This window comes from Pseudomonas sp. TNT2022 ID1044, from assembly GCF_028656895.1.
In the GTDB taxonomy this organism is placed as follows: domain Bacteria; phylum Pseudomonadota; class Gammaproteobacteria; order Pseudomonadales; family Pseudomonadaceae; genus Aquipseudomonas; species Aquipseudomonas reinekei.
This window is the reverse complement of the sequence record NZ_JAMDHB010000013.1, coordinates 54,828-112,498: the sequence shown is the minus strand read 5'-3', so window position 1 is coordinate 112,498 and position 57,671 is coordinate 54,828. Positions and strand designations below refer to the sequence as shown.

The 57,671-nt window shown below is 59.7% G+C and carries 38 protein-coding genes and 1 pseudogene (2 of these 39 cut by a window edge); 17 read left to right on the top strand and 22 right to left on the bottom strand.

Going from position 1 to position 57,671, the window contains the following annotated elements; translation table 11 throughout:
• On the top strand, window positions 1-744 hold the 3' portion of the coding sequence (locus M5G20_RS17615; RefSeq protein WP_273920140.1) for a CobW family GTP-binding protein. Its footprint begins 222 nt before the window's first position; the window shows 744 of its 966 coding nt (coding positions 223-966); its start codon lies off the left edge, out of view; the stop codon is at window positions 742-744.
• A gap of 3 nt (window positions 745-747) precedes the next feature.
• Here the strand turns inward: M5G20_RS17615 and M5G20_RS17610 are convergent, their stop codons facing one another.
• Window positions 748-1,161 (bottom strand): DUF3301 domain-containing protein, encoded by a 414-nt coding sequence (locus M5G20_RS17610; RefSeq protein WP_150735875.1) that lies wholly within the window; start codon window positions 1,159-1,161, stop codon window positions 748-750.
• A gap of 119 nt (window positions 1,162-1,280) precedes the next feature.
• On the opposite strand from M5G20_RS17610, the gene pdxY reads away from it, so the two are divergent.
• Window positions 1,281-2,153, top strand: coding sequence for a pyridoxal kinase PdxY (gene pdxY, locus M5G20_RS17605; RefSeq protein WP_273920139.1), 873 nt, complete (start codon window positions 1,281-1,283; stop codon window positions 2,151-2,153).
• A gap of 76 nt (window positions 2,154-2,229) precedes the next feature.
• Here the strand turns inward: pdxY and M5G20_RS17600 are convergent, their stop codons facing one another.
• On the bottom strand, window positions 2,230-2,712 hold the full coding sequence (locus M5G20_RS17600) for an acyl-CoA thioesterase (RefSeq protein ID WP_083349923.1): 483 nt from the start codon (window positions 2,710-2,712) through the stop codon (window positions 2,230-2,232).
• Window positions 2,713-2,999: 287 nt separating this feature from the next.
• On the opposite strand from M5G20_RS17600, the gene M5G20_RS17595 reads away from it, so the two are divergent.
• On the top strand, window positions 3,000-4,763 hold the full coding sequence (locus tag M5G20_RS17595) for a cation:proton antiporter (RefSeq protein ID WP_273920137.1): 1,764 nt from the start codon (window positions 3,000-3,002) through the stop codon (window positions 4,761-4,763).
• A 21-nt stretch (window positions 4,764-4,784) separates the two neighbouring features.
• Here the strand turns inward: M5G20_RS17595 and M5G20_RS17590 are convergent, their stop codons facing one another.
• The 3 genes from M5G20_RS17590 to uvrD form a co-directional block, all read right to left on the bottom strand.
• Window positions 4,785-5,192, bottom strand: a complete 408-nt coding sequence (locus M5G20_RS17590; protein WP_150735873.1) for an SMI1/KNR4 family protein — start codon at window positions 5,190-5,192, stop codon at window positions 4,785-4,787.
• Between the two features lie 138 nt (window positions 5,193-5,330).
• The gene (locus M5G20_RS17585) at window positions 5,331-6,209 is read right to left on the bottom strand and encodes a Tim44 domain-containing protein (RefSeq protein ID WP_075947044.1); all 879 of its coding nucleotides are present in this window, start codon (window positions 6,207-6,209) and stop codon (window positions 5,331-5,333) included.
• Window positions 6,210-6,488: 279 nt separating this feature from the next.
• The gene (gene uvrD / locus M5G20_RS17580) at window positions 6,489-8,672 is read right to left on the bottom strand and encodes a DNA helicase II (RefSeq protein ID WP_150735871.1); all 2,184 of its coding nucleotides are present in this window, start codon (window positions 8,670-8,672) and stop codon (window positions 6,489-6,491) included.
• A 258-nt stretch (window positions 8,673-8,930) separates the two neighbouring features.
• Here uvrD and M5G20_RS17575 point away from each other — a divergent pair, with 258 nt between their 5' ends.
• The gene (locus tag M5G20_RS17575) at window positions 8,931-11,801 is read left to right on the top strand and encodes an EAL domain-containing protein (protein WP_273920136.1); all 2,871 of its coding nucleotides are present in this window, start codon (window positions 8,931-8,933) and stop codon (window positions 11,799-11,801) included.
• A 70-nt stretch (window positions 11,802-11,871) separates the two neighbouring features.
• Here the strand turns inward: M5G20_RS17575 and M5G20_RS17570 are convergent, their stop codons facing one another.
• The gene (locus M5G20_RS17570; protein WP_150735869.1) at window positions 11,872-12,186 is read right to left on the bottom strand and encodes a hypothetical protein; all 315 of its coding nucleotides are present in this window, start codon (window positions 12,184-12,186) and stop codon (window positions 11,872-11,874) included.
• A gap of 340 nt (window positions 12,187-12,526) precedes the next feature.
• Between M5G20_RS17570 and hexR the strand changes: the two genes are divergently transcribed.
• Both hexR and M5G20_RS17560 read left to right on the top strand, forming a co-directional pair.
• Window positions 12,527-13,393 carry a transcriptional regulator HexR gene (gene hexR / locus M5G20_RS17565; RefSeq protein ID WP_007954250.1) on the top strand — a complete coding sequence of 289 codons (867 nt, stop codon included), beginning with the start codon at window positions 12,527-12,529 and terminating at the stop codon, window positions 13,391-13,393.
• A gap of 152 nt (window positions 13,394-13,545) precedes the next feature.
• Window positions 13,546-13,758 (top strand): PA3496 family putative envelope integrity protein, encoded by a 213-nt coding sequence (locus M5G20_RS17560; RefSeq protein WP_150735868.1) that lies wholly within the window; start codon window positions 13,546-13,548, stop codon window positions 13,756-13,758.
• On the opposite strand, the gene M5G20_RS17555 is transcribed toward M5G20_RS17560, so the two are convergent.
• Window positions 13,700-14,662, bottom strand: coding sequence for a LysR family transcriptional regulator (locus M5G20_RS17555; RefSeq protein WP_273920133.1), 963 nt, complete (start codon window positions 14,660-14,662; stop codon window positions 13,700-13,702). The two genes, M5G20_RS17560 and M5G20_RS17555, sit on opposite strands and share 59 nt — an antisense overlap.
• 190 nt (window positions 14,663-14,852) lie before the next feature.
• On the opposite strand from M5G20_RS17555, the gene M5G20_RS17550 reads away from it, so the two are divergent.
• Both M5G20_RS17550 and oadA read left to right on the top strand, forming a co-directional pair.
• Entirely contained in the window at window positions 14,853-16,268 is a 1,416-nt protein-coding gene (locus M5G20_RS17550; protein ID WP_056854322.1) for an acetyl-CoA carboxylase biotin carboxylase subunit, read from the top strand.
• An 11-nt stretch (window positions 16,269-16,279) separates the two neighbouring features.
• Window positions 16,280-18,088, top strand: a complete 1,809-nt coding sequence (gene oadA / locus M5G20_RS17545) for a sodium-extruding oxaloacetate decarboxylase subunit alpha (protein WP_150735866.1) — start codon at window positions 16,280-16,282, stop codon at window positions 18,086-18,088.
• A gap of 144 nt (window positions 18,089-18,232) precedes the next feature.
• Here the strand turns inward: oadA and M5G20_RS17540 are convergent, their stop codons facing one another.
• From M5G20_RS17540 to M5G20_RS17520, 5 genes and pseudogenes are all read right to left on the bottom strand, one after another.
• A complete protein-coding gene (locus M5G20_RS17540; protein ID WP_273920132.1) occupies window positions 18,233-20,263 on the bottom strand; it encodes an autotransporter outer membrane beta-barrel domain-containing protein in 2,031 nt (676 codons plus the stop codon).
• A 200-nt stretch (window positions 20,264-20,463) separates the two neighbouring features.
• A pseudogene (locus tag M5G20_RS17535) lies at window positions 20,464-23,390 on the bottom strand (autotransporter outer membrane beta-barrel domain-containing protein).
• Window positions 23,391-23,583: 193 nt separating this feature from the next.
• Window positions 23,584-24,267: a GNAT family N-acetyltransferase gene (locus M5G20_RS17530; RefSeq protein WP_273920130.1), complete on the bottom strand. Its 684-nt coding sequence runs from the start codon at window positions 24,265-24,267 to the stop codon at window positions 23,584-23,586.
• Between the two features lie 17 nt (window positions 24,268-24,284).
• On the bottom strand, window positions 24,285-24,731 hold the full coding sequence (locus tag M5G20_RS17525) for a GNAT family N-acetyltransferase (protein ID WP_273920128.1): 447 nt from the start codon (window positions 24,729-24,731) through the stop codon (window positions 24,285-24,287).
• A gap of 10 nt (window positions 24,732-24,741) precedes the next feature.
• A complete protein-coding gene (locus M5G20_RS17520) occupies window positions 24,742-25,365 on the bottom strand; it encodes an FMN-binding negative transcriptional regulator (protein WP_273920126.1) in 624 nt (207 codons plus the stop codon).
• A 92-nt stretch (window positions 25,366-25,457) separates the two neighbouring features.
• Here M5G20_RS17520 and pdxR point away from each other — a divergent pair, with 92 nt between their 5' ends.
• Window positions 25,458-27,011: a MocR-like pyridoxine biosynthesis transcription factor PdxR gene (gene pdxR / locus M5G20_RS17515; protein ID WP_273920124.1), complete on the top strand. Its 1,554-nt coding sequence runs from the start codon at window positions 25,458-25,460 to the stop codon at window positions 27,009-27,011.
• Between the two features lie 33 nt (window positions 27,012-27,044).
• Here the strand turns inward: pdxR and M5G20_RS17510 are convergent, their stop codons facing one another.
• The 8 genes from M5G20_RS17510 to aspA all read right to left on the bottom strand — a co-directional run bounded on the left by M5G20_RS17510 (window position 27,045) and on the right by aspA (window position 48,051).
• Window positions 27,045-31,595 (bottom strand): dermonecrotic toxin domain-containing protein, encoded by a 4,551-nt coding sequence (locus tag M5G20_RS17510; protein ID WP_273920123.1) that lies wholly within the window; start codon window positions 31,593-31,595, stop codon window positions 27,045-27,047.
• A gap of 28 nt (window positions 31,596-31,623) precedes the next feature.
• The gene (locus tag M5G20_RS17505; protein WP_273920122.1) at window positions 31,624-36,192 is read right to left on the bottom strand and encodes a dermonecrotic toxin domain-containing protein; all 4,569 of its coding nucleotides are present in this window, start codon (window positions 36,190-36,192) and stop codon (window positions 31,624-31,626) included.
• 254 nt (window positions 36,193-36,446) lie between these two features.
• The gene (locus M5G20_RS17500) at window positions 36,447-37,475 is read right to left on the bottom strand and encodes a histone deacetylase family protein (protein WP_273920121.1); all 1,029 of its coding nucleotides are present in this window, start codon (window positions 37,473-37,475) and stop codon (window positions 36,447-36,449) included.
• Window positions 37,476-37,701: 226 nt separating this feature from the next.
• Complete coding sequence (locus tag M5G20_RS17495; protein ID WP_273920120.1) at window positions 37,702-38,709, bottom strand: AraC family transcriptional regulator; 1,008 nt, start codon at window positions 38,707-38,709, stop codon at window positions 37,702-37,704.
• Window positions 38,710-38,824: 115 nt separating this feature from the next.
• A complete protein-coding gene (locus tag M5G20_RS17490) occupies window positions 38,825-43,462 on the bottom strand; it encodes a dermonecrotic toxin domain-containing protein (RefSeq protein WP_273920119.1) in 4,638 nt (1,545 codons plus the stop codon).
• A 138-nt stretch (window positions 43,463-43,600) separates the two neighbouring features.
• Window positions 43,601-44,605: an asparaginase gene (locus M5G20_RS17485; RefSeq protein WP_273920118.1), complete on the bottom strand. Its 1,005-nt coding sequence runs from the start codon at window positions 44,603-44,605 to the stop codon at window positions 43,601-43,603.
• A 166-nt stretch (window positions 44,606-44,771) separates the two neighbouring features.
• On the bottom strand, window positions 44,772-46,220 hold the full coding sequence (locus M5G20_RS17480; protein WP_273920117.1) for an alanine/glycine:cation symporter family protein: 1,449 nt from the start codon (window positions 46,218-46,220) through the stop codon (window positions 44,772-44,774).
• A 406-nt stretch (window positions 46,221-46,626) separates the two neighbouring features.
• Window positions 46,627-48,051: an aspartate ammonia-lyase gene (aspA, locus tag M5G20_RS17475; protein ID WP_034149344.1), complete on the bottom strand. Its 1,425-nt coding sequence runs from the start codon at window positions 48,049-48,051 to the stop codon at window positions 46,627-46,629.
• 180 nt (window positions 48,052-48,231) lie between these two features.
• On the opposite strand from aspA, the gene M5G20_RS17470 reads away from it, so the two are divergent.
• From M5G20_RS17470 to M5G20_RS17450, 5 genes are all read left to right on the top strand, one after another.
• Window positions 48,232-49,140, top strand: coding sequence for a LysR substrate-binding domain-containing protein (locus tag M5G20_RS17470; RefSeq protein WP_273920116.1), 909 nt, complete (start codon window positions 48,232-48,234; stop codon window positions 49,138-49,140).
• A 267-nt stretch (window positions 49,141-49,407) separates the two neighbouring features.
• On the top strand, window positions 49,408-49,899 hold the full coding sequence (gene purE / locus M5G20_RS17465; protein ID WP_034149342.1) for a 5-(carboxyamino)imidazole ribonucleotide mutase: 492 nt from the start codon (window positions 49,408-49,410) through the stop codon (window positions 49,897-49,899).
• A gap of 11 nt (window positions 49,900-49,910) precedes the next feature.
• Entirely contained in the window at window positions 49,911-50,993 is a 1,083-nt protein-coding gene (locus M5G20_RS17460; protein ID WP_273920115.1) for a 5-(carboxyamino)imidazole ribonucleotide synthase, read from the top strand.
• A gap of 111 nt (window positions 50,994-51,104) precedes the next feature.
• Window positions 51,105-51,350, top strand: coding sequence for a GlsB/YeaQ/YmgE family stress response membrane protein (locus tag M5G20_RS17455; protein WP_212626116.1), 246 nt, complete (start codon window positions 51,105-51,107; stop codon window positions 51,348-51,350).
• An 82-nt stretch (window positions 51,351-51,432) separates the two neighbouring features.
• The gene (locus M5G20_RS17450; protein WP_273920114.1) at window positions 51,433-51,969 is read left to right on the top strand and encodes a DUF3299 domain-containing protein; all 537 of its coding nucleotides are present in this window, start codon (window positions 51,433-51,435) and stop codon (window positions 51,967-51,969) included.
• 72 nt (window positions 51,970-52,041) lie between these two features.
• Here the strand turns inward: M5G20_RS17450 and M5G20_RS17445 are convergent, their stop codons facing one another.
• Together M5G20_RS17445 and M5G20_RS17440 are read right to left on the bottom strand one after the other, a co-directional pair.
• On the bottom strand, window positions 52,042-52,941 hold the full coding sequence (locus M5G20_RS17445; RefSeq protein WP_273920113.1) for a D-hexose-6-phosphate mutarotase: 900 nt from the start codon (window positions 52,939-52,941) through the stop codon (window positions 52,042-52,044).
• A gap of 72 nt (window positions 52,942-53,013) precedes the next feature.
• The gene (locus M5G20_RS17440; protein WP_007896491.1) at window positions 53,014-53,418 is read right to left on the bottom strand and encodes an acyl-CoA thioesterase; all 405 of its coding nucleotides are present in this window, start codon (window positions 53,416-53,418) and stop codon (window positions 53,014-53,016) included.
• Between the two features lie 363 nt (window positions 53,419-53,781).
• On the opposite strand from M5G20_RS17440, the gene M5G20_RS17435 reads away from it, so the two are divergent.
• The 3 genes from M5G20_RS17435 to M5G20_RS17425 all read left to right on the top strand — a co-directional run.
• Entirely contained in the window at window positions 53,782-55,080 is a 1,299-nt protein-coding gene (locus M5G20_RS17435) for an MFS transporter (protein WP_150735848.1), read from the top strand.
• Between the two features lie 201 nt (window positions 55,081-55,281).
• Window positions 55,282-56,283, top strand: coding sequence for a phosphate ABC transporter substrate-binding protein PstS (locus tag M5G20_RS17430; RefSeq protein WP_150735847.1), 1,002 nt, complete (start codon window positions 55,282-55,284; stop codon window positions 56,281-56,283).
• Window positions 56,284-56,747: 464 nt separating this feature from the next.
• Window positions 56,748-57,671, top strand: the start of a protein-coding gene (locus tag M5G20_RS17425; RefSeq protein ID WP_273920176.1) for an ABC transporter permease subunit. 1,110 nt of this gene lie beyond the right edge of the window; the window shows 924 of its 2,034 coding nt (coding positions 1-924); the start codon lies at window positions 56,748-56,750; its stop codon lies off the right edge, out of view.

Below are 57,671 nucleotides of genomic sequence, written 5' to 3'. Positions count from 1 at the left end.
GCGCCGTTTCAAGTCGGGCTCGGCCGTTTGCTGCGCAAGGCGCGGCCAGACCGGTTGTTCATCGAGCCTTCGGGATTGGGACATCCGGTGCAGTTGCTCAAGCAGCTGAGCGAGGCGCCATGGCAAGGCGTGCTGAGTCTGCAAGCCAGCGTGCTGGTACTCGACGCGCAAGCGCTCGCAGCAGGAAAGCCGCTGCCTGAGGCGCAACAAGAGGCGCTGAACAGTGCGGGGCTGTTGCTGATGAACAAGTCTGAAGGGCTTGAGGATGCGGACCGCCAGCGCATAGGTGCCATGTTGCCGGTGCGTCCGCTGTATTGGACGCAACAAGCCGCGCTACCCTTGAGTGAGCTGCCCGGTCTTGCGTCGCGAGCGGTGGCGGGTGTGGATAACTTTGTGATGCCCAAGCGTCTGGCGCAGCTTCCTGCAATCTGGAGCGACCCGACGCTGCCGATTTGTTTAAGCCAGGAACAGGAGGGTGGCTGGAGTATCGGCTGGCGCTGGCATCCGAGCCAGGTCTTCGACACGGCGCTCCTCGGCCGCTGGCTCGAAAACCTTTCCTGGCGGCGTGCGAAGCTGGTTGTTCACGGTGAGCAAGGCTGGGTATCGGCGAACGCGCTGGATAGTTCAGCGGTGGCGTGGCAAGCCAGTGAATGGCGTCAGGATTCGCGGATTGAATTGATTTTCAGCGCGCCGCAAGACTTCGAAGTGCTGCAGAGAGGTCTGGCCAACTGTCGGTTGAATTGAAGATCACGGCCGCCACTTGTTGTGCTCTTGCCGCCAATGGTTCAGCTCGATCACCTGCGCGCTGGGCTTGACCACATCGACGACCGGAGGCGTGTCGTCAAACGGCATCGGATAAGGCGCCAGTTCGATCTGCGCACTGTGGGCGCCGAACTGGGTGATGGTGCCGTTATGCCGGGTTTCGCCGGTGACGGTGAATTCGAAGTTATACACACGGGCCAGGCGCCGCCGACCACTGGCATCCTTGATGAAGCCAATTTTTTTCAACGCCACATTGCCATCCAGCAGCTCGATCCCGAGGTTGCTGCAATGTTGCTTGACCCGCTCCAGTGCGCGCTCGCGCAAGCCGTGGTTGTGCCAAAGCCAGGCGCCAGCGGTGGCGAGCAGCATCAACACGAAAATATTTCCAAGGGTCAGCATCAACAGGGTGCTCCAACAAGATAGTGTCAGCTTAACTGTGTCGTCGGTCTGTCGTACAGGCTGCGTTTAGTCGCATACTGCGCCGCTCGAATTTCAATCGTTTTACGGATACTCACCGCATGAAACGTACGCCCCATCTGCTTGCTATCCAGTCCCACGTGGTGTTCGGTCACGCCGGCAACAGTGCCGCGGTTTTCCCGATGCAGCGGGTCGGGGTGAACGTCTGGCCGCTCAACACCGTACAGTTCTCCAACCACACGCAATATGGACAGTGGGCCGGCGACGTGCTGGCGCCGCACCAGATCCCGGATCTGGTCGAAGGCATCGCGGCGATTGGCGAACTGGGCAATTGCGACGCCGTGCTCTCGGGTTATCTCGGCAGCGCGGCCCAGGGCCGGGCGATTCTCACGGGTGTGGCAAGGATCAAGTCGATGAACCCCAAAGCGCTGTACCTGTGTGATCCAGTCATGGGTCATCCGGAGAAGGGCTGCAGCGTGCCTGCGGAAGTCAGCGATTTTCTGCTGGAAGAAGCCGCCGCCGTGGCTGACCTCATGTGCCCGAACCAACTGGAGCTCGACAGCTTTTCAGGGCGCAAGCCGCAGTCGCTGTTTGATTGCCTGGCGATGGCGCGGTCGTTGCTGGCGCGCGGGCCGAAGGCCGTGCTGGTCAAGCATCTGGACTACCCGGGCAAAACCCCCGACGTCTTCGAAATGCTGCTGGTGACAGCCGAGGGCAGTTGGCACCTGCAACGGCCGATGCTGGCGTTTCCACGCCAACCCGTGGGCGTTGGTGACCTGACGTCCGGGTTGTTCCTGGCGCGTGTGCTATTGGGCGATAGCCTGGTGGCCGCTTTCGAATTCGCCGCGTCGGCAGTGCACGAGGTGTTGCTGGAGACCCAGGCCTGCGCCAGCTATGAGCTGGAACTGGTGCGGGCACAGGACCGGATTGCCCATCCGCGGGTGAGGTTCGAGGCGACGTCGATCAGCTTGTAAGCGAGTCACGATAAAAAGATCGCAGCCTGCGGCATCTCTTACAGAGGAATGCTGCCGCAGGCTGCGATCTTTTGCTTTAAGCGTCGCCTTTGATTTCCTGATAGCGCTTTTCCAGTTCCTGACGAATCTGGCGGCGTTGCTGTGCCTGGATATAGCGGCGCTTGTCTTCGCTGTTTTGCGGTTGCAGTGGCGGCACCGGGGCAGGTTTTCGCTGGTCATCCACTGCGACCATGGTGAAGAAGCAGCTGTTGGTGTGGCGCACCGAGCGCTCGCGGATGTTTTCGGTCACCACCTTGATGCCCACTTCCATGGACGTGTTGCCGGTGTAGTTGACCGAAGCGAGGAAGGTCACCAGTTCGCCGACATGGATCGGCTCACGGAAAATCACCTGATCCACCGACAGGGTCACGACGTAGCGGCCGGCATAACGGCTGGCGCAGGCGTAGGCCACTTCGTCGAGGTACTTAAGCAAGGTGCCGCCGTGAACATTGCCAGAGAAGTTGGCCATGTCGGGGGTCATCAATACTGTCATCGACAGTTGGGCGTTTCCGGGTTCCATAGCGTTCTCACGGTTCAAGGCAAGGTTTGAGGGGACGCACCTCTACGGGTGCCTCGACGGTTTTTTCAAACCAACAGTTATCGGGGCGCCGGACGCTTGATCGCCGTCACGCCGGATCGATCTGTTTCCATATATTGCACCGCCTTTCTGCCAGAAGTCCCGGTGTTACCCTTCAAAAGCACGTCCATAGGGGCAAAATTCCTACGCGGATAGCGGATTTTCATTCTGTCCACTCGGACGTTTCCCACGCCCGGTGCACGAGCAATGTCACCAAGGAGCCTCACACCATGCATGCCATCAGTTTTATTCAGGACCTGGCAGTGATCATGTTGGTCGCAGGTGTGGTGACCGTTCTTTTCCATCGCTTCAAACAGCCCGTGGTGCTGGGCTACATCGTTGCCGGTTTCATTATTGGCCCGCACACCCCGCCATTCGGCCTGATCCATGACGAAGAAACCATCAAAACCCTGGCGGAGCTCGGGGTGATTTTTCTGATGTTCTGTCTGGGGCTGGAATTCAGCCTGCGCAAACTGTTCAAGGTCGGCGCCACGGCGTTTATCGCGGCATTCCTGGAAATCGTGCTGATGATCTGGATCGGCTACGAAATAGGCCGCTGGTTTGACTGGAGCACCATGGATTCGCTGTTTCTGGGGGCAATCCTGGCGATCTCCTCGACCACCATCATCGTCAAGGCGCTGAACGATCTGAAGATGAAAAACCAGCGTTTTGCGCAGCTGATCTTTGGTGTGCTGATCGTTGAAGACATTCTCGGGATCGGCATCATCGCGTTGCTGTCGAGCATCGCGGTCAGCGGCACGGTCAGTTCAGGCGAAGTGTTTTCCACGGTCGGCAAGCTTTCGCTGTTCATGATCGTCGCACTGGTGATCGGTATCTTGCTGGTGCCGCGATTGCTGTCTTATGTGGCGAAATTCGAAAGCAACGAAATGCTGTTGATCACGGTGCTGGGCCTGTGTTTCGGCTTCTGCCTGCTGGTGGTCAAGCTCGAATACAGCATGGTGCTCGGCGCATTCCTGATTGGCGCAATCATGGCCGAATCCCGGCAGTTGCTGAAAATCGAGCGCTTGATCGAGCCGGTTCGTGATTTGTTCAGCGCGATTTTCTTTGTTGCCATCGGGCTGATGCTCGACCCGATGATCCTGCTGCAATACGCCTGGCCGATTGCGGTCATCACTGTGGCGGTGGTGCTCGGCAAGATGTTGTCCTGCGGGCTCGGTGCGTTTATCGCCGGCAATGACGGACGGACCTCACTGCGCGTCGGGATGGGTCTTTCACAGATTGGCGAGTTTTCTTTCATCATCGCTGCGCTGGGCATGACCCTGCAGGTCACCAGCAATTTTCTTTATCCGGTGGCGGTGGCGGTGTCGGTGATCACCACGCTGTTAACGCCTTATCTGATTCGGGCCGCCGACCCGCTGTCGATCAAGTTGGCCGCAGTGATGCCGCAGCGGCTCGGGCGCGTACTGGGCATGTATGGTGAATGGCTGCGTAGCATCCAGCCGCAGGGCCAGGGCGCGTTGCTGGCGTCGATGATCCGGAGGATTTTGCTGCAAGTGGGGGTCAATCTGGCGTTGGTGATCGCGATCTTCTTCGCGGGTGCTTACTTCGCCGAACGCATTTCCACTTATCTGCAGGATTGGATCAGCGATCCGAGCTGGCAGAAGGCTTTGATTTGGGGCGGGGCGCTGTTGGTGTCGCTGCCATTTCTGATAGCCGCGTATCGCAAGCTCAAGGCGCTGTCGATGCTGCTGGCGGAGATGGGTGTGAAGCCGGAGATGGCGGGGCGTCACACGCAGCGAGTACGCCGGGTGATCGCCGAAGTGATCCCGATTCTCTCGCTGCTGGTGATTTTCCTGCTGTTGGCAGCCTTGTCGGCCAGTATTCTGCCGACCAACAAGTTGCTGGTGCTGATCGCCGTGGTCGCGGCCGCCGTGGCGGCGCTGCTGTGGCGCTGGTTCATCCGCGTCCACACGCGGATGCAGGTGGCGTTGCTCGATACCCTGGACAATCACAAGGATTCGCCAGGGCATTGACCCGCAGGGGCGTCAGCTGACTCAGCTTTCCAGCCAGACGTCCCGCGCCCAGTGCCATACCGATTCCCAGGTTTCTTCCATCACCAGTTCTTCTTCGGCGGACCACAGCACCACGGTGCCGTCTTCTTCGACGCAGTAGTAATCGTCACCGTCCTGGCAGATCGGGATCAGGCTGCGATCGACGCCGGCATCCCAGGCGTTGGCGGCAACGTCTGGCAGGTAGGTGTGCGATTGCGGGTCGGTGACGGTCACCGGCTCCAGGCTGCCGTAGACCACGTCGCTGACGGTCAGCAAAAATTCTCTGAAGACAAACGGGATGTCGATGAACAGTTGTTCTTCGATTTCCACCAGCAGGTCTTCGTCAGGCAATTCCAAGGGGACCGGTACCGGTTCGTTGGCTTCACGCAGTTGTTCGATGATTTCTTCCACGTCCGGGATCCTCTTGCTTGTATGGCGCGGTTTATATGGGGCGGTTTATACAGTAGCTCGCTATAGATGCAACCGCGAAATAGAAAACCCCGGCCGAGGCCGGGGTTTTTATTGCAGCACGTGAAGCGCGGAGGGTAATCAGCCGTTCTGGCGGATACCTGCGACCAGCCAAGGCTGGTTTTCGCCCTGTGGACGTTCCATGTTCCAGCTTTCGCTGAACACTTCGCCCTGGTCGAAACGCGAGGTTTTCGACACGCCGCTGAAGGTCAGGGTGGCGATGGTCTTGTCGGCGCGATCATCCACACCGTCCAGTTGTACATTGAGGTTATCAATGTAGGTCGACTGGAAGCCGTCGCCCAGGTCGGCACGTTCACGCTTGAGGAACTCCAGCATTTGCGGAGTGACGAACTCGGCGATCTTGTCCATTTCATTTGCGTCCCAGTGCTGTTGCAGGGACTGGAAGTGGTTGCGTGCGGCTTCAATGAAGTTGCGTTCGTTGAACCAGGCTGGCGCATTGATTACCGGACGAGCGGCGACAGGTGCTGCCGAACCACCGAAGATCGAACCGCCAGCAGGCTTCTGTTCGAAAGCTTCACGCTGCATCGGCGCGTGGCCAGCCGGCGCGAATTGCTCCTGCTGCTTGCGACGACGGGCGGCGATGAAGCGGAAGACCAGGAACGCGATGACCGCCATGATCAGGATGTCGAAGATCTGCATGCCCTGGAAGCCGTCGCCCATGAACATGGACGCCAGCAGGCCACCGGCGGCGATGCCCGCCAATGGGCCGAGCCAGCGCGAAGCACCGCCGGCCTTGGCAGCGGCGCCAGCGGCACCGGCAGCACCAGCGGTTGCCGCAGCGCCGCCCATGCCTGGAGAAGAAGGAGCCATCTGGCTGGTCTGGTGTGTCGGCGCAGCGCCTGCGCTTTTGCCACCACCGAAGCGCTTGGCGGCATTGACGTCGAGACTCATCGTCAGGCCGATGCACAACGCCATGGCGATGCTAAGAAAACGTTTCATAGAGGGAATTCCCATTTGTGGAAGGCACGCGCGCCATGTTGCACAGCTGAAGTGTTACTGGCTAGCGGCAGAGTGTTTCGGGCTTTTGCCTGACAGGTCGGGTTCAGCTTCAATCAGGGCAATAAGGCCTGTTAACTTTGGTCTGTAGGAGGAGTGGATAAGTTCTGTAGGAAAGACGCAGAACATGTGTGCGAGCCTGCTCGCGATGACGGACTTCAGTCAAAAGTAATATCGACCGATGCCGCTATCGCCAGCAGTCTGGCTCCTACAGGAAGCGCTTTAAATCGCTTCCAGCTTGGCGTACCCAAGCATCAGCCATTTGCTGCCTTCGCTGAAATTCACCTGGACCCGCGCCTGTGCGCCAGCGCCTTCGAAGTTCAGGATCACGCCATCGCCGAACACCGAGTGCCGTACGGCCTGGCCGAGACTGAATTCGGTTTGCGGAATCTCGCTGCCGCTGAACAGGCTGCCGCCGCTCATCGACTGGTTGCCACCAAACGGTCGACTGACGCTGTTGGAAAGCCGTACTTCCTGAATCAGGCCTTTCGGCACTTCGCGTACGAAGCGCGACACCTTGTTGTAGGTCTCGCTGCCGTACAAGCGTCGGGTTTCAGCGTAGGTCATCACCAGGTTTTGCATGGCGCGGGTGATACCGACGTAAGCCAGGCGCCGCTCTTCCTCAAGACGGCCAGGTTCTTCCAGGCTCATCTTGTGCGGGAACAGGCCTTCTTCCATGCCCACCAGGAACACGTAAGGGAATTCCAGGCCCTTGGCACTGTGCAGGGTCATCAGTTGAATGCTGTCTTCGTGCTCGTCGGCCTGGGTATCACCGGCCTCCAGCGATGCGTGGCCGAGGAATGCCGCCAGTGGCGTCAGGTCCTCGTCTTCTTCGCTGTTTTCAAAGTTGCGCGCGGCGCTGACCAGTTCCTCAAGGTTTTCTACCCGGGCCTGGCCTTTTTCGCCTTTTTCCGCTTCATGGTAGGCAATCAGCCCCGACTGCTCGATGACGGTCTGGGTCATCAGGTGCAGCGGCATCTCCATGCACTTGGCGGCGAGGTTCTCGATCAGCTCGACGAATGCCCCTAATGCGCTGGCGGCGCGGCCGGTCAGGCCTTTGTTGGCCACCAATTGGCGCATCGCTTCCCACATCGACACATCGCTGTGACGCGCGTGCTCGCGGATGGCTTCAACGGTTTTTTCGCCAATGCCGCGAGCCGGTACGTTGATCACCCTCTCCAGCGCGGCATCGTTGCCACGGCCTTCAAGCAAACGCATGTAGGCCATGGCGTTTTTGATTTCCGCGCGTTCAAAGAAGCGCTGGCCACCGTAGATGCGGTACGGAATGCGCTCGCGCAGCAAGGCTTCTTCCAAAACCCGGGATTGGGCGTTGGAGCGGTACAGAATCGCGATATCGCTGCGGGCCAGGCCGGTTTTCAGCGCGCTTTCGATGGTTTCGACAACATAGCGCGCTTCATCGTGTTCATTGAACGCGGCATACAGGTTGATGGCCTCGCCGTCGCCGCCGTCGGTCCACAACTCCTTGCCCAAGCGGCCGGTGTTATTGGCGATCAAGGCGTTCGCGGCCTTCAGGATGCCGGCTGTGGAGCGGTAGTTTTGCTCCAGTCGGATGGTTTCGGCGTCCGGGAAATCTTCGGAATACTGGTAGATATTCTCGATTTTCGCGCCACGCCAGCCGTAGATCGACTGGTCGTCATCGCCCACCACCATCAGGCTGTCGCCACCCTTGGCCAGCAGACGCAGCCAGGCGTACTGCACGGCGTTGGTGTCCTGGAATTCGTCCACCAGGATGTGCCGGAAGCGCTTCTGATAATGCGCCAGCAGGCCTGGGTGGTCGCGCCACAGGTCGAGGGCGCGCAGCAGCAGTTCGGAGAAGTCGATGACACCGGCACGCAGGCACGCCGCCTCGTAGGCCTCATAGATGCTGCGCATGGTCGCCAGGAACAGGTCGCCGCTGGCCTGAATGTGTTGCGGGCGCAGACCTTCGTCTTTTTGCCCGTTGATGAACCATTGGGCCTGACGGGCCGGCCAGCGTTGTTCGTCCAGGCCGAGCTCGCGGATCACCCGCTTGACCAAGCGTTGCTGGTCATCGCTGTCGAGAATCTGAAAGGTCTGGCTCAGGCCCGCTTCCTGCCAGTGGGCCCGCAGCAAGCGGTGCGCCAGGCCATGGAAGGTGCCGACCCACATGCCGGCCGGGTTGATACCCATCAGTTGCTCGATGCGGTGACGCATCTCGGCAGCGGCCTTGTTGGTGAAGGTCACCGACAGAATGGAGTGGGGCGACGCGTTTTCGACCTGGATCAACCAGGCGATACGGTGCACCAGCACTCGGGTTTTACCGGAGCCAGCACCGGCCAGGACCAACTGACGACCCACGGGGGCTGCTACAGCCTGCCGTTGGGCATCGTTGAGGGAGTTCAGCAGAAGGGAGAGATCATCGCGCATCGGGGCATTCTAGGGGGCGGCGTCACACCGGGCAAACCCCGCTTTGCATTAGCCGATGAAAGAGGCGTGCGGGACGACCGGTCAGTCATTGTCCACAAGCGTTGGCAGCACTCGGCTGGCGGCGTTTGCACCGGGTCGGCTGGCTAATAATTTTGTCTGTTTTTTGACCGGGAGCTGTTTGGTCGGGGCACTTGCTTGTGTATGCTCCGTCGACGTTTCGGGCTCATGCTCATCATTATAAGAACAAGAATATCGCCTATGACCCTCAGCCTCGACCTGTCGGGCCCCACTGCGCAGCCCCGGGTTATCCGTAAACAGTACGCCATGGAAATGGCGGTCGAACGCACGCGTCTGCTGTATCAGGGCTCTTTGCTGCCGACGCTGTTCATGTTGATCAATGGTCTGGTCTGCGCCGGTTTGCTCTGGAGTCCGCAGCGTTACTTCCTGGTCACGGTCTGGCTGGTTTGGCTGCTGTCACTGGTGGCATTGCGGGTGATTCAGGTCGCAGCCTTCGATTCGGCCATTCCCAATCGTCAGGCCCACCCCATCTGGCGACGTATGTTTTTGCTCGGCTCCGGCCTCACCGGCTTGACCCTGGCCGGTGCCGGCATTGCCCTGGTTCCCGCCGATAACTTCATTCAACAAGCCTGGGTCTTCGGTCTTATCGGTGCCGCGGCACTTTCAGCGAGCGTGGCTTACGCCGTCAGTTTGCCTGCCTTTCTGTCATTTACCTTGCCCTGTCTGTTGCCGGCCATTGCCTACATGTTTTGGGGCGGCGACGAACAGCAGCAAGGATGGGGCTGGTTCGGGCTGATTTTGCTCGGCGCACTGAGCGTGGTTGCCTGGCAGGTCAATCGATTGATCGATCGCGGTCTGATGCGACGCTTTCAGAATCAGGCGCTCATCGAGCACTTGCAGCAGGCGCAAAGTTGCAGTGATCAGCTCAATCAGAAGCTGGCCAAGGAAATCGAACAACGCCGGCGGGCCGAGGACGAACTGCGAGAAATCCAGATTGATCTGGAAAACCGCGTTGCCCAGCGCAGCCTGGAGCTGGACGCCGCCAATCAGGCGCTGAGCAAGAGTGAAGCGCGCCTGGCGCTGGCGTTGAAGGCCAGTGAACTGGGGCTGTGGGACTGGAATCTGCAAACCGACGAAGTTCACCACACACAGATTCAGGAATTGTTCGGCCTGGAGCCGGAACAGGTGACGGGCATCCTGCGTCACCTCAAGCCGCGGCTGCACCCAGAGGATCTTCCCGCGCTGAAAAGGGCGCTGGTCGAGCATCTGAAGGGCCGCACCGAGGACTATCAGATCGAGTACCGCGTGCGGCATGGCGATGGCCACTGGGTCTGGATCGAGGACCGCGGGCGGGCGGTCGAGCGCGCCGAAAACGGCAGGGTGATTCGCATGGTCGGCACCCGTCGCGACATCAGCGTCAGCAAAGGTCTGGAAGCTCAGCGGCAATTGGCGGCGACGGTATTCGAAGCAGCCAGCGAAGGGATCGTGATTTTCGATCCCAATTACGCCCTGATCGCGATCAATCAGGCATTCAGTCGGGTGACCGGCTATGACATCGAAGACATGATCGGTCGCAATGTCGTTGAGTTGCCTTGCAGCCGCGATGCACGTCGGCATTACGCGGCGATTCATCAGGCGCTGGAACAGCACGGCACCTGGCAAGGCGAATTGGTGGAAACCCGCAAGAACGGCGAGATGTATCCGCAATGGCTGCAACTGAATGCTGTGCGCGATACCCGGGGAAATGTCCGCCATATCGTCGGCTTCTTCGCGGATCTCTCGGCTCGCCGGGAATCCGAAGAGCGCATGCGCTACCTGACTCATTACGATGAACTGACCGGCCTGGCCAATCGCTCGATGTTCCGCGAACGACTCAGCGAAGCGCATCAGCGAGTGCGCCAGGGCGGTTATCGCAGCCTGGCGTTGCTGCACATCAATCTGGATCGCTTCAAACAGCTGAACGACAGCCTGGGGCATGAAATCGCCGACCAGTTGTTGCAGAAGATGGCCCGGCGGCTGGTGAATGCGTTGCCGGAAGCCGACACCATCGCCCGCTTGTCCGGCGACGAGTTTGCGGTGCTGTTCAACTCCTACGGCAACCTGTCGAGCCTCGCGCGGGTAGCGACGCGTCTGGCGAGCAAGTTGCGGGTGCCGGTGACTATCGAAGGGCATGAGTTGGTGGTCAGTGCGTCGATGGGTATCAGCCTGTTGCCGGACAACGCCCGGGAAATTTCGGCATTGGTCAGCCAATCGAACATGGCCATGCAACACGCCAAGCATCTGGGGGGCAACAATTTCCAGTTCTATACCGATAGTTTGCAGGCCAGCACCCTGGAGCGCTTGCAACTGGAAAACCAACTGCGAAAGGCCGTGGAAGAGAAGCAGTTGAAAGTGTTTTACCAACCGAAACTGTGCCTGGCCACCGGCAAGTTGAATGCCGCCGAAGCCTTGGTGCGTTGGGATCATCCGATCATGGGCCGTGTGCCACCGGGGGATTTCATCGGGTTGGCCGAGGAAACCGGGTTGATCGGGCCGATTGGCGAGTTCGTGCTGCGCCAGGCCTGTTGGCAAGCCTGTGAGTGGCAGCGGCAGGGGCTTGAAGCGATTCGGGTGTCGGTGAATCTGTCGGTGCATCAATTGCGGCAGGGCAAGCTGGTCAGTCTGGTGCGTCAAGTACTGGAAGAAACCGGCCTGGAGCCACGCTACCTTGAACTGAAACTCACCGAAAGCCAGTTGCTCGATAGCGTCGAGCACATCATTGCGACGTTCCAGCAGCTACGCGACTTGGGCGTGAAATTGGCGATTGATGACTTTGGCACCGGCTATTCCTCCCTGAGCTATCTCAAGCGGATTCCCGTGGACTACGTGAAGATTGATCAGGCGTTTATCCGTGGGTTGGGGGAGGGCAGCGCAGACGCGGCGATTACCCGGGCAATCATCGCCATGGCGCACGGCTTGTCGTTGAAGGTGGTGGCGGAAGGCGTCGAGCGACGCGAACAGCTTGATTTCCTGAAAGCTGAGCGCTGCGATGAAGTGCAGGGTTATCTGGTCAGCCGTCCGGTGGAGGCCGAAACCCTGGCCGGCTTGCTGCACGCGCAGGCCGCAGGCTGAGAAGGAGGCGTCCCACTCTTCAGTAGCTGAGTCTGTGGGACGCCCGGATTGCCGGAAGCGTTATAAGTTCTTAGTTGGTAATCAGTACTTTATCAATGTGGTGCAGTAACTTGCCTTCGTAGAAGATGCTGACGCCGGTAACATTGGAATTGCCCGGTACTTTGTATTCAACGAACTTGTCGGTTTCGACTTGCAGCGAAACTTCATTGGAAGTTTCCAGTTTGAGCTCCAGGCGCAGGTCGAAGGACTTGTCCTGCAGTGCGGTCATTTCCAGCTTCGGTGTGATGCCGGTGTGGGCAACGGTTACGGTGCCATAGGTGCGGAACGATGGGGCGCCTGGCATGCGATCGATTTGTGCGGTCCAGTCTTTGGTTTTAATAGTCATGATATGTAGCTCCTTTAATTGGGTTTTGCTTCCTGCGGGAACTAATATACCCAGCTAAAGTTTGTTTGGGGTGGACTTTGTTATTTGGATTTGTAAGGTGGCATGTATTGTTGTTAATTGACCTTGGAACGGTGTTTTTTATTTTTTATATAAGTAACTCAATAAGCTTGTGACTTTAAAACCTGTTCGGCGGACCCGCGCCATGAGTGCTACATGAGGCGCGGGCACCTGAAATCGAGGGATTCGGTAACGCATTGAGCAGGCAAAAAGCCGATTCATGTAGTATAACTACAAGCGTGCTACATCCCCGGCACCTGCCAATAACAAAGAGTCCAGCCCTTTGAATCTGCTGCAACACATCGCCCAGTCTCGCCACCTGTTACGCAAGTCGGAGCTCAAGGTCGCCGATCACGTGCTGCTTGACCCCGCGGCCGTGATGCACAGCTCCATGGCCGACCTGGCCCACAGTGTCGGCATCAGTGAGCCGACCATCGTGCGCTTTTGCCGTGCCATCGGCTGTTCCGGGTTCCAGGACCTCAAACTGAAGCTGGCCCAAAGCCTGGCCGCCGGCGCGAGTTTCGGACAGTTCGCGATCCATGAAGACGATTCGGTCGCCGACTACAGCCTGAAAATCTTCGACACCACCCTGCATACCCTGATGGAGGTTCGAGAGAAGCTCGACCCACTGGAGTTACAGCGGGCGGTGACGCTGATGTCCCAGGCCCAGCGTGTCGAGTTCTACGGCTTCGGCGCGTCGGGCGCGGTCGCGGCGGATGCGCAGCACAAGTTCTTCCGTTTGCTGCTGACGGCGGCGGCGTATTCCGATCCGCACATGCAAGCGATGTCGGCGGTGACGTTGAAGCCGACTGATGTGGCGATCTGCATTTCCCAGTCCGGGCGTTCCAAGGATCTGCTGATCACTGCCAATCTGGTTCGCGAGAGCGGGGCGTCGTTGATCACCCTGTGCCCTAGCCAGACGCCGTTGGCCGAGCTGTCGACCGTCAACCTGGCGATCGATGTGCACGAAGACACTGAGATCTACACGCCGCTGACCTCGCGTATCGCTCACCTGGTGGTGATCGACGTATTGGCGATGGGCGTGGCCATGGCGCGCGGGCCAAGCCTGGTCAACCACCTCAAGAGCGTCAAGCGCAGCCTGCGCAGTTTGCGGTTGTCGCCCAAGTCGGTGAAAGCGCTGGACGATTGATCCCCGGGTTCGCGGGGAGCTTTGCGGCGAGGGAGCAAGCTCCCTCGCCACAGAGCCGAACAAACTGTCATCAGCCTGTAACTTCAGAGCCGCCAAACCGTCATCCCTCGCGCCTATCTTGAAGCTCCCGTACTCGCCTTGGGAGACTCGAAATGGCCCAGCCCTACGAAGAACGCAACAGCGCTGTCAAAACCCGTCGTCAGCAGGAAGATCAGCGCCGCATGGAATTTCGCCGCGCCATTGAGGATCGCTGTGAGCGCCGTCAGCTTTTGGCCGAGATTGGCGATTTTCCTGAAGACCTGGAGCTCAACTACTGGCAGGCGGCACCGACCGTTTCCCGTCGAAACGCTCAACCAGGGCGCTGATCTGCACCCGCTCGCTGCGCACAAATGCAAGGAATGCGTGAGCCACCGGTGACAGGCGTTTTGCCTTGGCCTGCACCAGGCACCAACTGCGGAACAGCGGCAACTCTTCTATTGGCAGCTCGATCAGTCCACCGGTTGCCAACTCAAGGTTCAGGGCATGGCGCGTCAACAGCGCCACGCCCAGACCCGCCAGCACACACTCGCGTTGAGCTTCGGCTGACGACACTTCCTGAGTCTGGTTGAAGTGCACGCGCTTCTCCTTGAAGTACTCTTCGCAGGCCATTCGCGTACCCGAGCCGGGCTCGCGCAGCAGCAGGGTGTAAGGCTCCAGGTCCTGCAAGCGCAACGGCCCCATGTGGCACAGTGGATGATTCGGTGGCGCCACGGCGACGATCGGATTGTTGAGGAATGGCAAGAACTCCAGGCCCATGTCCTGCGGCACCATGGACATGATGACCAGGTCATCACGGTTGTCCGAGAGGCGTCGAATCACTTGGCCACGGTTGACCACCGTCAGCAGCAGGTTGACCTCCGGATGCTGGCGCTTGAACGCGGCAAACAGGTGCGGGACGAAGTACTTGGCGCTTGATTCCACCGCCAGTTTCAGCTGGCCCTGCAAGGACCCCTGCATGTCCGATAGCTGCATATCGAGGTTTTCCAGACGCCCGAAAATGTCCCGGCTGGCACGTTGCAGTGCTTCGGCCGCCTCGGTCATGTAGAGTTTTTTACCGACGTAATCGAACAATGGCTGACCAATCAGCTCTTCCAGCTGACGAATCTGCAGGCTTACGGCCGGTTGTGTGAGCGACATTTCGTCGGCTGCGCGGCTGTAGGACCTCAGATCGCACACTTCATTGAAGATTTGCAGTTGACGCAATGTCATACGCATCAATGACTTACGCATTTCGTTAGCACTCTCGCCGCTGGCTGATGCATCAACTATAAGTCTTTACTTATGCGTGACCCAATAATTATTCATTTTTGTTAATCCCTTGTGAGCGCTAGTGTGGAGCCGCGACCAAACTGAAACATTTGGTCACGCGTCGACCTGGTCTAGCAGGTCGTGGGTACCACCGGCTCAAGGGAACCTCCAAGTGATAAAAAAGATCCTGATCGCCAACCGTGGTGAGATTGCCGTACGAATCGTGCGTGCCTGCGCCGAGATGGGCATTCGCTCGGTCGCGATCTATTCCGACGCCGACCGTCATGCCTTGCATGTGAAGCGTGCGGACGAGGCCCACAGCATTGGTGCCGAGCCACTGGCCGGTTACCTGAACCCGCGCAAGCTGGTGAACCTGGCGGTGGAAACCGGTTGCGATGCGCTGCACCCTGGCTACGGCTTCCTGTCGGAAAACGCCGAGCTGGCAGACATCTGCGCCGAACGCGGTATCAAATTCATCGGTCCATCGGCGGAAGTGATTCGCCGCATGGGCGACAAGACCGAAGCCCGCCGCAGCATGATCAAGGCTGGCGTGCCGGTTACTCCGGGCACCGAAGGCAACGTGTCGGGCATCGAAGAAGCCCTGACCGAAGGCGACCGTATCGGTTACCCGGTCATGCTCAAGGCCACCTCCGGTGGTGGCGGCCGCGGCATTCGTCGCTGCAACAGCCGCGAAGAGCTCGAACAGGCTTTCCCACGGGTCATTTCCGAAGCCACCAAGGCGTTCGGTTCGGCGGAAGTGTTCCTGGAAAAATGCATCGTCAATCCGAAGCACATCGAAGCACAGATTCTCGGCGACAGCTTTGGCAACGTGGTTCACCTGTTCGAGCGCGACTGCTCGATCCAGCGTCGTAACCAGAAGCTGATCGAAATCGCCCCGAGCCCGCAACTGACCCCGGAACAGCGCGCCTACATCGGCGACCTGTCGGTGCGCGCAGCCAAGGCCGTGGGTTACGAGAACGCCGGTACCGTGGAGTTCCTGCTCGCCGAGGGCGAGGTGTACTTCATGGAGATGAACACCCGGGTGCAGGTGGAACACACCATCACCGAAGAAATCACCGGCATCGACATCGTCCGAGAGCAGATCCGCATCGCTTCCGGCCTGCCGCTTTCGGTGAAACAGGAAGACATCCACCACCGTGGTTTTGCCCTGCAGTTCCGGATCAACGCCGAAGACCCGAAAAACAATTTCCTGCCGAGCTTCGGCAAGATCACCCGTTACTACGCACCCGGCGGTCCCGGCGTACGTACCGACACGGCGATCTACACCGGCTACACCATTCCGCCGTTCTACGACTCCATGTGCCTGAAACTGGTGGTGTGGGCGTTGACCTGGGAAGAGGCGATGGACCGTGGTTTGCGAGCCTTGGACGACATGCGTCTGCAAGGGGTCAAGACCACCGCCGCGTACTACCAGGAAATTCTGCGTAACCCGGAATTCCGTAGCGGCCAGTTCAATACCAGCTTCGTTGAAAGCCACCCTGAACTGACCAACTACTCGATCAAGCGCAAACCCGAAGAGCTGGCCCTGGCCATCGCCGCCGCCATCGCCGCCCACGCAGGCCTGTGAGGAATACTCCAATGACCAAGAAAATCCACGTTACTGACACAATCCTGCGCGACGCCCACCAATCGCTGCTCGCCACCCGCATGCGCACTGAAGACATGCTGCCGATCTGCGACAAGCTCGACAAAGTCGGCTACTGGTCGCTGGAATGCTGGGGCGGCGCGACCTTCGACGCCTGCGTACGTTTTCTGAAAGAAGATCCGTGGGAGCGTCTGCGCCAACTGCGTGCGGCATTGCCTAACACTCGCCTGCAAATGCTCCTGCGCGGCCAGAACCTGCTGGGCTACCGCCACTACAGCGACGACGTGGTCAAAGCTTTCGTCGCCAAGGCTGCGGTCAACGGCATCGACGTGTTCCGTATCTTCGACGCCATGAACGATGTGCGTAACTTGCGCGTGGCGATTGAAGCGGTGAAAGCGGCGGGCAAACATGCCCAGGGCACCATCGCCTACACCACCAGCCCGGTGCACACCATTGACGCGTTCGTGGCGCAAGCCAAGCAAATGGAAGCCATGGGTTGCGACTCGGTGGCGATCAAGGACATGGCCGGCCTGCTGACCCCGTACGCCACGGGCGAACTGGTTCGGGCATTGAAAGCCGAGCAGTCGCTGCCTGTGTTCATTCACTCCCACGACACCGCTGGCCTGGCCACGATGTGCCAGCTCAAGGCCATCGAAAACGGCGCCGACCACATCGACACCGCGATTTCCAGTTTCGCCTCGGGCACCAGTCACCCAGGTACGGAATCGATGGTGGCTGCCCTCAAAGGCACCGAATTCGACACCGGCCTGAACCTGGAATTGCTGCAGGAGATCGGCTTGTACTTCTACGCCGTACGCAAGAAGTACCACCAGTTCGAAAGCGAATTCACCGCCGTCGACACCCGCGTTCAAGTCAACCAGGTACCGGGCGGGATGATTTCCAACCTGGCCAACCAGTTGAAAGAGCAGGGCGCGCTTAACCGCATGGGCGAAGTGCTGGCAGAGATCCCGCGCGTTCGCGAAGACCTCGGCTTCCCGCCGCTGGTGACCCCGACCTCGCAGATCGTTGGCACGCAGGCGTTCTTCAACGTGCTGGCCGGCGAGCGTTACAAGACCATCACCAACGAAGTGAAGCTGTACCTGCAAGGTGGCTACGGCAAGGCGCCAGGCACCGTGAACGAGAAACTGCGTCGCCAGGCCATCGGCAGCGAAGACGTGATCGACGTGCGCCCGGCCGATCTGCTCAAGCCGGAAATGGCCAAGTTGCGTGCCGACATCGGTGCACTGGCCAAGTCCGAAGAAGACGTGCTGACCTTCGCCATGTTCCCGGACATTGGTCGCAAATTCCTCGAGGAGCGTGCCGCGGGCACCCTGACGCCTGAAGTGCTGTTGCCGATTCCTGAGGCTGGCGGTGTTGCATCGGCCGGTGGCGAAGGCGTTCCGACCGAGTTCGTCATCGACGTCCACGGTGAAACCTATCGCGTCGACATCACCGGGGTCGGCGTCAAGGCTGAAGGCAAGCGTCACTTCTACCTGTCCATCGACGGCATGCCGGAAGAAGTGGTGTTCGAACCACTCAACGAATTCGTCGGTGGCGGCAGCAGCAAGCGCAAGCAAGCCACTGCACCGGGCCACGTCAGCACCACCATGCCGGGCAACATCGTTGATGTGCTGGTCAAGGAAGGCGACAGCGTCAAGGCTGGCCAGGCTGTGCTGATTACCGAAGCGATGAAGATGGAAACCGAAGTCCAGGCTGCCATCGCCGGTAAAGTCACCGCCATCCACGTGGCCAAGGGCGACCGCGTGAATCCGGGCGAAATCCTGATCGAGATCGAAGGCTGATTTAACAGCCTCGATACAACGCTTTAAACCTCGGGGGGGCATGTGCTCCCCTTTTTTTTCGCCTGCAAATTCATTCTGGCAAACACCACATACCCTGTAGGTGCAAGCTTGCTCCTACAGGTTCTGTGTTGAGTCAGTGGTTAATCAGAACGCTATCCGCCATTGCCCCGTCACGCCATAGCTGCGGCCATCACTGCCGGCTTCGCCATTGAGGCTGACGCCCAAGATGTTGTTGGCCGATACCCGAAGATCCAGCCCGGCATCGACCAGAAGCCTGTCACGGTCCAGCGGCGCACCGTACACGGTGTAGTCGCGACCACCCGTCACCAGACGTTGGCGGGTGTAGCTGTAGAGTTCACCGTAGGTGTGTTTCCAGCCGGCGCTGAAACGCGGCGTCAGTTGCATGCCGTTATCCAGCCCATTGATCTGTGCAAGGCGCAGCCCGAAGGTGCTGCTCAGGTTCTCATCACTTTGCCCATGGACTTTGAGTGCGGCAGCGCCACCCTTTTCTGTGTAGTTGTCGCGTTGGTAGCGTTGATAGCCAATGCTGGCAAACGGTTCGAAGCTGACGTTCGCGGACCCCAGGTTGTAACCCGCTTCTGCGAAGGCTTGTTGAGTGCTGGCATCGTAACGACCTTGCGGACGGTCCTTGAAGCCAGCGAAGGCGACTTCACGTTTGTTGTCGCCATCGTGCTGGCTGTAGGTCGCGCCCAGTCGAAAGGCGAAAGGCCCACTCTGGCGCAAGGCATAAACGCCCAGGTGCCAGCTGTCGAGATTGCCGTCGAGTTCACGGCTGTCCATGCGCGTCGCGGATTGACCGCCGATCACGCCCAAATACCAATGCTCGCTGATACCCCAATCCGCGCCCATCACCAAGCCTTCCGTGGAGTATTTCAAGTCCTGAAAGTCGCGGTCCAGTTTGCCGCCATGACCCAATGCTTGAACCCACACCCGGCCGCTGCCTTTGCTGCCGGCGGCCAGTCGAGGGGCGTTGTTTTGATCATTGGAGTTTCCTGCACGGTCCAACTGGCGCATGGCCGAGAGCATGCTGGTGCTCACCGGGGCGACACTGCTCAGGGTGGTTTTGGCGAGGTTGGCGTTGCTGTCGCCGGTCAGGATTTCGATGATCAACGGAGCGTTTTTGGTACTGGCGCCGAGGAGGGCGGTGACGGCGGCGTTCTTCGATTGTCCTGTTGTGTCAGATTCAGGTTTGACAATGGCCTTTGCGAAATTTTCGCTGTTTTTATTCATCGCGTTCTTTTCAATCGGGACCTCATTGCGGGAGTAATGTAAAACGACGGCCTTTTCACGGGATTCGGCCTCTGCTTTCATGTAGGCACGATCACTGGGAACCTCGCCGAACTCGCCTTCAATCTTTTCGGCTTCAATGACGGTGTACTCACTGGTCAGCGGAAATTCACCCTCGGTCGTGACCACCATCAGGGTCGCGTTCCCGAGATGGGCAGTGCCATCGACCTTGATGGTTTCACTGGAACCATCCGGGTTGATCTCATAGGAAACGACCGCAGTTTTACTGAGGGTCATGTCGCCTTTTACCGTTGGCGCACCCTGCGCCCGGTTGACGAGCATGTGGCCCTGAACGTTCAAGGCACCTACGGTTCCGTTGCCACTGAAGGTCGCTTTTTCGAAGATGTCGACGTGGCCGTCGATACTCCCCGTATTTTTGAGGGCACCGTGCACCCAGGCATCGCCTTTGATGTGACCTTCATTGTTGAGCGTTGTTTTTGAGCGAACCAGTGCACCTTTGCTGAAATCGCCGGAACCGGTCAGCGTCCATTCTCCCTTCTTCACATCGAGCTGTTGAAACTGGCGACTTTCGCCCAGCGTTCCACCTTTTGCAGCATCGAGTTGTATGCCGTTCACGCCAGCACCACCGTCCAGTATCCCGGCGTAAGTCTCGTGAGTGAGGACCTTTACCAAATCGTCTTTTTCGGTAAGCAAAAGCTCACCCCAGTTCTGTGTCTTTTTGACGTTATGGGGCGTTGCTGTTTTGTTGAGCGCATCGAATTCTTTTATCAGCTCCTGCGACGTTTTTTTCGTTGGAAGAACTTGTTCATCCAACGGTTCTTGAGCCTGCGCAAATTCAGCGCAACCCAAGGCAAGTGCTATCGCCAAAGCAAGATGTTGTGGTCGGTATTTGTGTTGTGCGGGCATCGAGTTGGACCTCTTTTCAGATGAGTCCAGACTCTAAAAGGGCTGCTGCGAGCGCGATGTCAGGCGCGTCTGGCGGCTGTGCAGGGGGGGTCGCAAGGACGTGAGGAATAAAAGACAGCCGCACCAAGACGGCTGTATTTATCGGTTTCGGGCAGACGCTTTTTCTTACACCAGAACCGGACGTTTGCGGCTAGCCACCATCAGAAACTCATCTGCCACTGCCCGATCAACCCGTGATTGCGGCTGTTGCTTCCGATCTCGCCGCTGTAGCCGATCCCCAGCGTATGGCGTGCAGAGATGCCCACATCCAGCCCGGCTTCCAGCACCATGCTGTCGCGATCCAGCGAACTGCCATCGACACTGAACGCCGTGCCTCCCACCACAAACGCCTGGCGTGTGGAGTTGCTGACGCTGCCATAGGTATGTTTCCAGCCGGCGGTCATGCGCGGTGTCAGGCTCATGCCGTTGTCCAGGCTGCTCAGGTGGGCCAGGCGCAGGCCGATCGTGGTGCTGAAGTTGTCCTCGGTTTGTTCATCGACTTGCAGGGCGGCGGCGCCGCCTTTTTCCTCATAGCTGTCGCGGTGGTAGCGCTGGTAGCCGAGGTTGGCGAATGGCTCGACACTGAGGCGGCCGTTGCCCATGGCGTAACCGAGTTCGGCGAATGCCTGTTGGCTGTCGGCGTCGTAGTCACCCTCGGGTCGGTCGCTGAAGCCGTTGAAGGCAACGGTCCGTTTGCTTTCCCCTTGATGTCCGCTGTACGCCGCACCCAGGCGCAACGCCAACGGGCCGCTTTGGCGCTGGGCGTAGACACCGGCATGCCAGCTCTCGACATTGCCATCGACGCCGGTGGCATCGAGGTCGCTCTTTGAGTAACCGCCCAGCACACCGAATCGCCATTGCCCGTTGAGTGCCCAGTCGGCACCCAGCACCGTGCCTTTGCTGCGTTGTTCCAGTCCACTGCTGCCGTGTTCGCCATCGAGCTTGCCGTAGCCGCCGATGGCTTGCAGCCACAGGCGGCCCCGAGCATTCGGGTCATTGAGGTTGCGCGCTTCGCGGGGCACGCCGTTGGCGGCGAGGACCGGGGTGTCGCGTTGGTCCAGCCCCACCAGCATGCTGGAACCACCGCCCATTTGCTGCATGGCCGACAGCATGCTGGCGCCGACCTGACTGCTGGCGCCGAGGGTCGCGCTGGTCAGGTTGGCGTTGCTGGCACCACTCAGTTGTTCGATCGCCGCGCCGGCCGTGGCGTTGGTGGTGTTGAGCAACGCGTTGTACAGCGCGTTGTCCTTGCCGAGGCTCGCCAGGCTATTGGCAGCACGACCACCGTTGCCGGTGGTGGCGAACTCATTGAAGGCGACGTCGTTGCGGGTATAGGTCAGGTCGACTTGCGTCGGGGTGTAAGCCAGGGTGGGTGTGAGAAACGCATAGTCGCTGGTGACCTCGCCGAAGGTGCCGTTCACGCGCGCGGCCTGCAACACGGTGTATTGGCTTTGCCACGGATAGGTGCCGCTGCCCGGATTCACCGCCAGCGTCGCGCCGTTGAGGGTGGCCGTGCCGCCGACCATGATCGGTGCGCTGCTGCCATCGGCGTTGACGCCGTAGGCGATTGTCGAGCCGCTGCCCATGGTCAGGTCGTGGGTGATGGTCGCAGTGCCGAGGCCCGTGTTGGTCTGCAAGGTGCCATTGACCAGCAAGTTGCCCACCGAACCGCCGCCGGTATACACGCCACCGGCATCGACGGTCACGTTGCCGGCGATGCCGCCTTGGTTGATCAGCGTCGCGCCGTTGCGGATCGCGCCGCCGTCACTGAAATCACCGTTGCCGCTCAGGGTCCAGGCGCCTTGCTTGACCTCCAGCCATTCGAAATTTCGACTGGTGCCGAAGCTGCCACCCGCCGCATCGACAACCCCCACGAAGCGGCTGCCGTTGCGCAAGGTCAGGCTGTCGTTACCGCCGCCGAGGTCCAGTGCCAAGCCATTGCTGCCGCTGATGGTGCCACCGTTGATGACGCTGTCAGCGAATTCGCCAACGAACTTCACGCCGAAACCGTCAAGGCCCTGGATGGTGCCAAAGTTCTCCAGCGTGGTCGCCGCCAGACCCGAGCCGCCGCTGCCATCGTCAACCAGAATGGAGCTGGTGGCTCCGCTGATCATTGCGCCTTGGGCGTTCAGCACGTAGCCGCCGCCCAGCGCGATCCCTTCGCTGCCGTTGGCGAAGCCGTTCTTGTCCACGCCACCGGCACCGACACCCTGGATGGTGCCGTAGTTTTCGATGTGGGCGATTTTGTCGATGTCCACGCCATCGCCGTCGCCATTGGGTTGCAGTCCGGACCAGGCGCCGGTGATGGTGCCGTGGTTGATCACCGTACCGTCGCCGTCGGAACCGAAACCGGAGCCGTTACGCCCGGTGATTTGCCCGTAGTTGGTGAGGGTCGCCCCCAGATCGGTGGTGATGCCGTGGCGGCCTCCACTAATGATGCCGTAGTTGGTCACGGTCACACCGGTGGCCGAGTCGATGTCGACACCGTCGAACTTCTCGTCGGCGTTGTGCGAGTCGCCGCTGGAAATCTCGCCGTAGTTGGTGATGGTCGCATTGGCGCCGGTCTTCATGCCATCGCTGGCCTCACCACGAATCAGCCCGCCCGCGCGGTTGATGATGGTGGTGGTGACCCCGGCACTGCGCAGTGCATCCAGGTCCAGGCCTTGGCCGGTGGTCGAGCGGATGATGCCGCTGTTATCGATCAACAAGCTGCCGCTGACGAAATTGCTGTCGATGCGCAGAGCGTCGTTGAAACCCAGAATCTGTCCACCGGCACGGTTGTAAATGCTGTAGTTGCGTGCCTGGGTCAGGTCGCCGCTGCTGTCGATCGCCCGGCCACCGGTCGAAATGATCTGCCCCGCGTTATCAATCACCACACCAGCCCGGCCGTACCGTCTTTGAGGGTGACAGCCTTGCCGGCATTGGTAATGCTGCCCGGCGCCGAGATCGTCAGGGAGTCGGCCCCGCCCAGAGTTTGCGGGGCAGTGGTGGCGGTGTCGATCTGCACCGTTTTGTAGGGCGCCGCATTGGCCCCTGTACTGATCAGCAGGGCGATGACGAGGGCCAAACGTTGGGGCGAGAAGGGCATGGTTGGACGGCCTTTTTGTTATAAGCGGGGGCGTCCTGTATAGCGGAGGGTTTTTACAGATTGATGTCGTCGCGAAATCTGCCTTCGACGGGAGCAAAATTGCGAGAGCGAGCCTGCTCGCGATGGCGGAGTGTCAGGCGACATAGATGCTGAATGTGCCTGCCTCTTCGCGAGCAGGCTCGCTCCCACAGTTTTATTTTCTGGAATACCCGCGACACTCCACCAACGACTTCACCTGCCCCGAAGCCGTCTGATTTTCATCACTCAACCACTGCTCAAACCCCGCCCCAATCGCCGGCCATTCCGAGTCCAGGATCGAGTACCACGCGGTATCACGGTTCTGGCCCTTGACCACCATGTGCTGGCGAAACACCCCTTCAAAGCTGAAGCCCAGACGCTCGGCTGCGTATTTGGAGCGGGCGTTGCCGTTGTTGCATTTCCATTCCAGGCGGCGGTAACCCAGGGCGAACGATTCCTTGGCCAGCAGGTACACCGCTTCGGTGCTTTTCGGTGAGCGCTGCATCGGCGCGCCGAAGGTGACGTGGCCGATTTCGATGCGGCCCTGGGCCGGGACGATCGACATCAGGCTGAGGAGGCCTTGCACTTCACCGCTCGCACGATCGATCACGCTGAAGAAGTAGGGGTCGCTGTTGGCCGCGTGGTTATTCAGCCAGTCGTTGAAAGCACTGCGCTCGGGGAAGGGACCGTAAGGCAGATAGTCCCAGAGTTTCGGGTCGGCGCCGGGGCCTTGCAGGGCTTTGAACAGATCGTCGCCGTGGCGCGCCGGGTCGAGTTTTTCCAGGCGGATGAAGCGCCCTTCGAGTGCTTGCGCCGAGGGGGCCGGGACGCCTTTCCAATCTGCGAGTGAAGTCGACATGCTGTTCTCCTTGAACCTTAAATGGCTTTGCGAAACTGAATGAAACCGGGGCGTTCGGCGATGCGCTCGTAGAGCTGGATCGCGGTGGTGTTGGTTTCGTGGGTCAGCCAATGCACTTTGTTGCAACCGTCGGCCTTGGCCGTGGCGTAGACGAATTCGATCAACTGGCGGCCGACGCCGGTGCCACGTATTTCGGGCGTCACCAGCAAGTCTTGCAGGTAGCAGGCGTTTTCGATGGCCCAGTTCGAACGATGGTAGATGAAATGCACCATGCCCACCGCCTTGCCATCGGCCCACGCCAGCGCGGCGTGGGTCGTTTCGTTCGGGTCGAGCATGCGTTGCCAGGTGCTCTGGCTGACGGCGTCCGGCAATTCGGTGTTGTAGAAGCGCAGATAGGCTCGCCACAGCGGCAACCAGGCCGCGTGATCACCGACGGTGACTTGGCGAATGTCGATTTGACTCATGGTGATTTCCTTAGCGCATCAATTGGGCGAGGGCTTGATCATTGACGTCGGGGCTGGCGGCCAGCCCTTCGCGTACGCCGGCGATGTCGGCGGGGCTGCGGTTCTGGCTGAGCTTGCGCTTGCCTTCCAGACGGTCGATGGGAATGGCGAAACCGACGATGGCCTTGAGCATGCCGTCGATGTAATCGGCGGGGGCATCGGCGACTGACCAGGGTTGGGCGCGGCCGGCTTCATGACGGTCGGTGAGGGTGCTGACGATGTCGAGCAGTCGCCCGCCATCGCTGAAGGTTTCGGCGCGGCCATAAGCGTGTACCGCGACGTAGTTCCACGTTGGCACGACCTTGCCGTGTTCGGCCTTGGCCGGGTAGAAGCCTGGGCTGACGTAGGCGTCGGGACCGGCAAAAATCAGCAGGGCTTCGGCGCCGTCGCGCAGGTCTTTCCACTGTGGATTGGCTTTGGCCAGATGCCCGTACAGCGTGCCATTCGAGCCTTGTTCGCAATGCAATAGCACCGGCACATGACTGGCTTGCAGGCCGCTTTCACCGTGGGTCACCAGAATGGCGAGACGGGTGGCGAGAATCAGTTCATGCAGTTGGGACAACTCGTCGATGGCAAAAGCACGTGGCGTGTACATGGAGATATTTTCCTTGGCGAATGCCTGCATCCTAGGCAGGCTATTGGTCTGTTGTAAGAGCCATTAATGACCAATTTCATAGGTCCATTGCCATGACCAGCGAACCACTGTCCTTGTCGTTCAACCCGGCGGGTATCGAACTTGATCGCCGTCAGGGTTTGAGTCGTCAGCTTTATCAGGCATTGCGCTTGCGGGTGCTGGATGGACGATTGGCCAGTGGCACACGTTTACCTGCCAGCAGAGATCTGGCGGCGGCGTTGGCGATTTCCCGCAACAGCGTGGTGCGCGCTTATGACCAGCTCTATGCCGAGGGCTTCATTGAGGGGCGGGTCGGCGACGGGACTTATGTCGCGCAATTGCCGCCAAACGCCTTGCCGGCGAAAAAATTATCCACAAAAGTATCCACAGGGTTATCGACAGGCTTACCCACAGCCTTATCCACAAATTGTCTGGATTTACCTGTGGTTTCATCCAGCAAAGTTATCCACAGTGGTGGGCTGGAACGCGTCGATCAGAACCATTTACCGCGTCCTCCGAGTGGTCCGCCACGGGCATTCAGGGTCGGTGTTCCGGCGTTCGATCTGTTCCCTTTCGAGGTCTGGGCCAAGCTCAATGCGGCTTTCTGGCGCAAACCGGATTTGCAGCAGTTGTGTTACGGCGACCCCGCCGGTGATGCCCGCCTGCGCGGGATGATAGCGGCGTATTTGCGCAGTTCCCGGGGCATGCAGTGCACGGCTGAACAAATTGTGATCACCAGTGGCGCGCAGCAGGGGATTAGCCTTTGTGCACAGTTGCTGGTGGAGCCCGGCGATGGGGTGGCGATCGAGAATCCGGGCTATCGCGCGGCGGGACATGCGTTCGCCGTAGCCGGTGCGCGCTTGCACGGGGTGGCGGTGGACAGTGAGGGCATCGATTGCGGTGACCTGGAAAAGCTCAGCGATTGTCGCCTGACCTATGTCACGCCGTCACACCAGTACCCCACGGGCGTAGTGATGAGCCTGGCGCGCCGACTGGAGTTGCTGGCCTGGGCCGAGCGCAGCCAAGGCTGGATCGTCGAGGATGACTACGATGGCGAGTACCGCTATAGCGGTGCGCCACTGGCACCGTTGGCAGCCCTCGATCGCCAGGGTCGGGTGTTGTACGTCGGGACCTTCGGCAAGGTTGCATTCCCGGCTCTGCGCCTGGGCTATCTGGTGTTGCCGATGGGGCTGGTGGACGGGTTTTCCCAGCGTCGTGCCGTGGATGTGCGCCATTCGGAAGTCAGTACCCAGGCAGTGATGGCCGAATTCATGGCCGCCGGACACTTTCAGCGACATATCCGGCGCATGCGTCGTGCGGCGTTGAGTCGGCGTAATGCGCTACTCAATGGTTGGCCATTGGATATCCCGGGCGTTGGCCGATTACCCACAGTCACCGCCGGGCTTCACATGACGGTACCGGTCGAAAGTGTGGAACGTGAGCGAGAGTTGATCGAGTTGGCCAGTAACGTCGATGTCGAGATCAATGGATTGAGCAGTTACTGGCTACCGCAATCCACCACGCCGGACGATCAATGTGCCGGCCTGGTGCTGGGCTTTGCTGCGGTGCCCGAGCGTGAGATCGAGGCCGCGTTGGAGCGATTGCGGACGGTGTGGCGTGCTCGCTGAGCGGGCGGATGTCAGTCCGCCCGCCTGCCTGCATCAGGGTTGGGTTTCCAGTGTCAGGAACAGACTCGGGTCGCCAATCCGGCGAAGCACATAGTCCAGTGGCGTCAGGTTGCTCAGTGCCTGACGCCGCTCGGCTGTGAGCTGTTTCAAATATTCATCGGCGACTTTCAGGTGCGCAGCCGTGAACTGCTCAGATGGCGCTTCAGGCGAATCATAGTGAAAGTGCGCCAACCACAATGGCCGGTCACGGTTAGTGGTGTCGAGCACCTGATATTCCTGAAAATAGTCCTGACGCTTTTTGGTCTTGATCCGGCCTTGTGCGTTTCTGACGATGCGGACCTGGTTGTTATCCAGAAGCCACTGCACATACGCCTGGCGAGGCTGGCGGTCCTTGAGCAAGCTGGCGCGGATGCTGATGCCCTGAGCGCGTAACCGTTCAGCGGCGCTGTTCAGTTCGGCGCTCAGGTTGCCCACCGGGAGCGGTGCTCCGCCCGATGCGCGGATGCGCGTCTGGGCCTGGTCGACATTGATTGCGGTTTGTTCCAGGCGCCGGGCCTGATGATCGAACAAGTCCTGCATGTCTGCTGGAATACGGTTGGGTTTGTAGGCGTCTTTGCGGGTTCGATCAATGAAACCCTGTACGTCTTCATTCAAAGTCAGGGCATCGGCGATGATGTCGACGTCATCCAGCACCGGTTGAGGGGCAGGTTTTGACCGGGCCGGAAGAACCTCGCTGAGCGCAGCTTCGGCGGATGTCGAGGCTTTGGCGGGCGCGGGGTCGCGAGGGCGGCTTTTGGTGACTTTGCCAACAGGCCGGGAGGGACCCGCAACGGCAGGTTTTGGCGCGACCGGTGCCGCGATTGTCCCGCTCTCGGGCAGCAGCGTACTCAGTTGCTCCTGAGCCAACTGTCTGAACTCGCCTATCAAGCTGCTTAACCGCTTGAGTTCGGTGGGTTCCACCAAGTCGGGATATTCGCCCGGAAGGTCCTCAAAACGCTGAGCGACATCGGCATAGACATCGGTGAGCCCGCTCAGGTTGTCGATTCGAAGTGCAATGGCCTCATCGCTATCGGGCATCCTGGTCAACGCTGTATGCCGGTGGGTCGCGGTGGCGGCCTCGATAATCAACGAGCCCACCGCGTCACGGGCCGGTGCAGAGTCCGCGTTGGCAGGACCGCGCATGCACACCTCATGGGACATGCCGATCTCGTTGGACTTCAATTCCCACGAGGTGAACGCAGGCAGCAGCTTTCGCAGCGTTTGTGCGGCGGTTATGCCAGCGCTGCCAATGGCTTCGAGGGATTGCAGGGAGGTTTGGGAAAGTTGCAGGCGATTGATCATGTCGTGGCTCAAGGCCAAGGCTTGCCTGACGCCCTGCACATGCGTCTGCATGGAAGCGTTTGATTCAATGTCGGTGTCTTCCGCCAGCAGATGGGTCAATGCCCCATAGGTGCTGCGCTTGAGTGCGAACCACAGGGCGAGATTCTTCTGCAATTCGAAAGTCATTCGCTGGAAGTCTTTGAGATAGCCTTCGCTTCCGCCCTTCAGGCGCCATTGCTCAAGATTTTTCAGCGCCTGATCGTAGTCATCGATCAGCTTCTCGACTTGAGTGAGGTAACGCTGTGTCGCCTGCTCAAGCGCTGGTCCGGTCGCCCCCTCCATTTCAGTCTGGGTTTTTTTCAGTTCAGCATTGTTTGCCGGCTCCTGACGCTTGAAGGCATCCAGCGTGATGCCCAGTTCTTTCTTCTGCTGCTCCTTTGCCTTGCGCTGAGCCCTGAGCTGGCTTTGCAGGCTGGTACCACCGGCACCCCCGCGCAATCGCAATCGCGTGTCTACAAACCAATGCCCCTGTTTGGTTTGACTCAATGGTGGCCCGGTCTTCGAGGGGGTTTGCGGATCAACAATGTGAATTTGCGCGTCGTCATTTTCAATCACGCGGAACCAGTGTTCGCCGACCTGTGCATAGGTCTTTCCATCCAGCTGGTACAGGGACGCGGTATCGCGCTGCAGGGTTTCCAGTGTCGGGTCGGTAAGATCGGGAGCCGGCACATTCAGGCTGCTCAGGAAAGTAATCAGCGCCGAAGGTGAGCGGTGAGGCACTGAGCCGCCGGGATCAAGTGAGGTGTAATGGCTGGGCGCAAGCTCACCGGTCAGTGGGGTGGGGATCAGTGTTACGGTGAGTGCGGCGGGCTTGACCGTCGGTGTGACATTTGTTTCCGGGAGTCTGTCGTGGTCACCTGGCGGCGCCGAAGCGGTTCGTGGACCTGACTTGCGGCGTACGGCGGCGTGATGGGCCAGGATCATGCCCAGGTTCAACAGCATATCGGCGATGGCGTTCCATTGCGCGTGAGCATCACCGCGATTGTGAGCGTCCAGTACTTGCTCGACTTCACTGATGCTCTGCCAGACCCAAATCGCTGCCCCCGCCTGGCCACTGAGAAAATTCGCGGCGACGTTGAACAGTGCCCAGCCACTGTCGCGCAACAACGCCCAGCGCCGTTCTGCGTTGGATAGCGACTGGTGATCGGCGAGTTCGGCCATGGCCTGGGCGTGCTTCTTGAACAGGGCCGGGAAGACCTCGCCGGCCAGTTCACTGGATGAGAGTTCGACCGGGCCAGCCCAGTCCACGGAAGTCCAGGGTTCGGCGACCAACTGTGCCACCAGCCATGAACTGGGCAGCCCGACGGGGAATACGTATTGAGCGTATTTGAAACTGGTGGTCGAGTCAGGCAGCCACGCCAGCACCGAATCGCGCAACTCGCCGGGCTGATGCAAGGCGTACAGCAGGTTTTGCGCAGAAGGGAATTGCAGTAACGGCTGGTCGAGCAACGGCCGATACAGCAGGCACGGCCCGCCGACTGGCTGACGTGGAGCGATGATAAACATGTTGGTCACGGTGTCGCCGTCGGTGTTCCCGGAGTGGACGAACGTCAGGGGACGAATGACCACCGGTTGCGGGTGACCGGGTGTCGGCTTGAGCCATTCATGAATGTAGCGACAACCCAATTCATCTACACCGCCGATGCCGCGGACCTTGCACTCAAGCGCAATCAGCGGCAGCAGGGCACGCAACTGGCTGATGTAAAAATGCTGCTGCAAGGGCGCCTGCGCCAGGTCATCGATCAGCTTGTCCTTGATCAGTCGGGGATAGGCCTCGCCGACATCAATCTTGCTCGCCAGCTTCGTCAGGAAGGCATCGTTCAACCATTCGGGTACCGCCTGCGGTGGACTGAATCGAACGACAGCCTGATACGGCGCGACGTTTTGCAAGGCGTATTCACCCAAGGTTTCGGTATGGGTGTCGTGCGGGTTGGGCAGCGTCAAGCCACCGGATTCGAAACTATTGGTGATCGTAATTTCCAGGTCATTGAGCGGTAGGGTGGCGGAAGACTCTTTTTCGGCAATGATCGCGTCGCGCATGAGGTTTTGGGCGAAGGTGGTAATGGGCAGAATCCGGAACAGTGTCTTGTCGGTCTGCTTGTACAGTTTGCCCAACGCATTGATCGATTGGCTGTATTGATCGAGGTCCGCAGCCGATGCATCGAACAGCCAGTCGGGTATTGAGTCGTCAAGACCGGTGAGCGCGGTTTTTTCTTTGGCGCTGGCATGTTCAGGGATGGGCGAAGATCCGGTGAAGGCATCTACTTCAACGGCGAGGCCTTGTTGACTGATTTCAGTAATCGCATCGAGCTGGCTGGTAATCAGGGCCCAGGCCATGTGGTCGAAAAAATTACCGTCGGGTTCGAACAACCGCCACTTCAGCTGACGAACGTCTGGTTGTGTCTCGATGCGTTTTGGTAGCGAAGCGCCCAGCTGTTTAAGTGAGTCGAAGGTTTCGTAACCGTTTTCCACGGTATACATCATCACCAGGTCACGTTGCTCATAGCGTCCTGTCAGCACGGCGGCACCGCCGATCAACAAGTGCCGCGCATTTCCCTTGGCGTCTACAGTATCAATGTCGATCAGGCTGACCTGGATAGTCGAAAGCGCCGGATCATGGGCTTGACGCTCTTGCTTGTCGGGATGCAGCGAGACGGCCCGAGCCACCTCGCACTGTTTATCATCCCAACCTTTGGCGTGTTGCACGTCGAGGGTTTTACGCAGGGCAGCGGACAGTTCTTGCCAGCGCGGCACCAGATGCCCGGTGTTGTTCCAATAGGCCAGTTGCCGCTCGCCGAAGGCGACGAACAGCAGGGGCGCGTAGTCATTGAGCAGTCCGGCAATGGCTTCGATACCGATATCCAGATGCACCACGGGAGTAGCCTGCGGGTTCAACGTCAGGAAGTGTTCGCCTTCGAGAAAGTTGGCGGTGGTCGAGGTAAAGAACTGGCGTACCAGCGCCTGGGTCAGTGACTCAAATTGCGTCGGCAATGCCATGAGCGTATCGCCGAGGCACTGCCATTGAGGTGTGCCGATCATTGTCTGATCCGGGTTGAGATCCCGTTCGGGATGCAGCTCCTTCAGGGCCTGGCGCAATATTTGAGCGGCGACTACATCGACAGTGGGGCCCCGGCTGGTTTGATGAATGACCTGGCTCTTTTTCAGCAATGCAGGGGTTTCGGTGTTTTCGGAGTGTTCAGTCATCGTCATTTTCCTTTTTGACGTAGGGGGCTCACGAAAAGAACAGGGACCGCGCCAGTTGCGGGCTGATTTCGCTGCGATAGATGGCGATCACTTGCGGGTTGCTGGTGGCGGTGCGCAAGTCGAATGCGCCGGCCATCAGACGTTGATCCCGCAGTTTCAAATGGGCGGCCGTGAACATGTCGATCGGCGCGTCCTGACTCGCGTAGTGGAAATGCGCGTACCACAACGTTTGCCCGGTCTTGCGCTCGCGGATTTCGTACTCCTTCAAGTAATCCTTGCGCGGGCCTTTGAGGCGTCGTCGATCACCACCAGACACAATGTCGATTTCATTTTTGCTCAACAGCCATTGGACACGGACCGCTGTGGGGGGTTGTCGCTTGATCATCTCGACGCGCACCCGGTGCCCTTCGGTGTAGAGCCGCTCGCTGGCTTGTTTGAGTTCCGAAATCAGGCTCGGCGGCTCGTCGATGCTGTTCGTACGGGCCTGCACCAGGTGCCTGGCACTCTCGGCAAGCTGGTCGGCTTTGTGTTGGAACAGCTCTTCGATTTCCACCGGGATTCGGCCAGGTTTTTTCCCGGTCGCTTCGGTTTGCAGGATGAAACTCTCCACCCCGTCGAGCTGCGTCCGGGCCTGGGCCATTTGCGCGTCCAGTGCAGGGGCTATTACGGCCGGACGGTTGCGTTTGGGTTGAACCCGCTCGACCCAGACCCCGGGCGTTTTTTCGTGAAAGGTAGCGATCACATTGCCGGTCAGGGGGGCCTTCACATCCAGCAATATCGGCTGTCCCGGAGCCGATGGACGTACCTCGCCAACGACGGTGCCGCGAAAGCGTGTCTTGATGACCCGTTTACGCGATGCCGATGCGGGCCTTGATGGGCCGGGCCGGGGCTCCAGCGGCACTTGCTCTCGCAGCAACTGGGCGAGGTAGCTCTCGGCGTCCCGCTGGAATTCACCGACCCGTCTTCGAAGATGTGTGAAAGGCTGCTCCAGTACCGCCTCTTTGTGGCTTAGAGCAAAGTCTTCCAATGACTGGTCGATGGCGGCGAATTGTTCCAGCATCCCGCTGAGCTCCTCGATACGTTCTCCGGCAATCCACGCTCCGCCCTCCAGCATCAGCTCCTGGGAGGTCTGGATCACCAGATTGGTGGTGTCGAGCAGCCGGGTGAATTCAATCTGGGCCTGGCCCGGCGCAGCACTGCTCGGCTCTTTCAAGCAGACCTCACGGGCCAGCGAAACCTGGAGCGCCTTGAGATCGACAAGGCTGAACGCCGGTAATCTTGCCCGGTAGCTGCTGGCCATCTCGGCGGCACTTCGACCCAGCCGGGTCAACTCTTCGAAACGTGATTGGGCAAACTCGATTTTGCCGATCATGCCCTCGGTCAGGTCGATCATTTTTTGATAAGTAGGACGGTTACTTCCGTCCTCGGCCGTTTCCTCAGTCTCCAGCAGCGCCAGGGTTTCCCGCAGCGTCTGAGCGAAGGTCGCATTGCGTTGATCGAGCCACGTCTGGTTGAAGAACAGTTGCGTACCGATCATCTCGACCATGTTGGTACGGTAATTGGGAACCGTATCAAGCAGGTTCAGCGATTTCAGCTGTGCAATGGGCAGCGCGTACTCCTCGGTGCGGCGATCGAGCGTCTCAAGGAACTGCGTTTGTGCGGTCAGCAGTGCGTCGCCGCTGGCCGATTTCATGGCGTTGTGAGCGTCCGTCAGCTCTTTGCGTGCCCGTTCCCGCTCATTGTCGAATTCGGCCAACTGCTTTTTCAGTTCGGCGACGCGTTTTTGATTCTGCTGTTTCAGCGCCTTGCGCCGGCTCGACAGACCGCCCCCGCGCAGGCGCAGGCGCGTATCGACGAACCACTCGCCCTGTCGATTGCTGACCAGCACAGGGCCGCTGCGCACGGGTTGTTGTCGAGTGTCGATGATCGAGACTTGCCCCGTATCTTCCACGGCCACTTCGAACCAGCGCTCACCCACCGGGGCGTAGTACTTGTTCTGGTGATGGTAGAGATGGCGATGGACACCGTTTTCGCCAGCGGGTGGGGTGAGTTGCTCCGGGCGGGTGATGGAGAAGCGATCCAGGGTTTTGTTCAGGCTCAATGCGGTGTCGGTCAATACTGAAATGTGATGTTGCACCGGAGGCTCGCCGACGACATCCGGCCGTTGAGTGAAGGACACGGGACTTGTTGCCGGTTTTTCTTCGGGTTCGACGACCTTGGTCAGTGGCGTCTTTTCCTTTAATGCACGTGTGGTCGGTTTACGCGCGCTGGCGCGGTGGGCGAGGACCATGGCCAGGGTCAGCAACAGGTCGGTCATGGCGGTTTTCTGTTGTTCGCTGTCGCCTGTTTCCCCGGCATCGAGGGTTTGCTGCAAGTCATCGAGCACTTGCCAGATCCAGGCGGCGGTCCCGACTGTTCGGCCGAGAAACGGCAACGCCGCGTTGAAGATCAACCAGCCCGCGTGCTTGAAGGTGTTCCAGCGATTTTGCGTGTTGGATACCGACTGTCGTTTCGCCAGTTCGACCAGCGCATCGACGTTCGCCTTGTACAAGGCCGCCAGGTAATCGTTGGCGATGACTTGAGAGCCCAGGGCCAGCGTGCCGCTCATTTGCAGGGACGTCAGCGGGTCGGCCAACAGCAAGGAGAGGGACCACACCGAAGGCCGGTCGCCGGTGAACACATAATTGGCATAGTTGGCGCGCGCCGAGTCCGGCAACCAGGCGAGCACGGATTGGCGCAATGTCGGCGAATGCTTGATGGCATAGATCAGGTTGGCCGGTGTCGGGTATTGGCTCAAGGGTTGATTGAGCAGCGGCCGGTAAAGCAGGCACGGTCCCTTGTCCATTTGCCGTGGCCCGATCACGAACATGTCGGCGACTTCGTCGGTCGAGTTTCCGCTGCGCCAGCCGGGTTTGAACGCCAGAGGGCGAATGACAATCTCCTGGCCATCCACCCAACGTTTGGCGTCGAGCACCTGGACTACGGCGGATACATAGCGGTAACCCAATTCATCGATCCCGTGCTGCGCACGAATCTTCTGCTGCAAGGCCAGCAGCGGCAATTCGACGCGCAAATGGCTGGTGAACAGGTTCTGGCGACGCAAGCTGTCCAACGGATCGTCGCGCAGTTTGCTTTTGATCAACTCCGGGTAGGTTTTGCCAATGTCGACGCTGACGATCAGCTGTTCCAGGTAACTGACCGTCATCCAGGCCGGCAACGCCGTGGCGCTGGTGCTGCGCACGGATTTGTTGCCCAGTGGCAAGGCGATGAGGTTTTGCAACGCCAGGTCAACCAGGCCCAAGGTGGTGCGTTCGGGTTCCACCAGCGGCGTAAAGCTGCCCCACACCACCACGCTGTCGACCACGATTTCGATGTCCGCCAGGTTCAGCTTTGCGGCGTCGGAATGCTCTTTGATCATGGCATCGCGCAGCTGATCCAGCGCGAACTCGCGGATTGGCTTGATACCGTCCTGAAAGGACTGCCCGCCGTTCTGACTCTGTACCTGCGCCAGATCCATCAGATGACGGCTATACGCGGTGAGGTCAACGGATGATGCGTTGGCCATCCAGTCCGGCAGCGATTGCTCGACGCGGTTGAACCGTGAAGGCGCCTGTTTGTCCGTCGGGTCGAGTTCGTTCGTCGTGCGGCTGATGTGCGGCGCGAGGTCGGGATTCACGGCGGCAGTATCGGTTGCCAAGGCGCCAATTGAGTCGGCCTGCAGCGCGATCAGGTTGCACGCCAGATGATCGAAGTAATTGCCTTCGGGTTCGATCAACCGCCAATGCAGGGTGTTGCCGGGTGTTGACTCATTGACGTACGACTTCAGGGACGCGCCCAGTTCCTGCAAAGAGTCGTAAGCCTGGAAACCGCGGGTAATCGTGTGACAGAGAATCAAGGTGCGGGTACCGATGGTTCCGATCAATACCGCCATGTCGAGAATGTTGAGGTGTGTCGAAACTCCCGCGTCCAGGTCGATCAGGCATGCTCGCGATCGGTAGCGGTCGTGCGGCGTTCGCGCGCTCTTCTCGGGGTAGGTGAACAGGTTGCGGGCCATCGCACTGAGGTCATTGTTCCATTTCGGGTTCGTATCGATGTTCCACAATTCGCGCAGGGATTTGGACAATCCCTGCCAGCGCGGGGCCGAGGCACGGGTGTATTGGTTCCAGTAGTCGACCTGCTGTTCCTGAAACGCGACAAACAGCAGGGGCGCCAATTCATTGAGCAATTGTCCGATGGCGTCGATGCGCACGGGCAGTTGCACCGGCGTCTGTTCCTGAGGTTGCAGGGTGAGGTAGTGCTCGCCATCGAGGTAGACCGCCGATGTGCCCGCAACGCTGTGGCGGACCAAGGCATCTGTCAGCGATTCGAAGTGCCGTGGCCCGGGGACGACGCGTTGGTCGTGGAAGGTCCAGGAGGGTGTTACCACCATCGCCAGTCGCGGGTCGATAGACAGTAGCGGGTACAGGGTTTTGAGGGCGGGTTGCAGGGCATGGGTGGCGACTTCCCTGATCGAGGGGCCAGCCACCAATTGGGTGAGCAGGGCGTCTTGATCAGTGGGGAGGCCGGTTTCGGAAGGAGGGCTGGAAGTATCTGTCATGGTCACATCCTTTGTGAGGGCAGCAGGCACCGAGAAAGGTTCGGTGCGCGATCCATTGCAAGGTAGCGACGGGTACAGCGGCATTGGCGGTAAATAAATATCGTCGGCAAAAAAAGACCTGCGCAAGCGCAGGTCCTGGTGACGACGGCGGGATCAGGTACCGGATTGGTTCCGGGTCCAGGCCCCGGTAGAGCACGTTCGCTAGCCTGCGACAGCGGTTAACGCTTGAGACCTTTCATCCTGATGATTGCTCATCAAGCACTTTCAAAACCTTCGAGAACGTTCACGGCGTTGATGCCGATCTCTTCCACCGCATAACCGCCTTCCATCACGAACAGCGTCGGCACGCCGAGCTTCGCGATGCGCTTGCCCATGGCCAGGTAATCCGGGCTGTCGAGTTTGAACTGCGAGATCGGGTCGTCCTTGAAGGTGTCGACGCCCAAGGACACGACGACGATGTCGGCGCCGTAGCTTTCGATCTCTTTGCAGGCCTGTTCCAGTGCTGCGCTCCAGGTGTCCCAGCCGCTGCCGGCAGGCAACGGATAGTTGAAGTTGAAGCCTTCACCGGTGCCTTCGCCCAGCTCATCTTCATAGCCGAGGAAGAACGGGAACTCGGCTTCCGGGTGGCCGTGGATCGAGGTGAACAGCACGTCGCTGCGCTCGTAGAAAATCGACTGGGTGCCGTTGCCGTGGTGGTAATCGACGTCGAGGATCGCGACCTTTTTGTGACCCTGGTCGAGGAAGGCCTGGGCAGCAATGGCGGCATTGTTGAGGTAGCAATAACCACCCATCAAGTCGCCAGCGGCGTGGTGTCCCGGTGGACGGCACAGGGCGAAGGCGGAGCGGGCGCCGCGCTGGATTTCAGCTTGAGCCGTCAACGCCACTTGCGCTGCGCTGTACGCCGCCTGCCAGGTGCCAGCGGTGATCGGGGCGCCGCCGTCGAAGCTGTAATAGCCGAGTTCGCCGTGCAGGCTGGTGGGTTTGATGCGCCGCAGGGTGCGAGCCGGCCAGGTGTAGGGCAGCAAGTCACCGTCGGTGTTGAATTCGGTCCAGCGGGCCCAGGCACCTTTGAAGAAGTCGAGGTAATCGCGGCTGTGGATACGCGCGATCGGGTCGAGGCCGAAATCCTTCGGCGCTTCGACGGGGCCGAGGTTCTGCTTTTGCACCCGCGAAAGCACATGGTCGGCACGGGACGGCATCTCGAAGCAGGGCTTGAGTTGCCCGTCGATGAGTTCGCAACGACCGTGGTGCAGGTGGTGATCGTCCGAGTAGATCGTCAGCATTTTGTTGTTCTCCGCAGGCGGGTTCGATTGCACACAGTCTTGCGGCGCGGATGGATTTCGAAAACGGCAGGAAAGGCCAAAAGGGGATCAATACGGCCAAAAAACCTGTCCGAAATTCGCCCTTCTCAGCGCAGGCATTTGCAGGAGCCGGCTTGCTGGCGAAAGCAATGTTCGAGTCAATGGAGGTGCGTCGGATGTACCGGCCTCATCGCTGGCAAGCCAGCGCCTACAGGGGCCGGTGCTGCGGACGGAATTGACTGGGCGCCACACCACTCCAGCGCACAAACGCGTGGCGAAAACTCGCAGTCTCGCTGAAGCCCAAGGCCTCGGCGATCTGGTAGATCGGCAACTGATCTTCGCAGAGCATTTGTTTGGCCTGCTCGAAACGCAGCTCGTCGAGCAACTCCTGATAACTGCAACCCAGATCTTTCAGATGCCGGCGCAAGGTGCGCGCCGAACAGTTCATCTGCTCGGCCAGGCCTTCAAGCCCCGGCGCGGCATTCAACTGTGCGCGGAGCAATTGCCGAATTCGCCCCAGCCAGGCCTGGCGTCCGGTGAACTCCAGGTTCTGCTTGCGGCAACGTTCGGCCATGGCTTGATGGGTGATGACGTCGGCCAGTGGCAATGGCTGGTCGAGCCAGCGCTTGTCGAAGGCAAAGGCGTTATCCCGTGCCCCGAAGTGCAATGGGCAGTTGAAGTGCTCGGCGTAGGTTGCCTCATAGTCGGGCGCGGCATGCTCGAAGCGTGCGGCCAGCAGCGGCAGCGGGTGCCCGAGCAGGTCGTCGCAGGTGACTTTCAGCGACACCAGGCAGAACTCGGCGTTGAACACCGCCATGGCCGGACTCTCGCGGTAATCGGCAGCGACGAACCAGATACGCTCGCCATCCTCTTCCAGGCTCAGTTCGAAAAGTGTTCCCAGCAGCGCCGGATAGCGCATCGCCAATCGCAAAGCGTCACCGAAGGTGGCACTGGTGAGCAATGCGTAACCGAGCATGCCGTAGCAGGAAACGTGCATCCGTCGCCCCAGTTCCAGGCCAATGTCACGCTTGAGTGCGACGGCATTGGCGCACACCTGCATCTCTTGGTTGGTGGTGATGCGCGTGTCGGCGCGGTTCAGATCCGCAGCACTGATGCCACTTCCGGCCAACAGCGCCTCGCTGGACAGACCCTCGGCCTTGAAAGTGTTAAGAATCAGCGAGACGGCGTTGAGCGTCGTGAGGTGTGAGTGGAGCATGGGCGGTACCCGTCATTTGTTTGATCGGGATGGAGCAAGTAGCGTGCCGTGATTCAGCGCCCTCGCTTTCGCAAGGGCGCTTGCACGTTAGCAAAAAGCCAACACCGGAGATGCCTCAAGTCGCGCTGAAAAACAGCCGCTTGGCCTGCTCCAGCCCGATCATGCTGCGGTAATACGCAACGCGTTGCGGTCCACTCAGCCCTTGAGTGGAGTCGGCGGCCATCCCCAGCCCATGTTCAATGGGGTTTTTCAAGCGGGCGTAGACGAAGGATTTGGCCGGCACCCAGGAGGTCGAGTACAGAAAGTGTGCATACCAGAGTATTTGCCGGGTTTTGCGGTCACTGATGGTGTACTCATCCAGGTACAGCACCTTGCCGCCTTTGAGGCGACGTCGAGTGACGGTTTTTGCAACGCTGATCGCCTTGTTGCTGTTGAGCCACTCAACGCCCGGGACTGTCGGCGGCTGTTGCTTGAGCATCGTCAGCATGTTGTCGCTGGCTTGCTGGTAGAGTTTTTCCGCGGTCTCGGTGAGTGCCTTGTTGACGACAGCGGCCGAGCGAGTATGGCTCTCCGTGGCGTTGCTGTCGGTCAAGGCTTGCTCGATGGCGCTGCTGGTCTGCTCCATCTGCTGGGCGAACTGGTGGAACAGGTATTCGATCCCGCCCGGTGAGCGGCCTGGCTGCTTGATGTATTCGGCCATGCGGGTATTAAACGCTGTCAGCGAGTCGAGCAGAGCCTGGCCCTTGTTGAGGCTGGTCTCAAGGTTCGGTGCCGCGGTGGCTGTTTTGGGCGGGCTGACTCGCTCGACCCAGACCCCCGGGGTTTTCTGATGGAAAGTGGCAATGACCTTATCGGTGAGGGGCGACTTGATATCGACCAGGTTGGTCTCCAGCCCTTGGTCTGACAGGCGCGGCTCGCCGATGAGAACACCGTTGTAACGCGTCCTGATGAACTGTCTGTTTGGCCTTGGTGGTTGCAGCGGCAGTGCAGGGCGACTTCTGAGTATTTCCCTCTCGTCGAGCACCAACTCCAGATGGCGCTCGGCGCGCTGGCGGAATTCGTCGAGCTGCTGGCGAAGCTGTTTTATCGGCTCTTCCACCGCTTGCGCAGAGAACGTTGTCTTGAAGTCCAGCAAGCGCTCATCGATAACGCTGAACTGTTCGATCAGATCGTTGAGGGCGTCGATTCGCTCGTCGAGCCGGTTGACGCTGCGTTCATTCAGAGTGTCGCGCAGGGTTTGCACGACAATGTCGGCGGTGTCGACGATCTGGTCGATGGTGAGCCAGGCCTCGGTCGCCGTCGCCACCGAATTTTCCGGCAGGCATACGTTGCGCGCCAGTGTCACCTGGAGGGCCTTCAGGTCATCGAGTGAATAGCCGGGGAGTTTTGATCGGCTGTTCTGAATCACCCGCAGCCCTTCTTTTTCGAGGTGCTTGAGCTCCATGAAGCGTTCCTGAATCTGCTCCAGGCGCGCGATCATGTCCTGGTTCAGCTCGATCAACTGTCGAGCTGCCGGGATTTGACGATCATGCCGGGCCTCGGACTGACGCTCGATTTGATTCAGAGCGGCGCGCAATTTCGGCGTGAAGACAGTGAGCGCTTCGCCAATACCGGCCTGGATCAGTTCCAGTTGAGCCTTGAGGTAACCAAGGGATTTTTGTTGATAGTCCGCCGTCGGCGAAAAGACATGCAGCGATTTGAGATTGCTCAGTGCTGCGGCGTATTCCGCTCGCTGGGATTCCAGTGCCTGGAGGTAGAGTTTACGTTTGCCTTGAACCTCGTCAGCGGTAGCGGTGCTCATTGCCTGGTGAGCTTTCTGAAGTTCCTGCTGTGCCGTTGCCTTGCGCTTTTCGAAAGCCGTGAGTTTTGTACGCAGTTGCGTAGCCTTGCGTTGGCCTTGGGCCTCGGCCAGGTGGGTCAGGCTTGTCGAACCTCCGCCGCGCAAGCGCAAGCGAACATCAACCACCCACTGTCCCTGCAGAGTGTGGGCCAGGGCCGGGCCAGAACGGGCAGGCTCCTTTGCATCGATGATCACAACGGTGCCGTTCTCATCCACCGTGACCTCGAACCAGTTCTGTCCCACCGGGGCGTACCATTTGCTGTTGAGGCTGTAGAGGTCTTTATAGGCGCCGTCCTCGGTGTTGGCGGTGCCAAGTTCTTCGGGGCGAGTGATCTTGAAATGCTCCAGCACGGTCGCGAGGCTCGCGGGCGTTCGGTTCGCGGCACCACTGATGCTGACCACTTGCTGGAGATTGGACACCTGATGGGGGGCGCTTTTGCTCAGTTGCTCGATGCTGAACTTTTTCGTCGACGATTCCAGCGGCTTGGGCGCTTCGGTTGTGGCCACGTCGCCCACGACACGCCGGTCCACATTAGCGCGGGTAGTGATATGCAATGTGATCGCCATGCCGAGATTGAGCAGTACATCCGTCAGCGCCGTCCATTGTGCGTGCGTATCTTCTTGCTCATGGGCCTCCTGCAGTTCCTGGAGCTGATCCATCACTTGCCAGATCCAGGCTGCGACACCGACGGTACGCCCCAGAAACGGCAGAACCGAATAGAACAGCATCCAGCCCGCCTGCTTGAAGCTAGCCCAGCGGTTTTCGGCGTTCGAGACTGACTGGCGATCGGCGAGTGTCACCAATGCCTGAGCGTTGGCTTTGAACAGGGCTTCGGGCAAGTCGCCTTCAAGCGCTTTTCCGCCCAGGCTCATTGGCCCTGTCATCGTCGTAAGCTTGTCCGGGTCGACCAGAAAATCGGTGATGGTCCAGGGCGAAGGCAGCGAGCCTGGAAATACGTAATTGGCGTAGTCGCTGCTGACGTCTTCCGATAGCCAGGCCAGCATCGTGTCCCGCAGGCTGGGCGATTGCTGAATGGCGTACAGCAAGTTGCTCGGCGATGGGTATTGACTCAGCGGCTGGTCGAGCATCGGCCGATAAAGCAGGCAGGGGCCGGAGGCCGAATCCTCGGGGCCAATCACGAACATGTTGGCGACTTCGTCCTGTGTGCCGTCTTTGCGGCGTTTGGGGGCGAAGGTCAACGGCCGTATCACGATGGTCTGGCCTTCCACCACGCGCTTATCGGTCTCGGGTTCCATCACGGCGACGACGTAACGGTACCCGCGTGCGTCGATGCCGTTCTCTTCGCGAATCTTGCATTGCAAAGCCAGCAGCGGTAGCTGGATGCGCAGGTGTTGGCTGAACAGGGTTTGTCGGCGCGTGGCCTCTGGCGTGCTGTCGATCAGATGGCTTTTGATCAGCGCCGGGTAAGTTGAGCCGACATCGACCCGGCTAATGAGGTCCTCGATGTACTTGACGGTTAACCAGGCGGGTAGCGTTTTGCCGCGGGTGGAGTGCAGCGTCTTGTCGCCCAGAGGCAATGCAATCAGGTTTTGCAAGGCAAGATCGGCGATGCTGAAGTTGAAGGTATCGATCTTGCCTGGAACGGTGAACGTGCCCCAGATGACGGGGCTTTTAACCCGTAGCTCGATCGACTCCAGCGACGTTTCCAACTCCGGCTGCTCGCGCAGAGCCTTGGCATGTTCAAGGAGTTTGCTGGCATGTAATGCATTCAGTTTGCTCAGCGCGTACTGGCGGATGGGCAGGATCCCGTCCAGATAGGATTTGCCGGCGTTCTGACTGTGTAGTGCGGCCAGATCCTTCAGATGTCGCGAGTAGTTGTTCAGATCCGAGAGCGACGCCGTGCTCAGCCAGTCCGGCAGCGCATCCTTGAACCAGTCCAGGCCCGGCCCTGCTTTTTTCACACTGTCATCCACTTCAGGCGTCGGGGTGGACGGCAGCTTGTTCGGGTTGGCGGTGGCCGGGATGGAAAAATCTAAAGCGCCGATCACGTCGATCTGGATGGAGATCAGCGCGCAAGCCTGGTAATCGAAAATGCTGCCCGGGGGTTCCAACAGTCGCCACTGGATTTTCTGTGCGGGCCCGGCCGTGCTGACATGCTCCGGCAATTCGGCGCCGAGCTGTTCAAGGGAGTCGAAATTTTGAAAGCCCTTGAGTAAGGAGTGGGCAAGAATGATCGTGCGTCCTTTGTGCGTGCCGATCAGCACGACAATCGACACTTCATTCAGGTGCGTGACCTTTTCGCTATCGAGCAGGTCGATGCCAATCAGATAGGCGTTGCTTTTGTAGGGATCGTTGAGCTTTCTGCTCGCAAGGTCAGGAGCGAGAAACAAAGATCGCGCCATCGCGCAGTCATCGTTGTCCCAGCCCGGGACCCGATCGATATTCCAGACCTCGCGCAAGGACCTGGACAGCTCGTGCCAACGTGGTTGCGAACCGTTTTCGGGCGCATTCCAGAACGCCAGTTGTTGCTCCTGAAAGGCGGTGAGCATGACCGGTGCCAGCAAGTTGATCAGGTTGGCGATTTCGTCGATGCGCACCGGCAAGTGAATCTCGGGCTCGGTGATCGGTTGTTGGGCCAGAAAATGCTCGCCCTCGATGTACAGGGCCGGCACGCTGTGCACGAGCTGATTGGCCAGAATGTCGGTCAGTGCCTGGAAAGTGGGAGGCCCGGCCACGATTTCGTCATTGGCGAGTACCCATGTCGGCGTTCCGACCATGGTGATGCTCGGGTCGAGATCCAGCGTGGGGTAGAGCTTGCGCAAGTGCTGGCGTAACAGCACGGCCGCTACGTCACGCAAGTCGGGTCCGACACTGAGTTGAGTGATCAGAAGATCGGTCGGGTTATAGCGAGCGGGGGTGTCTGGTGTGGAGGTTGAGGTTGGTGTACTCATCGTGCATCCCTGCGTTTCAAAGTAATGGAAGCGACTCGAGGCGAGGCCTCAAGGCAGCTTCCATGCTAGGGAGTCACGATTTGGGGAGGGTGGTAATTATGTATGGCGTGTCGGCGTCAGGTTCGTGCAGGTATGGGTTCAGCTAAGCTCGCCACACATATCCAGCTCAATCAGGCGTCGTACTTCAGCGTTATCCAGATTTGCGCCCAGCAGCGCATGGAGTTTGCCGAATGCCGCCTCACGGGTCATGCCGCCACCGGACAACACGCCAACGCCACGCAAGCGACTACCGGCCTCGTACACATCGAGCTCAACGCCACCTTCATGGCACTGGGTCACCGCGACCACGACCACACCCTTGTCGCGGGCACGACCGAGGCCGGCGAGAAATTCCGGGTTGTCACTCGGCCCGGTACCACTGCCATAACACTCCAGCACCAGACCCTGAATGCCGCTGGCGAACAAGCCATCCAGCACCTCGGCGCTGATGCCGGGAAACAATGGCAACACCGCGACGCTAGCCAGTTGCCTGGATTGGTTGTAATTCAGTCGGGCCGGAATCGAAGCCGCTTTCGCACCGCCGCCCTGACGCTCCAGCCGCTTGAACGGATGCCGACCGAAACTGCGCACTTTGGCGCAGCGGGTCGGGTCCAGAAGCTCGCCGTGGAAGTACAGATGCACGCCCGGCGCCAGGCCTTGGCCCAGGGCAACCAGCGCGCCGCCGAGGTTTTCCCACGCATCGCTGTCGGTGACGCCGGCCGGCAGCATTGAGCCGGTGAAGCAAACGCGGGCCTGCAAGCCGAGCAATTGAAAACTCATGGCAGCGGCGCTGTAGGCCAGGGTGTCGGTGCCATGCAGGATCAGCACGCTGTCGCAGCCTTGCACATCAACGGCGTCGACGACCGCTTCACGCAGTTGCTGCCAGTAGGCCGGGCTCATGTTGGCGCTGTCGATCAGCGGCGACATCTCGCGAAAACGCCATTGCGGTACCACGAGATCAGGCTGGCTGTGCAGGTACTCGCGCATCCGCGCTTCGAAACCGGACGCCGGGGCCAGGCCATTGGCGCTGGCTTGCATGCCGATGGTGCCGCCAGTGTAGAGCACCATGACGTGCTGGGCGGCAGGGCAGGAATTGGGGATCATCTGGAGGTCTCCACAAGAGATGACATGTGGGAGCGAGCCTGCTCGCGATAGCGGTTAATCATTCAACATAAATGTCGGCGCAATAACAGTTATCGCGAGCAGGCTCGCTCCCACAGGTAATGCACTTTAACTGACGGACGCATGGGATGCGCCCGTCATTTACCGATCAGCGTTGCGCTGCGGTCACGCCCTGCAGCTCAGGCTGAGCCTGCGCGGCGGCTGGCGGATTCGCCGGCCAGGCCTGGCGATCGAGATCCAGATCCGGGAACTTGCTCGAATCGAACACTGGGGTCTTGATCCCGGCAGCGCGCTGGTCATCGTAGTCACGCAGGATGCGCATGCCGACCTTGAACAGCAAGAACAGCGCGATCAGGTTGACGAACGCGAGCAGGGTCATGGTGATGTCGGCGAAGGCAAACACGGTGCCGAGGTTTTCGATGGCACCCCAGAAAATCAGGACCAGTACCAGCACGCGATAGCCCATCAGCGCTTTGCGGTTTTCACCGATCATGAAGCGCAGGTTGTTCTCGCCCAAGTAGTAGTTGTAGAGAATCGAGGTGAACACGAACAACGACAGCGCCACGGAAATGAATATCCGGCCCCAGTCGCCGACAACGGCGGCCAGGGAGTTCTGGGTCAGGGCAATGCCGTCGCCTTCGAAACCCGGGGTATAGAAACCGGAGAGCAGGATCAGCAACGCGGTGCAGGTGCAGATCACGAACGTGTCGAGGAACACGCTGAACGCCTGTACCACACCTTGCGCCACCGGGTGCTCGACTGACGCCACAGCGGCCACGTTGGGCGCGCTGCCCAGGCCTGCTTCGTTGGCAAACACGCCGCGCTTCACGCCCATGATGATGGCGCTGCCGATCAGGCCGCCGAAGGCCTGGTCCAGACCGAAGGCGCTCTTGACGATGGTCATCAACATGCCCGGCACCTGGTCGAATTGCAGGACGATCACGTAGAGGGTCACGCCGATGTAGATCAGGGTTTTCACCGGCACCAACAGGTCGGCGACCTTGGCGATACGCTTGATCCCGCCGATGAACACCAGGCCCAGCAGCACGGCCAGGCCGATACCGGTGTAAGTCGTGTCGAGACCGAACGCGTTGTTCAGCGAGTGAGTCACGGCGTGGGCTTGCAGGCCGTTGAAGGCGAACCCGAAGGTCACCAGCAACAGGAGCGCCATCAACATGCCGAGCCAGCGTTTTTGCAGGCCGTGCTGGATGTAATAGGACGGGCCGCCACGGAACTGGCCTTCGGAGTCGCAGCGCTTGTAGAGCTGGCCGAGGGAGCATTCGAAAAAGCTGCTGGACATACCGACCAGGGCGGTCACCCACATCCAGAACACCGCACCCGGCCCGCCGAGGGTCACGGCGATGCCGACACCGGCGATGTTACCTGCGCCAACACGGCCGGCAAGGCTGAGCATCAGGGCCTGGAACGAACTGAGTTGCCCGGCGCTGCTTTTGAGGCTGTCGCGGAACACCGCGAACATGTGGAAGAAGTGACGCAATTGAACGAAACGCGAGCGGATCGTGAAGTAGCTACCGAGCCCGACAATGAGCACGATCAGTACTTTCCCTGAGAGGAAGTCGTTAATGACTTCGAGCATGGATTATTCCTCGCTGTTTTTTGTGTAGGCAAATGCTGGCCGGTCAGACACATCGAGTTACATCAGTTGGCACTTGGCACAACAGGCGGGTCGATGTCCGTCCCGGTTTCATATCGCGGGTTTGTTATTAGTTCGGGTTTCGCATGGGTTCAGGTCTCGCTACCGACGACCGCCCACGTGAAGAGGGGCGGCACTATACCGATGGGAGTGCCATCCGTCTGCACGGTTGTGGTGCATGCACCGATTCTATCGACGCCGGTTTCTTGTAGGAGCCGGCTCCCACAGATTCTGCATTGTTGGAAAACGGTTAAAAAAAAGGGCTTGGAGATTGATCTCCAAGCCCTCAAAAGGTGAGAGGTGTCTAGTCCCTCGACCTGGTGAGCGGTGCTACAGGTAACGCGTCGGTTCAGGCTTTAAGCGGAACCAGGCGCGGAGCAATCATGTTTTCCGGGCGCAGGATGTCGGCGAGCATTTCTTCGTCGAGCAAGCCTTCTTCGCGCACCAGTTCCAGCACGCCGCGGCCGCTTTCAAGCGCGATACGGGCGATGCGGGTGGCGTTTTCATAGCCGATGTACGGGTTCAGCGCAGTCACCAGACCGATCGAGTGCTCGACCAGTTCACGGCAGCGCGCTTCGTTGGCGGTGATGCCGGTGATGCAGTGTTCGCGCAGCATGTCCATGGCGCGTTGCAGCAGGCGGATCGAGTCGAAGATCTTGAACGCGATCAGCGGCTCCATCACGTTCAGCTGCAGTTGGCCGCCTTCGGCCGCGATGGTCAGGGCCAGGTCGTTGCCGATGATCTGGAACGCCACCTGGTTTACAGCTTCCGGGATAACCGGGTTGACCTTGCCTGGCATGATCGAGCTGCCTGGCTGACGCGCCGGCAGGTTGATTTCGTTGATGCCGGTGCGTGGTCCGCTGGACAGCAGGCGCAAGTCGTTGCAGATCTTCGACAGCTTGACCGCGGTGCGCTTGAGCATGCCGGAGAACAGGACGAAAGCGCCCATGTCGGAGGTGGCTTCGATCAAGTCGGCCGCCGGTACCAGCGGGTGACCGCTGATGGTGGCCAGACGCTGAACGGCCAGGTGCTGGTAGCGCGGGTCGGCGTTGATGCCGGTACCGATCGCGGTGCCGCCCAGGTTCACTTCGGTCAGCAGCTCGGGGGCCAACGTTTTCAGGCGTGCCAGGTCTTCGCCCAGGGTCGTGGCGAATGCGCGGAATTCCTGGCCAAGGGTCATCGGCACGGCGTCTTGCAGCTGGGTACGACCCATCTTCAGGACGTGGCTGAATTCTTCACCTTTGGCGGCGAACGACTGGATCAGGCTGTCGAGGCTGGCCAGCAGCGCGTCGTGACCCAGCAGCAGACCCAGACGGATCGCGGTCGGGTAGGCGTCGTTGGTCGACTGCGCCATGTTCACGTCGTTGTTCGGATGCAGGTATTGGTATTCGCCTTTCTCGTGACCCATTGCTTCGAGGGCAATGTTGGCGATCACTTCGTTGGCGTTCATGTTGGTGGAAGTACCGGCGCCACCTTGAATCATGTCCACCACGAATTCTTCGTGGAAATCGCCGCGGATCAGTCGTGCACAGGCTTCGCTGATGGCAGCGTGCTTGGCTTCGCTCAGGTGACCCAGCTCGCGGTTGGCGTCAGCGGCGGCTTGTTTCACCATCGCCAGGCCGACAACCAGCTTCGGGTAATGCGAAATCGGAACGCCGGAGAGACGGAAGTTATTCACCGCTCGCAGGGTCTGGATGCCGTAATACGCTTGAGCCGGTACTTCAAGTACGCCAAGCAGGTCTTTTTCTGTGCGGAAAGATGCAGCGGAGGACATGATAGAAATCATCTCGATATGGACCCTGTCTGTGCCGGAACGCTGCAAATGCTAGGCTTGTGGAGAATTTTGGGCCAATGCTGTTAAACACTGGCCTATGCACATTCGGCATAATGCCGATGTGACGCCGCGTTGATGGCGAGCGTGTGACCTAATTTGGTGCGTGTCCGGGAGGACGTGATGAATCTGGAAAGTAAATGGCTGGAGGACTTCAGTGCCCTGGCCGCCACCCGCAGCTTCTCCCAGGCTGCGGAACGCCGCTTCGTGACTCAGCCGGCGTTCAGCCGGCGAATCCGCAGCCTTGAAGCGGCGTTGGGGCTGACACTGGTCAATCGCTCGCGCACGCCGATCGAGCTGACAGCGGCGGGGCAACTGTTTCTGGTGACGGCACGCACCGTGGTTGAACAGCTCGGTGAAGTACTGCGCCACCTGCATCATCTGGAAGGCGGGCAAGGCGAAGTGATGCAAGTCGCTGCAGCTCACTCGCTGGCGCTGGGTTTCTTTCCGCGCTGGATCGCCCAACTGCGCAACGAAGGCTTGAACATCGCTACGCGACTGGTCGCGACCAACGTCGGCGATGCGGTGCATGCGCTGCGTGAAGGGGGTTGCGACTTGATGCTGGCCTTCTACGACCCGGATGCGGCGATGCAGATGGACCCGGAAATCTTCCCGTCTCTGCACTTGGGGCACACCGAGATGTTGCCGGTCTGCGCCGCGGACGCCGACGGCAAGCCGTTGTTCGACCTGGAAGGCGAGGGCAGTGTGCCGCTGCTGGCTTATAGCGCCGGTGCGTTCCTTGGGCGTTCGGTGAACCTGCTGTTGCGCCAACGGGCGCTGCGCTTCACCACCATTTACGAAACTGCCATGGCTGACAGCCTCAAAAGCATGGCGCTGGAAGGCCTCGGAATTGCCTGGGTGCCGCAACTCAGCGTGCGCGCCGAACTGGCGCGTGGGGAGTTGGTGGTGTGCGGTGGATCGCAGTGGCATGTACCGCTGGAGATTCGTTTGTACCGCTGCGCGCTCGTGCGTAAGGCCAACGTGCGGTTGTTGTGGCGCAAGCTCGAAGGCGGCGCCGCGCAAAGTTCTTAAACCCGCCCGATCCCTGTGGAGCTGGCAAGCCGGCTCCCACAGGGATCGGGAGGTGTCTTTTCGCTGACCTTCGGGTCAATAAAACCGGGCTTTTGCGGCAGATGACAGATGGTCGCGCAGGGGGCTGTTTATCTGCTTCATTGAGGTATACTGCGCGGCCTTCGGCCGGTTGCGACTGGCCATAATTCGTACAATCAAGCCACGCATTCTGCGTGGCTTGTTGTTTTTTGATGCGCCTGCGGGCGCCCAGAGAGAAGAGGCACGACGATGAGTGCATTGGTTGGCGTGATCATGGGCTCTAAGTCCGATTGGTCCACCCTTAGCCACACCGCCGATATGCTGGAAAAGCTCGGCATCCCTTACGAGGTGAAGGTAGTGTCCGCTCACCGCACCCCGGACCTGCTGTTCCAGTACGCTGAAGAAGCCGAGGCGCGTGGCATCGAGGTGATCATCGCCGGTGCCGGCGGCGCGGCCCACTTGCCTGGCATGTGTGCGGCCAAGACCCACCTGCCGGTACTGGGCGTGCCCGTGCAGTCGGCGATGCTCTCGGGCGTCGACTCACTGCTCTCCATCGTGCAGATGCCGGCCGGCATTCCGGTGGCCACCCTGGCCATCGGCAAGGCTGGCGCGATCAACGCCGCGCTGTTGTCGGCGAGTATCCTGGGCGCCAAGCACCCGCAGTTCCATGAAGTGCTGAAAACCTTCCGTGCTGAGCAGACAGACAGCGTCCTGGAAAATCCAGACCCACGCATCGCCTGAGGTTGTTGACGATGAAGATCGGTGTAATCGGTGGCGGCCAGTTGGGTCGCATGTTGGCGCTGGCGGGTACTCCGCTGGGTATGAACTTCGCTTTCCTCGACCCGGCGCCTGACGCTTGCGCGGCGGCATTGGGCGAGCACCTGCGGGCCGATTACGGCGATCAGGATCACCTGCGCCAACTGGCCGATGAAGTCGATCTGGTGACCTTCGAATTCGAAAGTGTGCCGGCGGAAACCGTCGCGTTCCTGTCGCAATTCGTCCCGGTGTACCCGAGTGCCGAAGCACTGCGCATCGCTCGCGACCGCTGGTTCGAGAAAAGCATGTTCAAGGACCTGGGGATTCCGACCCCGGCGTTCGCCGACATTCAGTCCCAGGCTGATCTGGATGCCGCCGTGGCTTCCATCGGTCTGCCTGCCGTGCTCAAGACCCGCACCCTGGGTTACGACGGCAAGGGCCAGAAGGTCCTGCGTTCCCCTGAAGATGTAGTCGGTACGTTCGCCGAACTGGGCAGCGTGGCCTGCCTGCTGGAAGGTTTCGTGCCGTTCACTGGCGAAGTCTCGCTGATCGCCGTGCGTGCTCGCGATGGTGAAACAAAATTCTACCCGCTGGTACACAACACCCACGACAGCGGCATCCTCAAACTGTCCGTGGCCAGCACCGACCACCCGTTGCAAGCCCTGGCCGAAGACTACTCCAGCCGTGTGCTCAAGCAGCTGGACTACGTCGGCGTGATGGCGTTCGAGTTCTTTGAAGTCGACGGTGGCCTCAAGGCCAACGAAATCGCCCCGCGCGTGCACAACTCCGGGCACTGGACGACCGAAGGCGCCGAGTGCAGCCAGTTCGAAAACCACCTGCGGGCCGTTGCCGGTCTGCCGTTGGGTTCGACGGCCAAGGTCGGCGAGAGCGCGATGCTCAACTTCATCGGTAAAGTGCCGGACACCGACAAGGTCATCGCAATCGCCGATTGCCATCTGCATCACTACGGCAAGGCGTTCAAGGCAGGCCGCAAGGTCGGCCACGCCAACCTGCGTTGCGCAAACCGCGAAACCCTCGCCGCGCAGATCCTCAAGGTCGAAGCGCTGATCGCCGAGTAAAACAGTTTCATGTGGCGGCGGCGGAACCATTGCGGTGCCGCCGTTCTCTCATGGCAGGATGCGAAAGTCTGACTAGGCTTTCGCATAGCCAATCATTCAGAGGGAAATGCCATGGGAATCATCGGAACCATCTTTATCGGCTTGATCGTCGGCTTGCTTGCTCGGTTCCTGAAACCGGGCGATGACAGCATGGGCTGGATCATGACCATCCTGCTCGGTATCGGCGGTTCGCTGGCGGCCACTTATGGCGGCCAGGCGTTGGGCATTTACCAGGCCGGCGAAGGTGCCGGTTTCATCGGTGCGCTGGTGGGCGCGGTGGTGTTGCTGGTGATCTACGGCCTGATCAAAAAGAACTGATTCAAGCGACAAAGTCCTCTCGGCTGCGCAGTCCGAGAGGACTAGAATGCTCGGCGATTTCCTTTCTTTGCCGAGCATCTCCATGCGCCGTCTTTTGCTGACTCTCGTTTTACTGGGTACGGGCCTTGCCCATGCCGGCGAACTGCCGGAAACCGACTGGCTCGAACTGATGCCCAAGTCGGATCAGAAAGCCCTCGAGGCAATGCCCGAAATCGACCACAACTCCCCCGAAGCCAATGGCACCTTCACCGAAAAAGGTGGCATGAAGCAGAGCAAGGGCTTGCCGGCGGTGATGTATTCGACCAAAACCGTAGCGTCGATGAACGACAAAACCATCCGCATCGGTGGTTATCCGGTGCCGCTGGAGTCCGATGCCAAGGGCAACAGCACGCTGTTTTTCCTCGTGCCATACCCGGGCGCCTGCATCCACGTGCCGCCGCCGCCACCGAATCAATTGGTGCTGGTGCGCTATCCGAAGGGCTTGAAGCTCAATGATATCTACACGCCGCTGTGGGTCACCGGCACGTTGAAGGTCGAGAAGGTCAGCAATGACCTGGCAGATGCGGCCTACGCGCTGGATGCAGCGAAGGTGCGGGTCGTGCAGGAATCGGATTTGTAAAAACACTGCTGGAGCCGGCTTGCTGGCGATAGCGATCTTGAGGACGCCATCGCCAGCAAGCCGGCTCCAGGTTTAAAGCGGTTTGCTGCCGATGCTGACGCCGAGGGTGTGGGTGGCTCCCGGCGCCAGGCTCACGACATCCCCCATCACATTCGCCGTTTCGATGCACAGCATGCGCTGCCAGCCGTCGTCAGCCATGTCGCTGAATGCGGCGGCACGGTCGATCCAGGGGTTCCAGATCACCGCCGAGCGCGAACCCGTACTTGTCAGTTCGATGCGTCGCTCCCAGGCCGGGTCGACGATGCTCAGCAGCGGCGGGGCGTCGAGGTAGATGCGGTCGGTTTCGCCGGTAAAGCGCAGGTCGCCGGACTGCTTCTTGGTTGCCCAGTCTTCCAGGGTTTCGATGTAGCTCAAGCCATCCACGCCTTCGACGTGAACGTTGCGCGCATCGCTGACGGCGAAATAGCTGTGCAGGGCCTGACTGATGGTGACGGTTTGCGCACCCCGGTTGTGGCTGATCAACTGGATGTGCAATTGGTCACCCAGACGAATGCTCAGCTTCAAGTCCACTTGATGCGGCCAGCCTGGCAATCCGCCGTCGGGGCAGGGCAGCAAGAATTCGATGTTCAGGCTTTCGCCCTCGGCTTCGATGCCGCCCAATTCCCAGTCCATCGCCCGCACCAGGCCATGAGCCGTTGGTGCTTGGTTGCTGACGCGCATCGCTTTCACGCTCTGCGGGTTGCGCTCGAAGTTGCCGAACCACGGCCAGCACACCGGCACACCGGCGCGGATGCTTTTGCCGGTCTTGAACACCGCCTCATCGTTGAGCCAGATCAGCGGCGGCTGCCCCGCCAGTTGATAACTGAGGATGTGCGCGCCTTGCTGGGCCACCAGTAATTCGGCCTGACCGTGGCGGATGCGCCAGCAGTTCAGTTCATCCAGTTTGACGGCTTCAACGTTGGGCGTGTTCATGGGACAGCTCTCGATCAGTAACAGGACTGCAATGGACCGCGAATCGGGCGTCGGGTTTGACGCTTCCCGGTTTTAACGAGCGCGCGGCGGAACCGAGCGGGTACGGCCGCTGCCATCGATGGCGACGAACACAAATACCGCTTCAGTGACTTTGCGCCATTCGCTGGACAGCGGATCGTCGCTCCAGACCTCGACCATCATCTGGATCGAGCTGCGGCCGATTTCCAGTGCCTGTGTATAGAAGGAGAGCTGAGCGCCCACCGCCACTGGAACCAGGAATGCCATGCGGTCGATCGCGACCGTGGCCACGCGGCCACCGGCAACCTTGCTGGCCATCGCGGTGCCGGCCAAATCCATCTGTGCTACCAGCCAGCCGCCGAAAATATCGCCAAAGCCGTTGGTTTCGCGGGGAAGTGCGGTAATTTGCAAGGCCAGGTCGCCTTGCGGGATCGGATCTTCTTGTTCGAGCTCTATCATGCCGGGGGTGCCTCTGACCCGTGACTCTTCGTTGGTGCTGCTGGTGGTAGCCGTCTTCGGGAAAAACGATTCAGCACCGAACATACTACGTTCGTCACGTTTTTCGTAAGGCGCCTAAAGGGAAACTCTGCGAAATCGCCTATGACGCTTTCAGGCGTTTTCGCACAGCAACCCTTACAAGCCGTCGCACAGTTGCGAGTATATCGGTCGGTAGACTCCGAGACGACCGTCCGGTTCTCATTTTGACCGTCAATTACGCACCTCTATGTGCTTTTTCGAACAATTTGCTATCGTGCCGGTCCTGCCCGAGCCCTTGCCAGCGTTGTTGGGGCGGCAGACCTGACTATAAGAGAAGCCCTTGCCATGACCACAGCGCCCTCGAGTATCGCGCAGCCATCCCAATCCGCACGTCCGCTGACCCGCAACGACTACAAGACGCTGTCGTTGTCGGCCTTGGGCGGGGCGCTGGAATTTTACGACTTCATTATTTTCGTGTTCTTCGCGACCGTCGTGGGCAAGCTGTTCTTCCCGGCGGACATGCCCGAATGGCTACGCCTGATGCAGACCTTCGGCATCTTTGCCGCCGGCTACCTGGCGCGGCCGCTGGGCGGCATCGTGATGGCGCACTTCGGTGACCTGCTGGGGCGCAAGAAGATGTTCACCCTGAGCATTTTCATGATGGCCGTGCCGACCCTGATCATGGGCCTGCTGCCGACCTACGCGCAGATCGGCATGTGGGCGCCGATTCTGTTGCTGCTGATGCGGGTGATTCAAGGCGCGGCGATTGGCGGCGAGGTGCCGGGGGCGTGGGTATTCGTTTCCGAACACGTGCCGCAGCGGCACGTCGGCTATGCCTGCGGGACCCTGACCAGTGGCCTGACGGCAGGCATCCTGTTGGGTTCTTTGGTCGCTACCGCGATCAACAGCCTTTATACCCCGGTGGAAGTGGCGGATTACGCCTGGCGGATTCCGTTCCTGCTGGGCGGCGTGTTCGGCCTGTTCTCGGTGTACCTGCGCCGCTGGCTGCACGAAACCCCGGTGTTTGCCGAGCTGCAACAACGCAAGGCCCTCGCCGAGGAAGTGCCACTGCGTGCGGTGCTGCGTGACCATCGTGGCGCCATCGCCATTTCGATGTTGCTGACCTGGTTGCTGTCCGCCGCCATTGTAGTGTTGATCTTGATGACCCCGACCGTTCTGCAGACGGTCTATCACTTCTCGGCAACCTCGTCGCTGCAAGCGAACAGCGTGGCGATCGTGTTCCTGAGCTTCGGTTGCATTATTGCTGGCGCACTGGCCGATCGTTTTGGTGCGGGGCGTGTCTTTGTCTTCGGTTGCACGGCGTTGCTGGCCAGCTCCTGGACCTTCTATCACAGCCTGGCTGATCATCCTGACTGGCTGTTCCCGATGTATGCCCTGACCGGTCTGCTGGTCGGCACCATCGGTGCGGTGCCGTACGTGATGGTCAAGGCGTTCCCGCCGGTGGTGCGCTTCAGCGGTTTGTCGTTCTCCTACAACGTGGCTTACGCGATCTTCGGGGGGCTGACGCCAATGATCGTCAGTCTGCTGCTCAAAGAAAGCCCGATGGGGCCGGCTTATTATGTGGCGGTGCTGTGTGGGGTCGGGATTCTGGTGGGGGCGTATCTCTGGAAGAAGGGGCGTTAGTTCTGGCCTCATCGCCAGCGAGCTGGCTCCTGCCCAAGACCGTAGGAGCCGGCTTGCTGGCGATTGGGGGCGCATGAATCATCCGGTAAAAACGCGAATAGTGGCCTTTCATCCAATTGTCATATTTCAGCCATAGAGTGTTCACATGGCCTGCTGATACTGGGCCCCGAATTAACACACCCTATCTGCTAGGAGTAAGGCATGAAACTGAAGCGTTTGATGGCGGCAATGACTTTTGTCGCTGCTGGCGTTGCGACTGCCAACGCGGTTGCCGCTGTTGACCCTGCTATCCCGAGCTACACCAAGACCACCGGTGTGTCGGGCAACCTGTCCAGCGTTGGTTCCGACACTCTGGCTAACCTCATGACCCTCTGGGCTGAGAACTACAAAAAAGAATACCCGAACGTAAACATCCAGATTCAGGCCGCCGGTTCCTCTACCGCGCCACCTGCGCTGACAGAAGGCACCGCTAACCTGGGCCCGATGAGCCGCAAGATGAAGGACAACGAACTGCAAGCCTTCGAAACCAAATACGGCTACAAGCCAACCGCTATTCCGGTTGCCGTGGACGCCTTGGCTGTATTCGTACACAAAGACAACCCGATCAAGGGCCTGACCATGGCTCAAGTCGATGCGATTTTTTCTTCGACTCGTCTGTGCGGCGCTAAAGCCGACGTGAAAACCTGGGGTGACCTGGGCGTGACCGGTGACCTGGCCAACAAGCCCGTTCAACTGTTTGGTCGTAACTCGGTATCCGGTACCTACGGCTACTTCAAGGAAGAAGCCTTGTGCAAAGGCGACTACAAGCCAAACGTGAACGAGCAACCCGGTTCGGCTTCGGTCGTGCAGTCGATCAGCAGCTCGCTTAACGGCGTTGGCTACTCGGGTATCGGCTACAAGACTGCCAGCGTGAAAACCGTTGCCCTGTCCAAGAAAGAAGGCGGCGAGTTCATCGAAGACACCGAAGAAAACGCCCTGAACGGCAAGTACCCGCTGTCGCGCTTCCTCTATGTCTACGTCAACAAAGCCCCGAACAAGCCGCTGGCTCCGCTGGAAGCTGAGTTCGTGAAACTGATTCTGTCGAAACAGGGTCAGGAAGTTGTTGTGAAAGACGGTTACATCCCACTGCCAGCCAAAGTTGCTGCAAAAGCACTGGCTGACCTGGGTCTGCAAGAAGGCGGCGCTGCAGTCGTAAAGAAGTAACAAACTGAGTCCGGGTTAGTCCCGGACTCTGTAGGAGCCGGCTTGCTGGCGAAGGCATCACCGCGGTGAACCTGCCGAACAGTGTCTACCGCATCGCCAGCAAGCCGGCTCCTACAACCCCAATTCTCTATCCGCTGCCGGTTCTACCGGGGGGCGGATTTGTCGCGTCACTGCACTGTCATCTTTCTGTCATACAGGATCGCTAGGGTGTGCGAATGAATGATCTGGCCAATTCCAACATGACTACTAATCCCCCCAAGCGAATTGATTTCAATACGCCTGAGTTGCAACGCAAGCGCCGCATTCGCGCGCTCAAGGATCGCTTCACCCGCTGGTACGTCCTCATCGGTGGCCTGGCGGTACTGGCAGCCATCACCCTGATCTTCTTCTTCCTTGCCTATGTCGTTGCGCCCCTGTTCCAGGGTGCCAGCCTGACGTCCAGGGACGCGATCACGCCAGCCTGGATGCAAGACGCCGGCAAGCCGTTGATGTTCTCTCTGGAAGAGCAAAACCAGGTGGCCATGCGGGTTTCCGACAAGGGCCAGGCATTGTTCTTCGATATCGACAGTGGCGCCGAACTCAAGCGCGTCGATCTGCCTGTTCCGGCCGGCACCACCGTGACCTCCATCGGTAAAGACCAGCCAGGCCAACCGCTGGTGGCCGTGGGCTTGTCCAACGGTCAGGCACTGGTGTTCCGTCACACCTATAAAGTCAGCTACCCGGACGGCAAGAAAACCATCTCGCCGGCCATCGAGTATCCGTACGGCGAAACGCCGATTGCGCTGAACGAAGCGGGCGGTGCGCTGGAGCACGTCAGCCTCAACGCTACCGATTCGACGTTGATGCTGGTGGGTTCCACCGGTTCGCAACTCAATGTTTTAGCGCTGACCAGCGAAGAAAACATGATGACCGGCGAAGTCACCAACGAGCAGACGCGTATCGAACTGCCGCAAATGACCGAGCCGGTGAAGAACATCTTCGTCGACCCGCGTCAGCAGTGGTTGTACGTGATTAACGGTCGTGCCCAGGCCGACGTGTTCAGCCTGCGCGACAAGAGCCTCAACGGTCGCTACAAACTGCTGGAAAACGGCGATGCTGAAATCACTGCCAGTACGCAACTGGTGGGCGGTATTTCGCTGATCCTTGGCGATTCCAAGGGTGGCCTGGCCCAGTGGTTCATGGCCCGCGACCCGGATGGCGAACAGCGCCTGAAGCTGATCCGTACTTTCCAGATGGGCTCCACGCCGATCATTGAGATCACCGCCGAAGAGCGCCGCAAGGGCTTCGTTGCCCTCGATGCTTCCGGCAAGCTCGGCGTGTTCCACAGCACCGCGCATCGCACCCTGCTGGTTGACCAGGTGGTCGAAGGCCAGGGCCTGTTCGGGCTG

What these genes read in the sequence shown, in the direction of transcription:
- M5G20_RS17540 (WP_273920132.1), bottom strand. Translation starts at nt 20,263, where the DNA reads ATGCCCGCACAACACAAATACCGACCACAACATCTTGCTTTGGCGATA.
- M5G20_RS17530 (WP_273920130.1), bottom strand. Translation starts at nt 24,267, where the DNA reads ATGTCGACTTCACTCGCAGATTGGAAAGGCGTCCCGGCCCCCTCGGCG.
- M5G20_RS17570 (WP_150735869.1), bottom strand. Translation starts at nt 12,186, where the DNA reads ATGACTATTAAAACCAAAGACTGGACCGCACAAATCGATCGCATGCCA.
- M5G20_RS17525 (WP_273920128.1), bottom strand. Translation starts at nt 24,731, where the DNA reads ATGAGTCAAATCGACATTCGCCAAGTCACCGTCGGTGATCACGCGGCC.
- M5G20_RS17445 (WP_273920113.1), bottom strand. Translation starts at nt 52,941, where the DNA reads ATGAACACGCCCAACGTTGAAGCCGTCAAACTGGATGAACTGAACTGC.
- M5G20_RS17600 (WP_083349923.1), bottom strand. Translation starts at nt 2,712, where the DNA reads ATGGAACCCGGAAACGCCCAACTGTCGATGACAGTATTGATGACCCCC.
- M5G20_RS17520 (WP_273920126.1), bottom strand. Translation starts at nt 25,365, where the DNA reads ATGTACACGCCACGTGCTTTTGCCATCGACGAGTTGTCCCAACTGCAT.
- M5G20_RS17460 (WP_273920115.1), top strand. Translation starts at nt 49,911, where the DNA reads ATGAAGATCGGTGTAATCGGTGGCGGCCAGTTGGGTCGCATGTTGGCG.
- M5G20_RS17495 (WP_273920120.1), bottom strand. Translation starts at nt 38,709, where the DNA reads ATGCTCCACTCACACCTCACGACGCTCAACGCCGTCTCGCTGATTCTT.
- M5G20_RS17470 (WP_273920116.1), top strand. Translation starts at nt 48,232, where the DNA reads ATGAATCTGGAAAGTAAATGGCTGGAGGACTTCAGTGCCCTGGCCGCC.
- M5G20_RS17455 (WP_212626116.1), top strand. Translation starts at nt 51,105, where the DNA reads ATGGGAATCATCGGAACCATCTTTATCGGCTTGATCGTCGGCTTGCTT.
- purE (WP_034149342.1), top strand. Translation starts at nt 49,408, where the DNA reads ATGAGTGCATTGGTTGGCGTGATCATGGGCTCTAAGTCCGATTGGTCC.
- M5G20_RS17450 (WP_273920114.1), top strand. Translation starts at nt 51,433, where the DNA reads ATGCGCCGTCTTTTGCTGACTCTCGTTTTACTGGGTACGGGCCTTGCC.
- M5G20_RS17585 (WP_075947044.1), bottom strand. Translation starts at nt 6,209, where the DNA reads ATGAAACGTTTTCTTAGCATCGCCATGGCGTTGTGCATCGGCCTGACG.
- pdxR (WP_273920124.1), top strand. Translation starts at nt 25,458, where the DNA reads ATGACCAGCGAACCACTGTCCTTGTCGTTCAACCCGGCGGGTATCGAA.
- oadA (WP_150735866.1), top strand. Translation starts at nt 16,280, where the DNA reads ATGACCAAGAAAATCCACGTTACTGACACAATCCTGCGCGACGCCCAC.
- M5G20_RS17490 (WP_273920119.1), bottom strand. Translation starts at nt 43,462, where the DNA reads ATGAGTACACCAACCTCAACCTCCACACCAGACACCCCCGCTCGCTAT.
- M5G20_RS17480 (WP_273920117.1), bottom strand. Translation starts at nt 46,220, where the DNA reads ATGCTCGAAGTCATTAACGACTTCCTCTCAGGGAAAGTACTGATCGTG.
- M5G20_RS17595 (WP_273920137.1), top strand. Translation starts at nt 3,000, where the DNA reads ATGCATGCCATCAGTTTTATTCAGGACCTGGCAGTGATCATGTTGGTC.
- M5G20_RS17440 (WP_007896491.1), bottom strand. Translation starts at nt 53,418, where the DNA reads ATGATAGAGCTCGAACAAGAAGATCCGATCCCGCAAGGCGACCTGGCC.
- M5G20_RS17575 (WP_273920136.1), top strand. Translation starts at nt 8,931, where the DNA reads ATGACCCTCAGCCTCGACCTGTCGGGCCCCACTGCGCAGCCCCGGGTT.
- M5G20_RS17555 (WP_273920133.1), bottom strand. Translation starts at nt 14,662, where the DNA reads ATGCGTAAGTCATTGATGCGTATGACATTGCGTCAACTGCAAATCTTC.
- M5G20_RS17500 (WP_273920121.1), bottom strand. Translation starts at nt 37,475, where the DNA reads ATGCTGACGATCTACTCGGACGATCACCACCTGCACCACGGTCGTTGC.
- pdxY (WP_273920139.1), top strand. Translation starts at nt 1,281, where the DNA reads ATGAAACGTACGCCCCATCTGCTTGCTATCCAGTCCCACGTGGTGTTC.
- M5G20_RS17430 (WP_150735847.1), top strand. Translation starts at nt 55,282, where the DNA reads ATGAAACTGAAGCGTTTGATGGCGGCAATGACTTTTGTCGCTGCTGGC.
- uvrD (WP_150735871.1), bottom strand. Translation starts at nt 8,672, where the DNA reads ATGCGCGATGATCTCTCCCTTCTGCTGAACTCCCTCAACGATGCCCAA.
- M5G20_RS17485 (WP_273920118.1), bottom strand. Translation starts at nt 44,605, where the DNA reads ATGATCCCCAATTCCTGCCCTGCCGCCCAGCACGTCATGGTGCTCTAC.
- aspA (WP_034149344.1), bottom strand. Translation starts at nt 48,051, where the DNA reads ATGTCCTCCGCTGCATCTTTCCGCACAGAAAAAGACCTGCTTGGCGTA.
- M5G20_RS17560 (WP_150735868.1), top strand. Translation starts at nt 13,546, where the DNA reads ATGGCCCAGCCCTACGAAGAACGCAACAGCGCTGTCAAAACCCGTCGT.
- M5G20_RS17610 (WP_150735875.1), bottom strand. Translation starts at nt 1,161, where the DNA reads ATGCTGACCCTTGGAAATATTTTCGTGTTGATGCTGCTCGCCACCGCT.
- M5G20_RS17435 (WP_150735848.1), top strand. Translation starts at nt 53,782, where the DNA reads ATGACCACAGCGCCCTCGAGTATCGCGCAGCCATCCCAATCCGCACGT.
- M5G20_RS17510 (WP_273920123.1), bottom strand. Translation starts at nt 31,595, where the DNA reads ATGACTGAACACTCCGAAAACACCGAAACCCCTGCATTGCTGAAAAAG.
- M5G20_RS17505 (WP_273920122.1), bottom strand. Translation starts at nt 36,192, where the DNA reads ATGACAGATACTTCCAGCCCTCCTTCCGAAACCGGCCTCCCCACTGAT.